Origin of the sequence: Winogradskyella damuponensis (genome assembly GCF_039538385.1) — a bacterium.
Taxonomy (GTDB): domain Bacteria; phylum Bacteroidota; class Bacteroidia; order Flavobacteriales; family Flavobacteriaceae; genus Winogradskyella; species Winogradskyella damuponensis.
The window spans coordinates 115,344-173,014 of sequence record NZ_BAABCB010000019.1 but is presented as its reverse complement, the minus strand read 5'-3'; the positions used below and the strand labels follow the sequence as shown (position 1 = coordinate 173,014).

The following is a 57,671-nucleotide window of genomic DNA, read 5'->3' as shown; positions in this document are numbered from 1 at the left end:
TTTAGTATGGGAGTTATTGCTTGTATTGGGTTAATTTCTGTATTTGCATATCTGTTTGCTCCTGATGCTTCAAAAAATGCAAATCAGATGCATTTGTCTATTCATTCTAAACCACCTGGATTTCAAGTTCAAATGTTAACTATTCCATCAGGAATTGAAACAGAACAAAACTTTTTTTCAAAATTATTTTTAGGATCTAACAATACTGATACTGAAATCCCTATTCAATCTTACAGCTTAAAAAATGGTGTTTTACATTATGTGGAATATGCTTCTGATGGATTACAAGGTATAGAAAAGCAAATAGAGTTGTCAAGGTTTCCAGATTCCAATTTCAATGATTATATAGAGAACAGAAGCTTTGTTTTTGGTACGGATAAATATGGAAGAGATTATTTAAGCCGAGTTTTAATAGGTTCTCGTATTTCTTTCTTTATTGGTTTTGTCGCTGTTTTTATATCGTTAATAGTTGGACTGTTAATGGGAAGTTTGGCTGGTTATTACGGTGGAAAGGTCGATGCTTTTATTATGTGGGTTATTAATATCACATGGTCTATTCCAACCTTATTATTAGTTATTGCTATTACTTTAGCCTTAGGTAAAGGTTTTTGGCAAGTTTTTATAGCTGTAGGGTTAACAATGTGGGTAGAAGTGGCAAGAGTAGTAAGAGGGCAGATTATAAGTGCTAAAGAAATGCAATATGTAACCGCAGCAAGAGCTTTGGGGTATAATGATTACAGAATCATAACAAAACACATCTTGCCTAATGTTTTTGGACCCTTAATTGTGATTTCAGCGGCTAATTTCGCTGCTGCAATTTTAATAGAAAGTGGATTGAGTTTTTTAGGTATTGGTGCGCAACCGCCAATGGCAAGTTGGGGAGCTATGATAAAAGATCACTATAATTATATCATATTAGGAAAACCATATTTGGCTTTAATACCTGGCTTTTGTATTATGTTATTAGTGATGGCTTTTATGTTGGTTGGTAATGCGCTTAGAGATGCTTTAGATGTAAAGACCTAGTTTTTTATATTACAGACTAGACCTTAATTGTTCAATCTCTTCATTTGTCGTTGCAATAAACTCTAAAACGTCGTCTTTGCCAATGCTTTTAGATGAAGATGTTATAAAATAAGGAGGTAGTTCTTCCCAAAATTTAAGCAATTCTTTGCAATATTCGTCTACTTGTCGCTCTATGGCCTTAGGTTTTAATTTGTCTGCTTTGGTAAATATAATCCCAAAAGGAATTTCACTTTCTCCTAAATACTGCATAAATTCTAAATCAATAGGTTGCGGTTTGTGTCTCACATCTACCAATACAAATGCAGAAACGAGTTGCTGACGTTGTTCAAAATAATTAGTAATAAACTTCTGAAACTTTTGCTTAGAACTCTTAGAAACACGAGCATAACCATAACCAGGTAAATCTACCAAATACCAATCTTCATTAATGATAAAATGATTGATTAATTGTGTTTTTCCGGGTCTTCCAGATGTTTTTGCTAAACTTTTCCTGTCGGTTAGCATATTTATAAGTGAAGACTTTCCAACATTACTTCTACCTATAAAAGCGTATTCGGGTAAGTTGTTTTTAGGACACTTTTCCACTTCGGAATTACTAACTACAAATTCAGCTGATTTTATTTTCATCTCTCGTTCCTAACAAAGTAGGAATCTTTTAAATTAAACTTAAGGTAATATATATGCGTATTTATGCTTTTTGCAAAAAAAAACATCAGGCGGTTTTAAAATCCGCGTTTTTCAAGCCAAGCATTTAAAATTGTATTAAATTCTTCAGGGTGTTCCATCATAGCGGCATGTCCACACTTATCAATCCAATGCAATTCAGAATCTGGTAACAGTTCATGAAATTCTTCAGCAACCTCAGGTGGCGTCACGGTATCATTCTTTCCCCAGATAATGCAAATCGGAGTTTCCATCTTAGGTAAATCCTTAGCCATATTATGTCTAATGGCGCTTTTTGCAATCGCTAAAGTTTTTATTAGTTTGTTTCTGTCGTTAACCGTTTCGTAAACTTCATCTACAATTTCTTTTGTTGCAACTGCCGGATCGTAAAAAACATCTTGGGCTTTCTTTTTTATAACTTCGTAATCACTACGTTTAGTGTAACCACCTCCCATAGCGCTTTCGTAAAGCCCTGAGCTCCCTGTAATAACAAGGGCTCTTACTTTTTTAGGATTTAGTTTTGTGTAGTATAAGCCAATATGTCCACCAAGAGAATTTCCTAATAAAATAACATCATTTAAGCCTTTAAACTCAATAAAAGCTTTTAAGTAATTGGCAAAGCTTTTTACGTTAGTTTTTATTAAAGACATGGTGTAAATAGGTAGTTCTGGAATAATAACCTTATAGCCTTTTGAGCTAAAGTGTTTAGTCACAGCATCAAAATTACTGAGCCCACCCATTAATCCATGCAACACGATAATTGGTGTGCCTTCGCCTACTTCAATATATCTATAATCCTTTTCTTTTTTTAAAAGGTGTGTCATTTGCAAGTTAGTGCTTATGTGTTAAAAACAAATATAACCAAATCCTTTAGAATATAAATATTATCAATAAAATATCAATTTTTTTTATCTGAGAACTTCTAGGTTAACGATGTTAATAATTCCCACTTTGAAAATTATAGTACGCAAGTCGAATTTACTGGCTTTAAAATAATTTGAATGTATTTCAAATCAAAACTTATCAACAAATGTGGTAGAATGTGGTAAAAAGTGGTGATTTTTTCAATATCTTTGAATATTAATCGTTAAAGTGGTAAACGAAACCTTTTGAATTCATTTATAGGAACATACGAATGTAAAGCTGATGCCAAAGGAAGGCTAATGATACCTGCTGTGCTAAAAAAACAGTTGTCATCGGCCTTACAAGATGGTTTTGTTTTAAAGCGCGCTGTATTTCAGCCGTGTTTAGAATTGTATCCGATGTCTGAATGGAATAAAATGATGGAGAAAATAAATAAGCTCAATCGTTTTAAGAAAAAGAACAATGATTTTATTAGACGTTTTACTGCTGGAGTTAAAATGGTAGAAGTGGATAGTGCGGGGCGATTATTAATTCCGAAAGATTTAATCGGTTTTTCTGGTATTACTAAAGCGGTGGTTTTGGCCTCTGCAGTAAATATTCTTGAAATCTGGGATAAAGATAAATACGAACAAGCTATTGATGATGCGGCTTCAGATTTTGCTGATTTGGCCGAAGAAGTCATGGGACAAGAGGAAGATGACAATGGATTATCATAATGCAGTATTACTAAAAGAAACCGTTGATGGTTTAGCTATTAAGCCAGATGGAGTATACGTCGATGTTACGTTTGGTGGTGGTGGTCATAGTAGAGAAATTTTGTCTAGGTTAGGACCTAATGGAAAATTGTATGCTTTTGATCAGGATAAAGATGCTTTAGCAAATGCAATTGATGATGATCGTTTTGTGTTGATTAATGAGAACTTTAGATTTATAAAACGGTTTTTAAGATTTTATGGGGCTAAAGAGGTTGATGGTGTTCTGGCAGATTTCGGAGTGTCGTCGCATCAGTTTGATGTTGCAGAACGTGGTTTTTCTACGCGTTTTGAAGCGGATTTAGATATGCGAATGAATCAAGATAGTAAGTTGTCTGCTTTTGAAGTTGTTAATAATTATGATGAAGAGCAGTTAAGAACGGTCTTGTTTCAATATGGTGAGTTGCGACAAGCGCCAGCAATGGCAAGTATCATTGTTGAAGAACGTAAGCAAGCAGAAATAAAAACAAGCGAACAATTAAAGGCAGTTTTAAAACCGTTTTTAAATCATCAAAAAGAGAATAAGGTTTTAGCGCAAATCTATCAAGCAATTCGTATTGAAGTGAATCAAGAAATTGAAGTGTTAAAAGAATTGTTGCTTCAGACCCCTGAAATCTTAAAAAAAGATGGTCGTTTGAGTTTTATCTCATACCATTCTTTAGAGGATAGATTGGTGAAACGTTTTATTAGAAATGGACTGTTTGAAGGAGAACCTGAAAGAGATGTGTTTGGGAATTTTGAAGTGCCTTTAAAAAAAGTGGGAGGTTTAATTGTGCCTTCCAAAGAAGAAATAAAACAAAACAATAGAGCTAGAAGTGCGAAACTGAGGATTGCTAAAAAAATATGAAAAAAAACATATACGGCATATTAAAAGGGAAGTTTCTAATCAGTGATGATTCGTTTAAAAATTGGCGTATCATCATTTTTATTTCATTTCTAGCAATCATAATGATTGCAAGTTCGCATAGTGCGGATCAAAAAGTATATGAAATCGCAAAGTTAACTAATGAAGTAAAAGAGTTGCGTTCGGCATTTGTAGATAAAAGAGGAAAGCTTATGCAGCTTAAAAAAGAATCTTTTGTAGAAGCCGAAATGAAAGATAAAGGAATTGGGATTTCCTTAAACCCACCAACAAAAATAATAGTAAAATCACAAAAGCAAGAACGATAAGCTTTGGCAATAACAGAAAAAAACATATTGAACAGATTGTACTTTGTAGCAGGCTGCATGTTTGTCTTTGCCTTGGCAGTGGTGTTTAAGTTAGTTAGTATTCAGTTTGTTCAAGGTGATGAGTATAGGGCTCTTGCCGAAAAGAATACAACTAGAGATTTTCCAATCCCTGCAAATCGTGGAAATGTGTATTCTGCAGACGGAAGTTTGTTGGCTACTTCAATACCTAAGTATGATATTAGAATTGATGCTATTCAAGCTAAAGACGCAACATTTGAAAAGTATATCAATGCTTTGGCTGATTCGCTTCATGTTTATAAAGGGAAGCCAGCATCTTATTATAAGAATATTATTAGAAAAGCAAGAAAAAATAAGAACAGATATTTCCTTTTAGCACGAAATATTAGTTACTCTGATTATATCCGAATGCGCAATTTTCCTTTGCTAAATCTAGGAGCAATTAAAGGTGGTTTAATTGTAGAGCAAACAACAAGACGTGAGCATCCAATGGGAGGTGTAGCCGAGCGTACAATTGGCTATGAAAGAACAGATGAGAATGGAGATGTTACAAGGCCAGGAATCGATGGTGCTTTTGGGGTGAAGTACTTGCAAGGAACAAATGGTAAGCAGCTCAAACAAAAAATAGGTAATGGGCAATGGAAACCCATAAGAGATGGTAATGAAATTGAGCCAAAAGACGGCTATGATGTTTATACCACTATAGATGTTAATATTCAGGATATAGCACACCATTCTTTGTTGAAGCAATTAGAGCTTTATGAAGCAGATCATGGTTGTGTAGTGGTAATGGATGTTAAGACTGGCGAGATAAAAGCAATTTCTAACTTAGGAAGAAATAAAAAAGGTAAGTATTACGAGCGTTTAAATTATGCAGTTGGAGAAAGTCATGAGCCTGGTTCTACATTTAAAGTCATGGCGGTAATGGCAGCTTTAGAGGATAAGGTAATTGATACAGCAACAGTTGTTGATACCAAAAAAGGACGAAAATCTTTTTATGGTAGAGTGATTACTGATTCTGGAAGTGGGTTTGGTGAGATTTCAGTGGCAAGAGCTTTGGAGGTGTCTTCAAACATAGGAATGGCAACGATTATAGATGATCATTATTCAAAACAACCAGAGAAATTTTTAAATAGATTGAGCTCGTGGAAGCTTGATAAAACTCTAGGTGTAGCAATAATTGGAGAAGGAAAACCAGATATTCCTAAACCTGGTGCTTCAAACTGGAGTAGAAATGCTTTGCCGTCTATGGCTTATGGTTATAATTTAAGAATGACACCGCTTCAAACCTTAGCTTTTTATAATGCAATTGCAAACGGTGGTGAGTTGTTGAAGCCTCGTTTTTTGAAGTCTGTAAAGTCTTTTGATAAAAATATTGAAGTGTTTGATAAGGAAGTGCTTGTTGGTAAAATATGCTCTGATAAGACTTTAAATGAAATTCAAGACATATTAAAGAATGTTATGATTCGTGGTACAGGTAGGCGAATGTATTCTGAAACCTTTTCTATGGCAGGAAAAACAGGAACAGCTAGAATAGACTATGCAAATTACGAAAAGTGGAAAAAAGACAAAAAATATGTGTCGTCTTTTGCCGGTTACTTTCCAGCTGACAATCCAAAATATTCTTGCATTGTAGTTATTCATCAACCAAGTACCAAAGTGGGATATTATGGTGCTGATGTATCTGGTCCAGTATTCAAAAGAATTGCTCAAAAAATTTACACAGATACGCCAATTGTAGATGAAATTGAAACGCTCAATTTTGAAGATAATTTGGCTAATGAAGAGTTCGAAAGTTATTTTGAAAATGCTCGAAAATATAAGGAGTTAATGCCAAGCGTAATTGGAATGCCAGCAATGGATGCTATCGCATTATTAGAAAATTTGCAAGTTGATGTAAAAATAAAATTAACAGGAAGTGGCATTGTTAAAAAGCAGTCTGTAGAGAAACATCGAAAATTACAAACCAATCAAACTATTGTTTTAGTAGCATCATGATGGTATTAAAAGACATATTATATAAGGTTACAATTAATGCTGTCGTAGGTAGTACTGGTATTACTGTGGGTAAAATTGAGTTCGATTCGCGTCAGATTCAAACCAATGATGTTTTTGTGGCAATTTCAGGAGTGGTTACAGATGGTCATAAGTATATTGAAAAAGCAATTAAGGATGGTGCGACAGCTATAGTTTGTGAGTCGCTTCCAGAGCAGCTTCATGATGGGATTACTTATATTGAAGTCGCAAGTTCTAATGAAGCTTTAGCATATATGGCTAATAACTTTTATGGGCAACCTTCTGAGAATTTAAAATTAATTGGAGTTACAGGTACAAACGGAAAAACAACCGTTTCGAGTTTGTTGTATCAATTATTTAAAAAAGCAGGTTATAAAGTTGGTTTGTTGTCTACGGTAAAAATTATGGTAGATAATACGAGCTATAAAGCTACACATACCACACCAGATTCATTAACCATCAATAAGTATTTAAAAATGATGAATGCTGAAGGTGTAGAGTTTTGCTTTATGGAAGTGAGTTCGCATGGTATTCATCAGAGCAGAACAGCGGGTTTAAGGTTTGAAGGTGGCGTTTTTACAAATCTGTCTCACGACCATTTAGATTATCATGATACGTTTGCTGAGTATAGAGATGTTAAGAAAAAGTTCTTTGATCAATTGCCAAAAGAGGCCTTTGCTTTATCTAATATAGACGATAAAAATGGCTTGGTTATGTTTCAAAATACGCAAGCCAAAAAATACACCTATGCTTTAAAAAATTATGCAGATTACAGAGCGCAGATTTTAGAAAGTGAATTTAGTGGTTTGTTGTTAAAGGTTAATGATAGTGAATTATGGACGCGTCTAATAGGTAGTTTTAACGCTTATAATATTCTTGCAATTTATGGTGCAGCTGAATTATTAGGCTTAGAAAAAGATGAGATTTTAAGGCTTATCAGTGAGCTCGAAAACGTAGCTGGACGCTTTCAGTATTTTATTTCAGGAAAACAAGTGACTGCGATTGTAGACTATGCGCATACGCCAGATGCTTTAAAAAACGTATTGGAAACTATTAATGACATCAGAACTAAAAATGAAGAACTGATTACAGTTGTGGGTTGTGGAGGAAATAGAGATAAAACAAAACGACCAAAAATGGCGCATATCGCTTCGGCTTTAAGTACAAAAGTGATTTTTACAAGCGATAATCCACGTAATGAAGTGCCTGAAACCATTATTGAAGATATGGAAAAAGGGGTTGAACCTCAAAATTTCAAAAAAACATTGGCTGTAACAGATAGAAGGCAAGCCATTAAAACAGCTTGTCAAATGGCAGGGCCAAAAGATATAATCCTAATTGCAGGAAAAGGACATGAGAATTACCAAGAAATTAAAGGTGAACGCTTTGATTTTGATGATTATAAAATTGTTCAAGAGTATTTAAAACAATTACAAGAGTAGCTTATTCTGCAGGACATCAAAAAAAAACTTGCAAGCACTAAAAAAAGTAAAAAACAAACAATAATAAAGAATGCTGTATTACCTATTCGAATATCTAGAAGAACAGTTCCAATTGCCTGGAGCATCGCTGTTTGGGTTTATAACCTTTAGAGCTGCTGTGGCAATCATATTGTCATTGTTAATTTCTACGATATATGGTAAGCGTATTATTAAGTTTTTACAGAAACAACAAGTAGGAGAAACGATTCGAGATTTAGGATTAGAAGGTCAAGTAGAAAAGGCAGGAACTCCAACAATGGGCGGGATTATCATAATACTAGCCACGCTTATTCCTGTATTGCTATTAGCGAAGCTTGAAAATATTTATATCATTCTGCTAATTATTACAACGCTTTGGATGGGAACCATTGGATTTATTGATGATTACATTAAAAAATTCAAAAATGATAAGGAAGGTTTAAAAGGGAAATTTAAAGTATTGGGTCAAGTAGGATTGGGAATTATAGTTGGAGCAACATTGTTTTTTCATAATGATGTCACTATAAAAGAAAAATTACCAATTCAACAACAGAATGAATTAAGGGCTGAAAACCCAGATGTACAAGCATCAAAATTATTTAAGCCTGAAGAGAAGTCAACCAAGACAACGATTCCTTTTGTAAAAGATAACGAGTTTGATTACTCTGATTTAATTACTTGGATAAGTCCAGATTTAGAAAAATACGCATGGATAGTTTTTATTTTGGTCAGTATTTTCATTATCACCGCAGTGTCAAATGGAGCTAATCTCACAGATGGCATTGATGGTCTTGCAGCAGGAACATCGGCCATAATTGTGTTAACCTTAGGCATTTTTGCTTGGGTGTCAAGTAATATCGTTTTTTCAGAATACTTAGATATAATGTATATCCCAAGAGCAGAGGAAATAACTATTTATATCGCTGCATTTGTTGGTGCTTTAGTTGGTTTTTTGTGGTACAATACTTATCCAGCTCAAGTTTTTATGGGAGATACAGGAAGCTTAACCATTGGTGGAATTATAGCTGTAATAGCTATTGCTGTTAGAAAAGAATGGTTAATTCCAGTATTGTGTGGAATATTTCTAGCAGAAAACTTATCGGTTGTTTTACAGGTGAGTTATTTCAAGTACACACGAAAAAAGTTTGGAGAAGGACGACGCATTTTTAAAATGTCGCCTTTGCATCACCATTATCAGAAGTCTGGCTATCATGAGAGTAAAATTGTAACCCGTTTTTGGATTGTTGGAATTCTACTAGCTATTATAACTATAGTAACCTTGAAAATTAGATAATGAAAAGGCTGGTAATTCTTGGTGGAGGTGAAAGTGGAGTAGGAACAGCGCTTTTAGGAAAAGCAAAAGGATACGACGTATTTGTATCAGATAAAGGAAAGATTAAAGAAAAATATAGAGACGTTCTTTTAAATAATGAGATTGAATTTGAAGATGAACAGCATACGGAATCAAAAATTCTGAATGCAGACATCGTTATGAAAAGTCCTGGTATTCCAGATAAAGTGGCTTTGGTGAAACAAATTCGTGAAGCAGGAATTGCAGTGGTTTCTGAAATTGAATTTGCTTCCAAATTTACGGATGCGACTTTAGTTGCAATTACAGGAAGTAATGGCAAAACCACAACGGCAACCTTAACACATCACTTGTTAAAACAGGAATTAGATGTTGGGTTAGCTGGGAATATAGGTGATAGTTTCGCGAAGCAAATTTTAGAAAAAAATCATGATAACTATGTATTGGAGATTAGTAGTTTTCAATTGGATGATATCATAAGTTTTAAACCAAAAATTGCGGTTTTAACCAATATTACACCAGATCATTTAGATAGATACGATTATAAGTTTGAAAATTATATCGCTTCAAAATTTAGAGTGGTAGAGAATCAAACAGAAGACGATTATTTCATATATGATGCTGATGATGAGGTTATTTCAGACTATATGAAAACGCATCAAATTCGATCAAAAAAATTGCCTTTTTCATTAACAAAAGTTATTGAGCAAGGCGCATATTTAGACAACAATAAGATAATAATAACAATAGATAATAATAAAATCATTATGCCAACAAAGAATTTAGCATTAGAAGGAAAGCACAACGTGAAGAATGCAATGGCAGCTTCTACTGTGGCACATTTACTTAAAATTAGAAAACAAACTATACGAGAAAGTTTGGAGAATTTTCAAGGTGTTGAGCATCGTTTAGAGCATGTATTAAAAATTAATAAAGTGCAATACATTAATGACTCAAAAGCAACAAATGTAAATGCTACTTATTTTGCTCTAGAAAGTATGGATGCCCCAACGGTTTGGATTGTTGGAGGTGTTGATAAAGGCAATGAATACAGAGAGTTGTTTCCTTTTGTAAACGAAAAAGTTAAAGCTATTGTTTGTTTAGGAGTAGATAATTCAAAGCTTATAGAGTCATTCGGAAAAATGGTTGATGTAATTATTGAAACGCAATACATGAGTGAAGCGGTAAAAATAGCATATAAGCTTGCTCAAGCTGGAGATAATGTGTTGTTATCACCTGCATGTGCTAGTTTCGATTTATTTGAAAACTATGAAGATAGAGGACGTCAATTTAAAAATGCCGTTCGAAATTTATAAATGAGATATTAGAGATGAATTAGGGACTCATCTATAAAAGGTTAAGCATGCAAAACATATTTAAACAAATAAAAGGAGATAAAGCCATTTGGGCAATAGTCGCGCTATTGGCTATATTTTCGTTTATGCCTGTTTATAGTGCTGCGAGTAATTTGGCAAACATTGGAAATACAAATACATTTTCATTGCTTGTAAAGCACTTTATGCACTTGCTTTTAGGTTTTGTAATTATGTTTGGGGTTCATAAAATACCATATAAATACTTTCGTGGGTTATCTATGGTTATGATTCCCATTGTGTTTGTACTGTTGCTTGTTACTATGTTGCAAGGGACAACCATTGATGGTGCAAATGCGAGTCGCTGGATTCAGATTCCTATTGTGAATATGTCTTTTCAAACTTCAACGTTGGCAGCTGTTGTTTTGATGGTTTATGTGGCAAGATATTTGTCAAAAATAAAAGATAAAGAAGTCAGTTTTAAGGAATCGTTGTTACCGCTTTGGGGACCGGTTTTTCTAGTCTTAATTTTAATTTTACCTGCCAATTTTTCTACAACAGCAATCATTTTTACAATGATAATGATGCTGGCATTTATTGGTGGTTATCCAATAAAGTATCTTTTAATTATTGTAGGGACAGGCTTATTAGCTCTTACAATGTTTGTTCTAGTAGCTAAAGCATTTCCAGATGCGATGCCAAATAGAGTAGATACATGGATGAGTAGAATTGAAAATTTCACTAATGATGGAGATACCGAAGCTGATTATCAGATTGAAAAAGCAAAAATTGCTATTGCTACTGGTGAAATTAAAGGTTTAGGGCCAGGAAAAAGTATTCAGAAGAATTTCTTACCTCAGTCGTCTTCAGATTTTATTTTTGCCATAATTATAGAGGAATATGGCCTTATAGGTGGAGTGTTTATACTGATTTTGTATTTATGGTTCTTGTTTAGAGTAGTGGTGGTGAGCCATAAATCGGATACCATATTTGGAAGGTTATTAGTTTTAGGTGTTGGTTTGCCAATTGTATTTCAAGCCTTAATAAATATGGCAGTTGCTGTTGAGTTATTTCCGGTGACTGGCCAGACCTTGCCCTTAATTAGTAGTGGAGGAACATCTATTTGGATGACATGCTTGTCCATAGGAATTATTTTAAGTGTTAGTGCTAAACGTGAAGAATTAAAGGAGAAAGAAGATGCAGAAGATAATCCATTAGCCATATTAAGCGAAGCAATTTAAATGAAAAAATAAAAGAGAGTTAAGAGTTAAGAAAAAAATGAATTTAGAGTAATTTGAATTGAGTTATTGTCTCCTTGAGGGGATTTTAAGGCTGTTTTTACTAAAGTTAAAACGTTGGAATTTTAAAGATTGAAAAATAATAAGACATATCGATTTATCCTATCAGGCGGAGGAACAGGAGGGCATATTTATCCTGCGGTTGCGATTGCAGACGAGTTAAAGTCGCGCTATCCTGATGCCGAGTTCCTGTTTGTTGGTGCTTCTGATCGAATGGAAATGGATAAGGTGCCACAAGCCGGTTATAAAATTGAAGGCTTATGGATTTCTGGGATCCAACGCAAATTAACATTGAAGAATTTAGCATTCCCGTTTAAACTATTAAGCAGTTTGCTGCGTTCAAGAAAAATTGTAAATGCGTTTAAGCCAGATGCAGTTATTGGAACTGGAGGTTTTGCTAGTGGTCCATTGTTGCAGGTGGCTTCGTCAAAAGGTATACCAAGTTTAATTCAGGAACAGAATTCATTCCCAGGAATTACAAATAAGTTGCTGGCAAAAAAAGTGAATACCATTTGTGTGGCTTATGAAGGTTTAGATAAATTCTTTCCAAAAGCTAAAATTAGGTTGACCGGAAACCCAATTAGAAAAGATTTGTTACATGTAAAAGATAAGCATATTGAAGGTAAAGATGTCTTTAAGTTAACGCATAATAAGCAAACACTTTTAGTTTTGGGTGGGAGTTTAGGTGCAAGACGGATCAATCAGCTTATAGAAGAAAATATCAAATTTTTTGAGGCACAAGATATTCAAGTAATATGGCAATGTGGAAAACTGTATTACGACCAGTACAAGCAGTATAACGAATTAGAGCATGTACAAGTTCATGCGTTTTTAAATCAGATGGATTTGGCTTATGCCGCTGCAGATGTTATTATTTCTAGGGCAGGTGCTATTTCGGTTTCGGAATTATGTATTGTTGGTAAGCCAGTGGTTTTTATACCATCGCCAAATGTAGCAGAAGATCATCAAACTAAAAATGCAAAATCAGTTGCAGATAAAAATGCCGCTATTTTAATACGAGAAAAAGATTTGAATACTGATTTTCAAAACGAATTTTCAGAATTAATTTCTAATAAAAATAAACAAAGCGAATTAAGTAAAAATATAGAAGCCTTAGCATTGGTAAATGCAACAAATGCTATTGTTGATGAAGTTGAAAAATTATTAAAAAAGTAAATGAATTTCGGTAAAGTAAATAACGTCTATTTTATTGGTATCGGAGGTATCGGAATGAGTGCTATTGCGCGTTATTTTGTGGCCAATGGTAAGCAAGTGTCAGGTTATGATAAAACACCTACTGAAATTACAAATTCGCTTGAGGAGATAGGTGTTACTATTCACTTTGAAGATGATATTAAAGCTGTTTCAGAGGTCTTTTTAAATCCTGAAAACACACTTGTAGTATATACGCCTGCAATTCCTAAAAATCATTCAGAATTTAACTATTTTAAAGATAATGGTTTTAATGTTTTAAAACGTTCTGCAGTTTTAGGTGAAATTACCAAACAAACCGTTTGTCTTGCTGTTGCGGGAACACATGGTAAAACAACTACAACAAGTATTTTAGGGCATTTGTTACATGTGTGTAATGTGCCTGTTACGGCGTTTTTGGGTGGAATAAGTGAGAATTATAATTCCAATTTAATTATTAACGGAACAGAAGTTACAGTTGTGGAGGCCGATGAGTTTGATCGTTCGTTTTTAACCTTGTCACCAGATTTGGCCTGCATAACATCAATGGATGCAGATCATTTGGATATTTATGGAAATGCAGAAGCGCTAGTAAGCACCTTTAAGGAATTTTCAGAGTGTATAAAGCCAAACGGAAAATTGTTTATTAAAAATGGTTTGCCGTTAAAAGGGATTACTTACGGAATTGAAGACGATTCTGATTATTGTGCTCAAAATATCTCTATAGTAAACGGTAGTTATGTTTTTGATGTTAAGACACCAAGTGGGATTTATAAAAATTTCAAGTTTTGCCTGCCAGGCAGACACAACTTATCTAATGCAATAATTGCATTGGCTATGGCTGCAGAATATGGTTGCTCTTATGAAGAACTCGCTAAAGGTTTAGAAACTTACCAAGGTGTAAAGCGCAGATTTACGTATCAGATTAAAACAGATGATTTTGTGTTTATAGATGATTACGCGCATCATCCTGAAGAAATTAATGCAGTACATCAAGCCGTAAGGGAAATGTATCCAGATAAAAAGGTATTGGCCATTTTTCAACCGCATTTGTTTAGTAGAACAAAAGATTTTGTAGATGGATTTGCAGAAAGTCTTTCAAAATTCGATGAATTATTGCTGTTAGATATCTATCCAGCAAGAGAATTACCTATAGAAGGAGTAACGTCTAAATGGCTTCTAGATAAGATCGAAAATTCGAATAAAAAATTAATTCAAAAGACAGAAATAATTAATGAAATTAAAAAATCTGAAGCTCAAATCGTTTTAACAATTGGAGCTGGAGATATTGGAGTTGAAGTTAAACATATAAAAGAAGCTTTCTATGTTTAAAATAAATTATAACTACATAAAAATCATTGGTTTAATTGTTTTGGTGAGTTTTTTGTTTGCCTTTTCTAATCAAAGAAATAAAACTAGAAAAGTAAGCGAGCCTAACATCACATTCTTAGGAGAAAACAAATTATTTATAACAGATGCGAATGTTAGTAAATTGTTAATAGTAAATCAGGAACCTGTTTCGAAGCAACCTAAAGAAATTATAGATTTGAATAAATTAGAATCTGCCCTGAAATCTAATCCAATGATAAAGCAAGCGGAAGTGTTTATGTCAGTAAACGGTGCACTTTCGGCTGAAATCGAACAGAAACGACCTATTGCAAGAGTGCACACAAATGCGTCATATTATATCGATGATGAAGGTGGTTATATGCCTTTGTCTTATAATTATGCAGCAAGGGTACCACTCGTTACCGGTAATATTGAGAAAAATAAGCTCGAAACAGTCTTTCAATTTGCAAAAACTGTAGATGAAGATGATTTCTTAAAGAAACATATCATTGAGATTCGTCAAAATGACGATAATACTATTGATTTTAAAATTAGAAAATGTGATTTTACGGTTCATGTAGGAACTTTAAAACAACTCAAAAAAAAGATGAATAATTTTAAGGCTTTTTATCAAAAAGCTTTAAAAGACCAAGTTTTAGATCATTATTCAAAAGTGAATTTAAAGTTTGATAAACAAGTTATTTGCACCAAAAAGTAAATTATGGACAAGCAAAACATTTCGGTAGGCCTAGATATAGGAACCACAAAAATTGTGGCCATGATTGGTCGCAAAAACGAGTATGATAAAGTAGAAATCTTAGGCTTAGGTAAAGCCAAAAGTATGGGTGTGCATCGTGGTGTGGTAAATAATATCACCCAAACCATTCAGTCTATTCAACAAGCCGTTCAAGAAGCTGAGGCTGCTGCAGGTGAAAAAATTGAAGATGTTACCGTTGGTATTGCAGGTCAGCATATACGTAGTTTGCAACATAGTGATTACATTACGCGCCCAAATTCTGATATGGTTATTGATGAAGAGGATATTGATCGCTTAATCAATCAGGTTCACAAATTAGTAATGCTTCCTGGCGAAGAAATTATTCATGTGTTACCACAAGAGTTTAAAATTGATGGTCAGGCCGAAATAACAGAGCCAATAGGAATGTATGGTGGACGTTTGGAAGCCAATTTTCATGTGGTCGTTGGTCAGGTATCATCGATTAGAAATGTTGGTCGTTGTATACAAAGTGCAGGCTTAAATTTAGAAGGTATTACGCTAGAGCCTTTAGCTTCGGCAAATGCTGTTTTAAGCAGAGAAGAAAAAGAAGCTGGTGTTGCGTTAATTGACATAGGAGGAGGAACAACAGATTTGGCTGTATTTAAAGATGGTATTATCCGTCACACTGCAGTTATACCTTTTGGAGGAAATGTAATTACTGAAGATATAAAAGAAGGCTGTTCAATTATAGAAAAACAAGCTGAACTTTTAAAAGTGAAATTTGGATCGGCATGGCCAGGAGAAAACAAGGATAATGAAATTGTTTCTATTCCTGGATTAAGAGGAAGAGAACCAAAAGAAATTACATTAAAAAACTTGTCTAAAATTATCCACGCTAGAGTCGTAGAAATTATAGAGCAAGTTTATGTCGAAATAAAAAATTACGGTCACGAAGAGCAAAAGAAAAAACTAATTGGTGGTATTGTTTTAACAGGAGGTGGCGCGCAGCTCAAACACTTAAAGCAATTGGTAGAGTATATCACAGGCATGGACACTAGAATAGGCTATCCTAATGAACATTTAGCTGGTGATAGTGACGAAGATATAGCAAGTCCATTATTTGCAACAGCAGTTGGTTTAGTCATGGATGGCTTAAAGCGTCAAGAACGTAAAAAAGTAGAAGCAATTGAAGAAGAAATGATTGCGGCTGTAGAAGAAGAACAAATGCAAGAGCCAGAAATGGATGTTGTAGTAGAAGAACCAAAAAAAGAGCGTCGTTCATTTTTAGATAAGTTAACTGAGCGTGTAAAGGATTTTTTAGATAATGCGGAATAATTCGCAAGTATAAATTATCTAAACAGAATAAAAATATAATTGAAAACCCATAATCATAATTAAAATGAGTAATAGCAACGAATTTGGAAACATTTCATTTGATTTGCCAAAGCACCAATCAAACGTCATCAAAGTAATTGGTGTCGGTGGAGGTGGAAGTAACGCCATCAATCACATGTTTCAGCAAGGTATTAAAGGAGTCGATTTTGTAATCTGTAATACAGATTCTCAAGCACTTCAAAATAGTGGTGTTCCAAACAAAATACAATTAGGTGTTGCCTTAACAGAAGGTTTAGGAGCAGGTGCCAATCCAGATGTTGGAGAAGAAGCAGCAATAGAAAGTCTAGAAGACATTCGCAGAATGTTAGATACCAATACAAAAATGGTATTTATAACTGCAGGAATGGGTGGCGGAACAGGAACAGGTGCTGCACCAATCATTGCTAAAATGGCTAAAGAACTCGATATCTTAACGGTTGGAATTGTAACTATGCCATTTCAGTTTGAAGGTAAAATGCGTAATGCACAAGCCCAACGTGGTATAGAAAAATTGCGTTCTCATGTAGACTCATTAGTTGTGATTAACAACAACAAACTTCGTGAAGTATACGGAAATCTTGGGTTTAAAGCAGGTTTCTCTAAAGCAGATGAAGTATTATCAACAGCATCTCGAGGTATTGCAGAAGTTATAACACATCACTACACTCAGAATATTGATTTACGTGATGCTAAAACCGTGTTAAGTAATAGTGGTACAGCGATTATGGGATCTGCTACAGCTTCTGGTCAAACCAGAGCACAAGAAGCTATTATGAGTGCTTTAGACTCTCCATTACTTAACGATAATAAAATTACAGGTGCTAAAAACGTATTGTTGCTAATCGTTTCTGGATCTCAAGAAATTACTATCGATGAAATCGGAGAAATAAATGATCATATTCAAACTGAAGCTGGATTTGGAGCCAATATTATTATGGGCGTTGGTGAAGATGAAGCGTTACAAGAATCTATTTCTGTAACTATTATTGCTACAGGATTTGATTTGGATCAGCAGAATGAAATTTCTAATACGGAAACTAAGAAAGTTATTCATGCTTTAGGTGAAACAACAGAAACAAGTACACAAGAAAAAGAGCCTGCGATTATTACGCCAGATATCGTTTTAGAAAAAGAAAAAGAGACACCAATTGTTCGTCACACTTTGCTTGAAGAAGAAGTCGAAGAAGAGGTAAAGAAAGAGCCAAAAGCTGAAGAAAACAATGGAACAGACTTAATCGCTACAACAGATTTATTGAAAAATATGAATGTGGTTTATGATGAAGTTTTAGATAAAAAACCAGAAGCTACAATTGAGCCTGAAGATTTTGTGATTACTCCAATTGTAAATAAAGCGGAAGTAATTGAAGAACCAAAAGAAGAACAAATCACTTTTTCTTTTGATTTACCATTGGCAAATAAAGCAGAGGAAAAAGATGAAGAACCTAAAGCTAAGGAAGAAAAAATGTTCTTTAGTTTAGAGGAAGAAGTTAAGGATATAGATGTTAATGCACCTGTAGAAATTATCTCAGTAACAGAGGTTAATGAGCAAGGTGAAAAACGTTATGCATTAGATGATTTTGAAACATTTCATTCCTCTATAAATACTAAAAAGGAAAAAACAGAAGTAAAAGAAGAAATTGTTTTTGAAAAGAAAACAATTCCTATGGATGAAACAGCAGAAGTTAGAGAAGAAGAGATTGATCCAATGAACAGTCCTATCTCTGAGTTGCTTATTGCTCGTGCAGATGAACGTAGAAGAAAAATGAAAGATTTCAATTATAAATTTAATGATGCTAAAATAAACGAAATCGAAAAAGTACCTGCTTACAAAAGACAAGGTGTTAACCTTGAAGATGTACAGCACTCTTCTGAGATTAAAGCTTCTAGAATGTCTGTTGGAACCGATGAGAATGACGATATTCAATTAAGAAGTAACAATTCATTTTTACACGATAACGTAGATTAGTAGCAAGTTTAATTTATTGTGTTAAAGCACTTAAGTCAAGCCCAAAAAGTCCCTCAAACTTTTTGGGCTTTTTGTTTATAGCGGCTTTTGTTTTAGAGCTAATCTTACATCACGTAAGCAAAACTTTTTCTATCTTCGCATTTCTTTAAAAAGAATACAATTATGAGTTTACAAGTAGATATAATGACTGCTATGAAGGCAGCAATGAAAGAAAAAGATCAGACAGCTTTAGCTGCTTTGAGAGCTGTAAAATCAGAGATATTATTAGCGCAAACATCAGGTAGCCAAGACGGTTTGTCTGAGGAAGAAGAAATAAAAATTCTATCTAAGTTAGTAAAGCAACGTAAAGATAGTGCTGCAATATTTACGGAGCAGAATCGTAATGATTTAGCAGAACCAGAATTAGCACAAGCAGAAGTGATCAGTCAATTCTTGCCAGCTCAACTTTCTGAAGAGCAAATTACAGAAGAAGTAATGACAGCCATTGCAGCAGTTGGTGCAGAAGGTATGAAAGACATGGGAAGAGTTATGGGAATTGTAAGTCAAAAATTAGCAGGACAAGCCGATGGAAAGACGATTTCTAATATTGTAAAGGCAAAGTTGTCTTAAACAGATAAAGTAAAGCGATTTCTGTGTTTACAGAAGTTAATGGCCTCGTAGTTCAACTGGATAGAATATCAGATTTCGGCTCTGAGGGTTGGAGGTTCGAATCCTCTCGAGGTCACTCTTAAGTTATATGAAATTGAGTTGATTGCGCTAAAATTTAACTATTACTCAACCTCAACCAATATTTTGAATAGTATGGATAATTAAATTCCAACGATCTATAATAGTTTTTCCTTTTTTAAAGTTTCTTTAAGTATTTTATGTTTTTCCCAAAATTGCACTTCTATTTTCTCAATAGTTTCGTCGTATCTTGGATGATTCTGCAACTGGTTCAATAGAGGGTCTTCCTTCATAAATAAAAGCACCCAATATTGGAAACCATCTTGTGAACTAAATTTATCGTAGGCTTCTATAGCTTTATCTGGCATATTTTCATAAAGATACAGCATAGCTAAACTTGCCTCTCTGTAAATTGACTCATCTTCTTCCAAATAATCTTTATATTTCTGAATATATTTTTCTGCTTTATTAGGAAGACCCAATTTTTTATAGGTGTAGGCTATTTTTATGTTCTCTGCTGGATACAAGTCAATTTTATCAGTAGTAAGTATACTAATATATTTCTCGTAATAAACCAATGATTTTTCGTAATCTTCCTGAAAATAATATGTTTTGGCTAATTCTTGAGTGATATCAGCGCGAGTAGTATCTTTACGCCACTCTATGAGCATTTTTTTTCTTAAGGATTCTAAATCTTTATTATTCGCATAATCTATAAAATTTTTTAAGTAGGTACTATATTGATTTTTAGGATTATACTTCAGAGATTCTTCAATGTATTTTGAAGCCTCTTTAGCAAACCCGTTTTGGACTAATGCATTACTCAAGTTTAGATAGATAAAGCTTTTAGAAATACTATCGTTAGCTTCAATATTTAATTTTATTCCTTTTAATGCATAAGTGAGATACTTATTTGTATCTGGAACAACTCTAGCATATATATCAGATAAAATTAGTACTACAGAAGAAGCATTTGGGTTATAATCTAGTGCTTTTTCCAAGTAAGGTATCGCTAACCTAAATTCGTTTGCGTTTATATAATACAGTGCTTTTGCAATCAGAGACAATTCAGAAGTAGAATCAAACAACAGGGAATTATCTGCATATTCATTTAATTCGGCTAAATATTTCTTTTCAATTTTATTTACATCTAAGTAATAGTAACAAATTGCAATCTGAGCATAGGCGAGTGCAAATTCCGAGTCTTGTTCTATCGCTTTTTCAAATAAATTAATAGCAGCTTGCAACCCCTCTTTTGTCTTTGTTTGTAAGGCTTCAAGTCCTTTTAAATAATAATCATAAGCTAATACGTTTTCCGTTGGTTTTTTATCTATTTGTTGTAGCTCCGCTGGTGTTACTTTTGCTTCAATGGCTTCTGCAATTTTTTTTGCAACTTCATTTTGTACAGAAAAAATGTCCTCCGTTTTATGGTTGTACTGTTCTGCCCATATAGGTGAATCCTTTGACGCATCAATCAATTGAATATTCAACAAAACCTGACCATCAATGCGTTGTCCACTACCCTCAATCAAGTAATTGACACCTAGTTCTTCACCGATTTCTGTTATTGTCTTATCTGTATCTCTATATTTTTCTACAGAGGTCCTACTAATTACTCGAATATCTTCAATTTTCTGTAAATTGTTTAACGTTGACTCCATAAGTCCGTTTACAAAATAAAGGTTATCAGAGTCATTACTCATATTTATAAACGGCAATACTGCAATCGATTTCTTAAGGTTGACGACATTTTTTTCAGAATTGATTGTTTCTTTTGGGAGAAACAAAAATAGTGCTAGTACTATAACCAAGACCGTTCCTACTATTATCTGAATACGGTTTGGCTTAAAAAAAGTTTTTTCAGCAACTTCAATAATCTCTGTGTTTTGGTGATCTCCTTCGACTTTAAATTCATCTTCAAATTCTGTTTGTTTACCTATTTTTTTTCTGGCCTCGCCTGGGGAATACCCATAATAGTCTCTAAAGCATTTAATAAAATAAGAATTATTACTAAAGCCAACCTCATAAGAAATTTCAGAAATAGTAAGCTCCGTTTCTTTTAACATCGTCATCCCTTTTTGAAGTCGGACTTCACGAATAAATTGACTTGCACTACCTTGTGTTTGTTTCTTAATCTTCCGCAACAAATTTGATCGGCTCATATTCATGAGGTCTGCCAATTCTGAAACTCCAAATTGCTCATTAGAGATATTCTCTAAAATAAGCGACTGAGCTTGCTCAATAAATTTTTCTTGATGTGAGATGTTAGACATGTTGCTTTGTACTGTTCCAAAAGTAGAAATTTTTATTTAAACACTATGTCGCTTATAGTTGAAAGTTCTTTATCAAAAAATGAGTTTTTGCGTCATAATTTATACTCCTGCGTCATAATTTTCAATCTCTCACCAAACTTGACACAATAGGCTTCATGCGGATTATCAACCAACTAAGTTAGTATCGCATCTTTGTAGAAACAAAAATCAAGTTCTTAATCAATATAAATTAAATTATGAAAACATTTAAAATTACTTCAATTAGAATGACAATTCAGATGTTAATCTTTGCACTTTTATTAACAAGTTCATGCGCACAATCTAACAAAGAAACAAGTTCAAATGATTCCGCTAAAGCAACAAAAACAGTAAACGCACCTGATATAGATATTCACGGAGCTGTATTAACGGGAAATTTGGATGCAGTTAAGCAACATATTGAAGCTGGGACTGATATTAATCAAAAAGAGGCCATGTCTGGATCTACACCTTTAATGTCAGCAGCCACTTTTAATAAACCTGAAATAGCGAAAGCATTGATCAATGGAAATGCAGATTTGTCTATAAAAAATAATGATGGTGGAACAGCTTTACACACTGCAGCATTCTTCGGGCGAATCGAAATTGTACAATTACTTATGGATGCAAAAGCTGATAAAACGGTTCGTAATAATTATGGAGCTACACCAAGGGAAACAGTAATGGTAGATTTTGCTCAAATGAAACCTATCTATGAAATGTTAATTCAGCAATTAAAACCAATGGGATTTACATTAGATCTTGATGAATTACAAAAGGCACGTCCTGTTGTTGCAATGATGCTACAATAAACATAAAACAAGATGACAACAGAAAGAAGATACGATATTGATTGGCTTAGAGTCATTGCTATAGGTTTATTACTGATTTACCATATAGCGATTATATTTCAACCTTGGGCCATGTTTATAGGGTTTATAAGAAGTGAAGACGCTTTAGAAGGACTTTGGAAACCAATGACCATGCTCAATGTTTGGAGGATACCCTTACTGTTTTTTGTATCGGGAATGGGCTTATATTTTGCAATGAAAAAAAGAAATTGGAAGCAATTATTCATAGAGCGCAGTAAACGAATTCTTTTACCCTTTGTTTTCGGTATTTTAGCTATCACTCCGTTACACTTTTTAGTCTTTCAAAACTACTATAATATGCCATTGAGTTATTTTCCGCATATGGGACATCTATGGTTTTTAGGAAACATTTTTGTCTATGTCGTAGTGTTGTCACCTGTTTTTTACTATTTGAAAAAAAATGGAAATGGAAAATTTAAAAAAGCCATTTCAAAAGTGATGACCTATGCTTTAGGACCATTATCTATATCCGTATTTTTTATGATAGAAATAGGTATTGTTAAACCACAGCTATTTGAACTATACGCTAAAACCTGGCATGGATTTTTTATCGGGTTGCTTGGGTTCTTTTTTGGATTTCTGTTTGTATATAGCGGTAAAGTATTCTGGCAAACCGTTTCAAAGTGGAAATGGTTATATATCGGTTTGGCAGCCATCCTCTTCGTGATTCGTTTCACAGGGTTTGAGTCATTATCAAATATGTATATCACCACCATAGAATCAAATTCTTGGATATTGGGTTTATTTGGAATAGGCTATAGTTACCTTAATAAACCAAGTGCCTTACTAAGCTATTTGAGTGCAGCTGTTTATCCAGTTTATATTATTCACATGTTTGTCTTATATGCAGGTGCATTACTCATTCTGCCATTAGATCTTCATCCTATGCTAGAGTTTGTAGGAATTACAGTATTTACGTTTATAGTCTGTTTTCTCATTTATGAATTCACCTTAAAAAGAATTACAATCTTGAGACCTTTATTTGGTTTGAAATGGAAATTTAAAAGGGTCGTACAGAAAGAATTAAAAAGGATTTAGAATCTAACTCAAACTTATCTTTTCACTTTATAATAGTTATCAGTACATCAAAACAATAAAATATAATTCATCAATCAATCATCAATCAATCATCAATCAAAAAACGAACAATTATGAAATTTTCTAACGTACAATTAGATTTATTTACGCTCATGTACTTTTCCTTTTGTGATAGAGACATAAGCTTTACATTGTGCTATAATTATTTTAAAAGTCTTATTATGAGTTATTTAAAAGTAGTATTTCAATTAATAAAAAGCCTATATCCAGTGCTAATCTTATTGTTAATATCTTGTAATGAAAACTCCGTTTCATTAGCAGATCAACCAACCCTTGCAGATTATCACGAGAATTCTTTGATGCCAAACGTTAAATTTAGGGAAATGGATACGTCTTCAGACACTTACGGAAAAGACATTTATTTTGAGAATATGGTTTTAACGAGAATGACAACGCTTGCGCAAAATCGTGAGGCTTACAGTAAGGTTATTGAATCATTAAAAAACCTAAAATATACTTATGCTGAATTACGAAATACAAATTAAAAAATGCTTGACTATAAGTTAACCCATTCTTTAACTTTTGATTTCTTTTTTAAAAATTATTGAAAACTGAGTATTGCAAATTATAAAAAATAAAAACAAAATGACAGTATTAGTCGTCGGTGCCAGTGGAGCCACAGGTAGCAAGTTAGTAGAACAACTTTTAATTAAAGAATACGAAGTTAAAGTGATTGTAAGATCGCCAGAAAAATTACCAGAATCGTGGAAAGCTAATGAAAACTTACAAATTATCTCTGCAAGTATATTAGAATTAAGCGATACGGAAATGAGTGTTATTACAAGTGGTTGCAATGCTGTGGCATCTTGTCTTGGTCACAATTTAACATGGAAAGGTGTATATGGGGAACCAAGAAGATTAGTAACAGATGCTACGAAACGCTTATGTGATGCCATAAAATCAAACAATGCTCAAAGTCCAACAAAGTTTGTTTTAATGAACACTACAGGAAATCGTAATCGTGACTTAAACGAAACCATTTCATTTGCTGAAAAATGTGTCGTGGGTTTACTTCGCATAGTATTACCACCTCATGTAGACAATGAAAAAGCAGCCGATTATTTACGAACCCAAATAGGGCAAAATAATAAACAAATTGAATGGGTAATAGTGAGACCAGATGGCTTAATTAATGATGATAAAGTTTCAGACTACGAAATTTATCCTTCTCCAATAAGAAGCGCAATTTTTAATGCAGGAAAAACAAGTAGAATAAATGTTGGGCATTTTATGATGAAGCTCATTAGTAATGCCAGTTTATGGATTACTTGGAAAGGACAAATGCCTGTAATTTATAATAAATCATCACTGATTGAAAAAAATATAGAGGTAAGTAAGAAAAACTAGACCTTAATAGAAATCAAGCAGACTTAATAATCATTTACCAAAAAATAATAACATGAAAACTCAAATGCCAGAAAGATTTACAGAAGGAAAAAGCACTTGGAATACAATCTTTATATTTCTCGGTTTGGTAATTGCTCTTACGTCACCATTTCATTATGCAATAGTTAATTTATACCCATCCAGAATCTGTGTTGGAGCTATCATGTGGTGTCCTGCAATAGCTGCATTTTTAACCTTAAAAATCAAAGGACGTAAAATATCATCCCTAAACTGGAATTGGGGAAATTGGAAATATATCCGATGGTCTTATGTTGTTCCTGCCTTATATGGTATTATCACTTATGTGCTTATTTGGATTTTAGGTTTTGGAAATTTAGCCAAAGCGAAGCCATTACAGAATGGGGAAAAGAACTTGGCTTATTTGGCATAGGCACTTTAAACCCAACAGCGATAACAATCATAGCTGTTTTTTTATTAGGCACTGTTGAAGTGATAAGAGCTTCTGCAACCACCTTGGGAGAAGAAATTGGATGGCGAGGATTTTTTATTTACGAATTGAGAAAAGTACTGTCTTTTACTGGAGTAGCAATTTTTAGTGGATTGATTTGGTCTTTTTGGCATTGGCCATTGCTAGTTTACTATAGTAACAATGTCCTATTAGAATTTGCAACCTTCACTATCGTAATTGTCTCCATGTCATTTATTATGACTTACTACACGTTTAAATCTAAAAGTCTATGGCCAGCAGTCATTTTTCATGCAGTCAGTAATGTGTATATTCAAAAAATAATGCCGCCTCTAACCATAAAAGATGAAGGAACAGAACATTGGCTTGGTGAAAACGGAATTATGTTTGCAATTGTGACCTGTGTTTTTGGAATTTACTTTTGGCACAAAGGATTGAAGGAACATATATAAATTAACTTATCTCTTAGATTTTGCAGAGTAATTATAATTTTTCAATCTGTAAATAAATCAAATACAAATGAATAACTCAGAAAACACATCAAACAATTCTCCAAAGCATATAAAAAGAAAATCCCATCCTTTTTGGCGATTTTTTTGGCTAACATTTCTTGTCGTATCGCTTTGGTATGCTTGGTACTCATTTTATGCACCTTCAAATAATATTACATGGAAAGATAACTTGGAATCTGCTCAAAAGCTAGCTTTTAATTCTGATAAAAATATTATGGTATTCTTTACCACGGAATGGTGCTCACCTTGTCGCATTATGAAGCGTGAAGTCTTTGCTGATAATGAGGTTACAAAAGCTATGGATGCTAAAGTTGTCTCACTAGAAATTAATATTGATGACCCAAATTCTAAAGCACTAGTAAAACAATATAATATTGGTGCTACACCAACAACAATTTTCATTGATCCTAAGGGAGAGGTAATTGATTACGCTGTTGGAAAAGTGGAGAAATCAAAATTCCTTGAAATGCTTCTTAACATTTAATTAAAAACAGAAATCATCAATCAATCACAAAAACGAACAATTCATGCAATTTAATGGAAAAACACAAGTCCTAAAGTTTTAAAACTACAATACCTCAACATCCCCTATCAAGAAGAACGAGTAAATGTCCTAATTATCGATTTGTTTTTAGTCTTATTTTCTTTTATTTCTAAACTTAGTTAATATACTGCGCAACAATCGTTGGCTCTCATAAATTTAAAGTTTTAATTTTATACATTTGTGTGATTAATTCATCACTTTGATCAACGAGAAATCTATTGCTGTCTTACCTTTTGTCAATATGAGTAATGATATTGATAACGAATCTTTCTGTGATGGTATTGCAGAAGAAATAATTAATGCCTTATCAAAAATAAAAGGCTTAAAGGTGATTGCAAGACGGTCTTCGTTTGCATTTAAAAATAAAAACATTGATGTTCGACATATTGGCAATCAATTAGGTGTGGCTACTGTTTTAGAAGGAAGCGTTAGAAAATCAAACAATAGCATTCGCATAACAGGCCAATTGATAGATACAAAATACGGTACACAATATTGGTATAAAAAATTCGATAGAGAATTAATAGATATCTTCGAATTGGAAGATGTAGTGAGTCTTGCCATAGCAGATGAAGTCCGAAACAATTTTGGGCATTTTGAAGTGCAGGACCATTTAATTAAGCAACCAACAAATAATGTCGAGGCTTATCAATTATTTTTAAAAGGGCGTTCATTGCAATTAAAATGGACACCTGAAAGTCTAAATCAAGCAATATCATACTATAATCAAGCTATTAACTTAGATAAAAATTACGCTAAAGCTTATTATGCCAATTTACAATGCTATGGGTTATTGGCCATTTGGGGTTATATGCCTTACCAAGAAGCTATGGATTTAGCTGTTGGCAATCTGTTAATAGCCAAAGAAATAGAAACAGCACTACCCGAATATCCGTTATCTTTTGTAGGGAAGTTTCTTTGGGGTGAATGGGATTTTAAAAATGCATATATACATATAGAAAAAGCTTTAGATATTAATCCTAATTATATTGATGGATTAGAAGCTATGACAGAGCTTTCTATAGCGCTTGGCTTTTTTGATAAGGCTTTAACGTATGCAAACAAATTATTAGAAGTAGATCCGCTATCCGCAAATAATCATTACACATTAGCTAGCATTTACTACTACCAACGTAAGTTTAAAAAAGCATTAGAAAATGTAAACTACGCTCTAACACTTAATAATGATTTAGCATTAGCGCATCATTTGAAATGTTTCTGTTTAATATGGCTAAACAGAAGTCAACAGTTTCAATATTGTATTCAGGATACTACCTTAAAAGAGGAGAAAAATTTATTATTTCAACTTATCAACAATAAGGATGTTGAAGTTCCGGAACAAATGATGACAAAATGGTCACAATTTCAAAACGAAAAAACGATGCCAGTACCCTATGATGTGTTTATTTTAAGCAATTCAAGTTATATAGACCAAGGGTTTACACGTTTAAAAGAAATGATTGAGCAAAGACGTGGGCAAGTGATAAACTATAGGCAAGAACCTTTTTTACAACCCTTACATAATACCAAAGCATTTTCAGAGCTACACAAGTCCAATTTGTCCATTGAAGACGTTAATTACCATCAAATAGACGAAGAAAAACCATCGTCAATCATTTTAGATGCTCAACAAATAGAAACGCTTAAAGAGGAATTATGTTCTTATTTTGAAGAGGACGAACCTTTCTTAAATCCGCAATTGAGTTTAAAATTCGTGGCTGATGTTTTTGAATTAAATACCAATAAAATGTCCTACGCAATAAATAAAGCTTTTCATCTTAATTTTAATGACTTTGTGAATTCGTATCGCTTAAATTATTTTAAATCATTAGCCATAGACCCAAAAAATTCGCATATAACTATTCTTGGCTTAGCTTATGACAGTGGTTTTAATTCTAAAAGTGTATTTAACACCTACTTCAAAAAAACAGAGGGCATTACACCTAGTAAATGGGTAAAATCTAATACTAAATAACGAAAAGTCATAGGTCTTTTATCTCAGTAAAACTCGCTAAATTAATTTTTAGACGCTTTCCCCTTTCTTAATATTTAGATTTAAAAATTATTTTATTCCTATACGCTACTAGAGTTAGCCTAACAAATTGAAAATTCAAACAGTTTTCATTTTAATACTTGAATTGGTTCGAGATTATAATTTCGGACGTTTACAGTCTTCTTATACCTCAAATTTGCACCATCGAATAATTATAAATCAATTAAAATGAAAACAATCAAAAAACAAATTTTATCAATACTGGCTTGTGTAGCCTTTGCATTAGTATCTGGTATGGCATACGCACAAAATACAAATTCAGAAACCACAACCCAAAGAAAAGGATTCATATTTGAATTTGTAGTTGGAGGAGGCATTATCAGTATAGAAGATAGTGCTGGTATTCAAACCTTTGACAAATCTCAGGGAACCTTTGTTTTTCCAGATCTAAAGTTTGGCTATATGTTAAACGAAAGACTTGCTATTACTGCCTCTTTGCCAGGAAATATCTACGAATTTCAGGATAATGACAGAAATTTTGGAGCGTTTATTCCGTCTTTACAATATTGGGTAAAAGACCGTTGGTGGATTCATGGCGGAATTGGTTTAGCCATAGATTCGCCTGCACTATATGATATTAAAGACGATGTCAATGACGATTGGAACTTTGGTTGTGCTGTTATGGCAAGTACAGGTTACGAGATTTATAAAAAGAAAAATTTCGCACTTAATGTTCAGTCTAAGTTAGTTTTGGGTCGTACGTCTTTAGATGGAGATGCCCATAGAGATGCAGTAATTTTTAATGTAGGGTTAGGATTTAGCTGGTTATAAGATTGAATTTATAAATTCACTTAAATCTAAAATTATTATCATGAAAAAAACTTTAATAACCTTGTTTTTTTTGTGGACTAACATTAATCATGAAATGTCAAAATACAAGTGTAGAAAAATCAATATTCGGATTACAAACAGGAGTTTTAGGAATCTGGGCATATAATGAAGCAAAACTATCAAATACTATAGCACTGAGAACAGAACATGGTTTTTAATTTTGGTATTTGGGAATCTACTTTTTATGATGATTATGATTCACCAAAATGCTAAGTCAAAAAGCAGAATACCAATGTAAACTTGTTAAACCCTGCAATAAATAGGTGATCTGTCTTTTATATTAATTACAAAACATTAAACGGTATAAATTTGTCTATTAATATAAAAATGAATCATCATGAACTAGTTATGCCCAAGATTTTACACGACAGACTGATAGTTTAAAAAATAAAAGATGCTGATGCCTGCATTATAAAAATATTATGCAGCCTTATCACAAAAACCCTCAAAAGATACGTCCTATGAGATATTGATTCAAGTTACGCTCTTTTATGAACTGCTCAAGCTCGGGACTCTGCATTTGTTCATTTAGTAATTGCGCTCAAAAAATAATACTACCTTAAAAGCTCTCTCTATGACTCAAAATTTTTAAGTAAATGTGTAATATTTCTAATATTATGACACTATCCATTAAAAACAGAAAGAGCTAAAGTTTAATTTAGAATAGTAACATCAATTAAAACAATCAAAAAGAACACTCATCAAATCAATTAAAATGAAAAAAATAAAACAAACTTTAATAAAAATGGCTTGTGTAGCCTTTGCATTACTGTCTGGTATAGCATACGCACAAAACACAAATTCAGAAACCACAACCCAAAGAAAAGGGTTCATATTTGAATTTGTAGTTGGAGGAGGCATTATCAGTATAGAAGATAGTGCTGGTATTCAAACCTTTGACAAATCTCAAGGAACCTTTGTTTTTCCAGATCTAAAGTTTGGCTATATGTTAAACGAAAGACTTGCTATTACTGCCTCTTTGCCAGGAAACATTTATGAATTTCAGGATAATGACAGACATTTCGGAGGTTTTATTCCATCGTTACAATATTGGGTAAAAGACCGTTGGTGGATTCATGGAGGAATTGGTTTAGCAATTGATGCGCCAGCACTATATGATATTAAAGACGATATAAATGACGATTGGAACTTTGGTTGTGCTGTTATGGCAAGTACAGGTTACGAGATTTATAAAAAGAAAAATTTCGCACTTAATGTGCAGTCTAAATTAGTTTTAGGTCGTACGTCTTTAGATGGAGATGCCCATAGAGATGCAGTAATTTTTAATGTAGGGTTAGGGCTTAGCTGGTTATAATGAATACCACAAATCATCATTTAGAATCTCTTATGGAGCCTTATGAATTCTATATATTTTAGGATACCACAAGCGAAAATTTATAAAAAAATCAAAAATGAGATATCTTTTATCATTGTGTTTAGTATTGCTGCTCAATTGCACGAATAAGACCAATTTTAAAGAGTTATCGTCACTACAAACGTGGTTTGGGTAGGTATAATTATTACAGCAATATGTTTTGGTGTAATCCACTTACCATTATCAAAAAACTTTTCAAATCTCACTTTTGTAACTTTTAGCGCTACTATAGTTGGCAATCTTATTACAGGATCTTTCTTTGGTTGGGTATATTGGAGACGTGGTTTATTAGTTGCTATAATTGTTCATGTTGTTTGGGATTTGGTTTTTCATGTAGTTGGTTCAACCTATTTATAGAAATTGTGTCCCGCTTATAAAACACAAAACGTTATTAATTTAATTAAAATCAACTTTGCTAAAAATACAATAATTATGAAAGCAGCAATTTATACAAAATACGGTTCGCCAGAGGTTATTCAGATAATTGATGTTGAAATTCCCTCACCCAAACCCAATGAGGTTTTAATAAAAATTAAAGCCTCTTCTGTAACTAGAGCAGATACAATGATGCGCCAAGGTATACCGAAATTTGGTAGATTGTTTTTAGGTTTATTTAAGCCCAAAAACACAGCTTTAGGAACTGGTTTTTCAGGTGTTGTAAAAGCTATAGGTTCGCAAATCACAAAATTTAAAGTAGGTGATGAAGTTTTTGGAGAAAAATTATTTAGCACTGGTAGTAATTCGGATTTCTTATGTATGAGCGAAAATGAACTTCTAGAAAATAAACCAAAGAACATTTCTCATATAGAAGCTGCACCAATTTGTGATGGTTTTTTAACCTCATATAACTTCTTAAAGGAGCATGCCAAACTTAAAAAAGATCAGCATATTTTAATTAATGGAGCTTCTGGTAGTTTAGGTTCTGCTGCAGTACAATTGGCAAAAATAATGGGTGCAAAAGTTACAGGTGTTTGCAGCACTAAAAATATTGATTTTGTACTATCGTTAGGTGCAGACGAGGTATTAGATTATACTATAATAAAAGTGAATGAGCTGCAAAGTAAATATGATGTAGTATACGATACTGTTGGTAAGCTTTCTTATAGCAACACTAAAAATGTATTAAAAGCAAATGGTATTTTTATGACACCTGTATTACGTGTTGGAGTACTATGGCAAATGTTACGGCATCCAAAAAAAGTAAAGTTTGAGGCTACTGGTATAAAGAAGACCGAAGATTTAAAACGTTTATTAAACGATTTGGTAAATTTCTTTAAACAAGGAAAATTGCATACACATATCGACAAAAAATATCACCTTATGGATATAAGATATGCACATCAACATCTTGATACAGGTCGTAAAGTAGGTAATGTAGTTATCATCAATCCATAAATCATTAATCTATACATGAAAAATAAAAGTTTTGAAAAAGCAAAAGAGCAAAGCAAGTTATTAGAAAATGATTTGTATAAGAATCCTCAAAAGTACCGCGTATTAACGGGAGATAGACCTACAGGTAATTTGCATCTTGGACACTATTTTGGCTCAATTATAAACCGATTAAAATTACAAAGCTTGGGAATTGAGACTTATATTTTAATTGCTGATTATCAAGTGTTGACAGATAGAAATGTTTTTAATGAAATTTCAAAATTCACCTATGAACTAACTTTGGACTATTTAGCCTGTGGATTAGACCCTGAAAATTATAAAACTCATATTTTTCCACATAGTCATATTCCTGAATTAAATCAACTAACTATTCCATTTCTGACATTAGTTTCCAGTTCAGAATTAAACAAAAACCCAACTGTTAAAGAAGAAATTACTGCTTCAGGAATGAGTAATATTAATGCAGGAATGTATATCTATCCCGTTCATCAAGCTGCTGACATTTTGTTTTGTAAAAGTAATGTGATTCCTGTTGGAAAAGATCAATTGCCTCATATAGAATTAACTCGGAAAATTGCAAAGCGCTTTAATACCAAATTCAATAAAAATATTTTTACCGAACCTGTTGCATTTTTTACTGATACACCTACTATTCTTGGGTTAGACGGTATTCAAAAAATGAGTAAAAGTCGCAACAATTCAATTATGATAAAGTCAACAGCAGACGAAACAGCAAAACTAATAAAATCTGCCAAAACTGATTCAAGTCGTTACATATCTTACGACCCCGAAAACAGACCAGAGGTTTCCAACTTACTTAAGTTAGCTTCCTTATGTTCAGATAAAAGTCCAACAGATATTGCTGATAAAATTGGCGACCAAGGTTCAGGAAAACTTAAAGAGCTAACAACAGAAGCTATAAACACATATTTTGAGCCTATTAGAAAAAAAAGAATAGAGCTTGAAAAAAATAAAGACTATGTCAGAGATATTTTGCTTAAAGGTATAAGTAAAGCGAGAGAAACAGCTATTGAAACGTTGAGTGAAGTCACTGAGGCAATGAATATGAAAATATAATAGGACTACATCCAGCAAAGAACTAAAATCGGACTCGATTCAATCTTTTTATTTTGAAAGAACAGATTTGATTTTAAATGGAATCTCGAAGAACAAATAAAGCGAACGGAAGCATTTCAAAAAAAAGAAAATAACTAAAACTATTATTTAATTCTACTTTTTCAAGAAGGTAAACTTCATACAAATATCAATCAATAATCATCATTAATCAAAAAACATCATCATGAAAAAAACTTTAATTACTATGACTTTGTGCGGACTAACATTAATCGCCAAAGCTCAAAACACAAGTGTAGAAAAATCAATATTCGGATTACAAACTGGAGTTCTAGGAGTCTGGGCATATAATGAAACAAAACTATCAAATACCATAGCATTAAGAACAGAAATTGGTTTTGATTTTGGTATTTGGGAATCTACGTTTTATGATGATTATGATTCTCCATTTCTACTCACACCTGTAATAGTTGTGGAGCCAAGATTCTATTACAACCTTAAAAAACGGTCAGAGAACTCAAAACCAATTGATGGAAATAGTGGCAATTTTATTGCTTTAAAGATGGGTTATCATCCAGAATTGGCACTGTTCAATACTGACGATGCGCCTGTAGTAAGTGATTTTTCCATTATACCCACTTGGGGAATTAGGCGAAATTTAGGTAAACATTTTGATTTTGAAGCAGGTCTTGGCGCAGGATATAGTTACACATTTGCTAAACGTGCTGGTTATTTAAAGAATAAAAGTGAACTGGAATTAAATATGCACTTACGAATAGGGTATAGACTTTAACTTAAAAAAACAATTTCAATATCAATCAAAAAACGAACAGTCTATGTTTTTTAAATCAAAAGAAGGAAAAGACAAAATCTTATCCCTATACAACCAGAAATTAAACAAGCTCAATATCAGCTATTTAGAAGAATCGGTAGAAACAAAGTTTGGATCTACAAATGTTATTATTACGGGCAACAAAGAAAACCCACCTATACTCCTTATTCATGGCACAGGTGGTTGCTCCCCTCTAATTTTAGAATCATTCCCTAATTTATCCTCAACATACTGTGTTTACGCCATAGACGTGCTTGCGCAACCTAATAAAAGTGCTGAAAACAGGTTAGATATGAAGTCTCTAGATTATGGAGAATGGTTAACGGAAGTTATTATTTTATTAGGATTAAAAGATGTTACTTTAGTTGGGTTTTCATTTGGAGGCCTTATTTCACTAAAGACTTTAGAATTTAACGAAAGACTCATAAAACACGTTTTTTTAATAGCGCCAGTTTACATCGTAAATGGAAATCCTTTTGTAGGCTTATTTAAGATGTTTATTCCTTTAAAGAAATTCATAAAAACGGGTAATAATAATTATCTAAAAAAAGTCATTAAAGCTCTTTTTAGTGAAGCTGATAATTTTGCCATCCAATTTATGGGAACCACTTTTCAAAATTGTAATATGGACTTTTCACCATTACCTGTAATAGCTAAAAAATCTGCTCAACAAATTGAAACACCTATTACTATTTTCGCTTGTGAAAACGATATTATGTTTCCTGGTAGAAAATTGATTAAAAGAGCCAAACGAATATTTTCTTCTATTGAAGACGTTGTTTTGATTGAAGATACTAAACACGTACCAAGTTCAAAGAATTTCAAAAAAATAGAGGATTTAATTATTGATAAAAACAGATACTAAAATGATAGCAGAAATAAAATCTTTAGAATTTCCTAATCCAAATATAATTTCAATAAATGGAATTGAGTTAGAAGTATATGAAGCAGGTAAAGAAAATATGGGCAATCCAATTGTCCTTTGTCATGGTTTTCCCGAACATGCCTTTTCATGGCGTTATCAAATCCCAGTACTTGCTAAAGCTGGTTATCATGTCATTGTTCCAAATCAAAGAGGATATGGTAATTCGTCATGCCCTAAAGACGTAACAGCATATGATATCACCCATTTAACAAGTGATTTGGTGGCTTTACTTGATTATTACAACTACAAAGATGCTGTTTTTGTAGGGCATGACTGGGGTGCAAATGTAGTTTGGAACCTTGCACTCTTACATCCAGAGCGTGTCAATAAAATTATAAATCTTGCATTGCCTTATCAAGAACGCGGCAAAAAACCATGGATTGAGTTGATGGAAGCGTTTTTTGGAGACGATTTCTATTTTGTTCATTTTAATAAAAAACCAGGAGTTGCAGATGCTGTGTTAGAGAACCAAACAGAAAACTTTCTTCGTAATTTATTTCGTAAGAATGTACCTCTTGCACCACCAGAGCCAGGAATGTTAATGATAAATCTTGCAAAAGCAGAAAACCCCCTTGGTGATCCTATTATGAACGACGATGATTTGTCTGTTTTTGTAAAGGCCTTTAACAATTCCGGATTTAATGGCGCTATTAATTGGTATAGAAACCTCGACCGGAACTGGCACTTATTAGCAGATATTAACCCAATCATCAAACAGCCTACTCTTATGATCTATGGTAATCTAGATATGATACCAAAATTTGAAAGGCTACAGGATTTTGTTCCGAATTTAGATGTGATTAGTTTAGATTGTGGCCATCACATTCAACAGGAATTACCACAAGAAACAAATGAATCGATTTTAAAATGGTTGGCAAAATTTAATGGTTAAAAAAAGAAGTAGGAACAAGAATGGTAATTTTATAGAGAGGGATCAGAATTTGCTAGAGACTATAGACAAGCATTAATTTTTGAATCTATTTTATAAATGTAAACTCATTAATAAGTATCTCTTCAATAACTTCAATATTTTATATTATGAATATAAACGATCAACTTAAAACCATAAAAGACTACTATTCTCCAAAAATAATAGGTGAAGTAAATGATGTTTTTATAAAACTTGTAAAAATACAGGGAAACAAAGTGCCTTGGCATCACCATAAAAATGAAGATGAATTATTTTATGTGCTTAAAGGAAGTCTTGTTTTTGAAATAGAAAACCAAGAACCATTTACAATGAAAAAAGGGGATTTGTTCATTGTAAAACAAGGAATTAATCATAAAGTCAGTTCTAAAAAGGAATGCCATTTAATGCTTATTGAAAATAAATCAGCTTTGCATACAGGAAATGTAACTCATGAGATTACAAAATCTATTAAATATCAATTAGATTGATTTTTCAGTTTAATTTGGATTACATAACCCTGAAACACGACTCGACTTACAAGTTAGATATGAGGTATGTTATTCAACAAGCTAAAATTGCTAATTCCTTATAAAATTCTGTTATATATCGCTTTTCATATTTTTCAAATCAAAATATGAATATTTTAGCTTTAGGTTTAACGTTATGAAAAAAATTTATACATCGCACTAACACATTAATATCAATTATGAAAGCCAAAATAAGAAGGGTTAAAGACAATTACATGACCAAAGGATTAAAAATAGTATTGACAATAGGACTCCTTATTGTCTTTCAAGAAATATCGGCACAATCGAAGTTGAATCAATCGAGTGAATTTCAAACAGAAATTATTGATTCTGTTTATTCAGAGGTATTCAAAGAATATCGAAAGTTTTGGGTTAAATTCCCTGATAATTATAACCCAAATAGTAGTGTAAAATATCCTGTTGTTTATTTATTAGATGGATTTTCTCTGAGAGAAAATTTAGAAGAAATTTATGATAATTATTGGGGACATTATTTGCCTCATATGATTCTAATTGGAATTTCTAACAAAACTAACAGGATACGGGACTTAACTACTTCTCAGATTAAAATGAGGCGTGGGCAAGCAATGAATAAAGAAACTGGTGGTGCGGAAAACTTCACCCAAAGTATTGAAAAAGAACTAATCCCATACATTGACAATAAATATCCAACCACGACCTATCGTACCTTAATTGGGCATTCTTATGCAGGACTGTTTACTATAAATATGCTGGTTAATCATAAACATCTCTTTCAAAACTATATAGCCATAGATCCAAGTTTGGATTGGGACCACCAAAAATTATTGAAGGAGGCAAAAGAAAAGCTGAGTTTAGAAAGTTATAAAGGCAAATCTCTTTATGTGTCTTTAGCAGCAGAACAGCTACATATGTGGAATGAAGAAATAACCATGGATAATATTATGGACGACGCTTCAGAATTCACTTTGTTTGCACGTTCAATCATTGACTTTTCAACTTTTGCGACCTCTCAAAAACAGAATGGATTAAATTTCTCATGGAAGGTGTACAATGAAGATTTACATGGTACTGTTCCGCTCCCAACGATGAGAGATGGATTGATTTTTCTTTTTAAATGGTACCAGTTTAAATCTCCGCAAAAATATAATAATCCTGAAACAAAAGTAGAAGAATTGGTTAAGCTATTGGAAAAACAAGAAGAAATCTATTCAACGCATTTCGGTTATCCCTTCCCTCCAATGATTGAGGAAATGTTTAGTGGCTATGGCTATATGAATTTAGAAGTGGGGCAACCTGAAAAAGCATTTATGTTTTTCAAATCGAATATTGATTATTATCCCAACAGCGCAAGTGCCTATAATTCAATGGCAGACTATTATGAAGCTCAAAATGATATTACTAATGCACTAAGGTTTGTGAAAAAAGCTGCTGAATTAAGTAATGACGAATACTATAAAAACAGAATTCAAGAACTAAAAAACAAATAACAAAGGCTAACATTTTGTATAACCCGCAATATGCATTAGAACTTTGTTATGAGAATCAAAAACACAATAAATCAGGATGTTAGATTTGAAAAGCATAACATCGCTATGGTTAGAGAAGATAACGAAACGAAGTGGCTGATTTGCAGTGTTTTTGGTTCGTAATAGATTTTCTAATTCATAATGCGGGTTTAAGTAATACCAAAGTAGAAGTAGAAGTATTATTAGGAAACTACCACGTAATCTACCACTACTCATGCAGTTTACCGTTCGCACTTATTTGAGAAAAAAATGAAACGATTAAGAAAATTCATAGAAAAGAATATTTCGGGCAAAAAGGTTTTAGGACTTTTTATCTTGACCAATCTGGTTTACACCTTTATGCTCACTGTCACCATTCCCAAAACAATGGAATTCTCTAACGGAATGAAATTATTGGATATGATGCCCTCAGGATATGATTTGAAATATGTCAATGAATTATTCATTTCGCTTGAAGAAAATGGCCGTTTGACGTATCTGACCAATCAAATACCTGTTGATATGATTTACCCACTGCTATTTGGACTTTCTTACTGTCTGCTTTTGGGTTATTTCTTGAAAAAATTAAACAAATTAAATTCCCCATATATTTATCTCTGCGTAATTCCGATAATTGCCGGAATTGCAGATTATTTGGAAAATATCGGGATTATTACAATGCTTAAAAACTATCCCGAATTGAATGAGACTGCAGTTTATACTACTAATATATTTTCAGTTATAAAAAGCATTTCAACAAGTATATTTTTTATTGCATTAATAATAATCTTAATAACACTTGGAATTAAAGTATTAAACAGAAAAAAAACTGCTGACACCGTATAAAATTAATTACTTGTTTTAGCCAATTTATGAAAGTCCTCGCGGACTTTATACCTGTAATTTATTTGCTAAATTAGTTGCTTAAACCACGTAACTGATCTTATACATAACCGTTACCAAACATATAAAACAAACTATGAAAAATTTGACATTTGTAATTTTATATATTCTTCTTTCAGGAGTACAAACCATATTTGGACAGAATGAAACAGATATTATAGTAGGAAGTAAGTTCGTTATTAAATCTAATATTTTAGATGAAGAAAGAACCTGTTTAATAAGTCTTCCTGATTCATACAATAATTCATCTGAAGTTGATAAAAAATATCCGGTTATCATAGTATTGGATGGATATACTCATTTTAAAACAGCATCTGGAATAGTACATTTTATGAGTTCTAATAGGAATCGAAACAATTTAATGCCTGAAAGTATTATTATAGCCATAGAGAATGTTGACCGAGAACGAGATTTTACAGTTACAAAAATTAAAACCAAACGACCGAATAATATGGGAGGTGGAAGGATTTTTTTGAATTTCATTGAGAAAGAACTAGTACCTTATATTGATAAAAAGTATAAGACAGAACCGTTTAGAACTCTTGTTGGGCACTCTTTAGGAGGACTACTTACACTAAATTCCTATATGGATGAAAATAGCGTATTCAATGCTTACATTTCTATAGACCCAAGTATTTGGTGGAATGAGGAGATGATGAAAAACAAAGTTGATTCTATTTCCTCAATATCATTGAATAAAAAACTTTATATAGCTACTGCCAATCAAGGAGAGGCTAATTACGAAAGGAATAAACAAAGACACGACTCTCTCTATACTTTAATAACAAAGAAATCGGATAAACCTCTAAATATCGAAATAGAATATTTTGAAAAAGAAAACCATCGCTCTGTACCATTAGTAGCTTTATACGAAGGGTTAAAATATATTAATCAAGAGGAATGATTTCGAAGCTGGTAATATCAACAAATACATTAATTAAAAACTGCAACAGTTTAATTAATTTATAGTCTTTCAGTAAAATTTCAAAAATGAATAGAATAAAAACGCTCTTTTTTCTGACATCAATAATCTTTTTCACAAACTGTCAAAATAAAAACAATCCGACGTTAAAGTATTTGTCTGAAACAACAATAAACCAAATAGACACATTGATGGAGGGGTCATATAAACGTGGATTGTTCAATGGGAACATCCTTGTGGCACAGGGCAATAATATTATATATCAAAATGAATTTGGATATTCAGATGCCTCTAGATCAAAAAAACTTAGTAGAAACTCAATATTTAACATTGGTTCTATAGCAAAAGAATTCAACGCTGTTGCGATAATGATTTTAAATGAAAGAGGGTTACTTAATCTGGATGATAAAATCTCAAATTTTGAATTGCAATTACCAGAATGGTCAAACACCGTTAGTATCAAGCATCTACTTCAATATACTAGTGGACTGCCAAGAATCAACTGGAACAATATTAAGAATGACCAAGACATCTATAATGATATAAAGAATATTAAACGTCTAAATTTTGAACCTGGCACAGATTACTTGTACAGCAACAATAATATTTTTCTGCAAAGAAGAATTGTTGAACAAGTATCTGGAATGAGTTTTAATGATTTCATTCAAAAAAACCTACTTATTCCTGGCGGTATGACAAATGCTATTATTGACGCGGATACTCAAAACCCTGAATTAGTAACCGCATTTAATAATACTTTTGTAAATGATAGAGCAATGGATATCGAATTCTCTGGCTGGGTAAACCCTACTGCAAATGATATGTATAAATGGATAATCAACTTACATTCAGGACAGTTTATATCTAATAAATCGTTAATTACTTTATTTGATTCGCATTCTAAGGAGAGTTCTTCTGCTTTAGGAATTGGGGTCATTGAGAATGACACTTTGCTAATTCATCAACATCATGGATCATCTTTCAATTATGAATCTTTTATCCATTATAATGTGAAAGAAGATTTATCAATCGTTTTAATGACAAATAATAAAAACCGCAAGCTTCGAGAAATAACTGATGCAGTCGAAAATATTTTAAAAGGCAATCCCTTTTCAATACCACAGAAGTCTATTTATTTCGCAATTAGAGAAAAATGTTATGATAATGCTAATGAGGGAATTGAGCTTTATAAAAACTTAAAAAAACAAAATTTTTCTGAATATAATTTTTCGGATGAAAATGAATTAAATCAACTTGGCTATGATTTGATTAAGAAAGGTCAAATAGAAGAGGCTATTAGCATTTTTAGATTACTTATCTCAGAATTCCCAAATTCATCAAATGCATTTGATAGTATGGGCGAAAGTTATTTCTTAAATGACCAATTTGAATTATCAAAAATAAGCTATCAAAAATCTTTAGAACACAATCCTGAAAATACAAATGCAGAAGAAATGATAAACAGAATTGAAAAAATAAATGTAAAAACAAACTAATGGCAACAACGTATAAAATTATTTGCTTGTATTAGCCAATTTACGAAAGTCCTCGCTGACTTTTGCTGCGCACAGTTCGCAAAGCTCGTGTCTATCTGTGATTTATTTGTTAAATCAGGTGCTTAAACACATAATGAATCTTATACAATCACATTAGGCGCAATGTAACAAAACTACGGACTCATCGTCTTCCATTAACAACCAATCAGAAAATTAAAATGCAAGAAAATTTAACAGAACAAAAAAAAACTTGGAATACGATCTTTCTATTTCTGGCTCTCGTATTTGCGCTTACTTCACCTTTCCATTATGCCATAGTTAATTTATATCCATCACGAATATATGTTGGAGCAATCATGTGGTGTCCTGCAATTGCCGCATTTATTACCTTAAAAATAAAAGGGCGTAAAATTTCATCTTTAAATTGGAATTGGGGAAATTGGAAATATATCCGATTGTCTTATTTCATTCCTGCCTTATATGGGTTAATCACTTATATACTAATCTGGAGTTTCGGATTTGGAAGTTTAGCCAATGAAGAAGTCATTATAGACTGGGGAAAAGAACTTGGTTTGTTTGGAATAGGATCATTAAATCCAACGGCAATAACAATAATAGCCATTATTTTAATAGGTACTGTAGAAGTAATAAGAGCCTCAGCAACAACTTTAGGAGAAGAAATTGGGTGGAGAGGTTTTTTTATCTATGAATTGAGAAAGGTACTTTCCTTTACTGGTGTATCTGTTTTTAGTGGATTTATTTGGGCTGCTTGGCACTGGCCGCTGCTTGTTTACTATAGTAATAATGTATTATTGGAATTTATAACATTCTTCATCGTAATTATTTCTATGTCTTTTATTATGACATACTACACTTTTAAATCTAAAAGCCTATGGCCAGCAGTAATTTTTCACGCCGTAAGCAATGTATATATTCAAAAAATATTACCTGAATTAACCATTAAAAATGAAGGAACGGAACATTGGCTTGGCGAAAACGGAATTATGTTTGCAATTGTGACCTGCGTTTTTGGAATTTACTTTTGGAGAAAAGCAATTAAAGAAAAATTATAACTAAAAAACACAGCGGCTAATACCGTGTATAATTGCTTCGCCAGTTCGCTGAGCTCGTGTCTATCTATGATTTGTTTATTAAATCAGGTGATTAAACACGCAACGAATCTTATACAATCACATTAAAGCCATTATAGATCAACATATGAAAACAAAAGTCACAATCTTACTATCAATACTAACTTTGATTTTGTCATGCCAACCATCAATCGAAGACACTGTTGATTTAAAGGTTCAAAATTGGATTCATGGTTCTGAAAACTGTGAAGATAATATGGACCCACCAATTCAGGTCGTTAAGTACAATAGCAATACTTATATTTTACGTCAAAACAAGTGTACAAATTATGAAGCGCCTTTTATGTTTCTGTTTTTTGGTGAGAACAAAGCGCTATTAATGGATACTGGAGCTACTCAAGAAGATGATATTTTTCCGCTTTATGAAACTGTAAATACAATTATTAACGATTGGTCTAAAAAGAATGGAGAAGTTGAATTAATTGTGGCTCATACGCATAAGCATGGAGACCACTATGCTGGCGATGTACAATTCAAAGGAAAACCGAACACTTCTGTAATCGGTCTTGAGGTTAACGATGTACAAGATTTTTTTAAGATAGCAAACTGGCCCGAAGAAGTTGTAGATTATGATTTAGGAAATCGCATGATGAAAATAATACCAATTCCTGGACACCAAGCGTCTTCAATTGCGGTTTATGATACTTCGACGAAAATTCTCTTGACTGGAGACACTTTTTATCCTGGTAGACTATACATAAATGATTGGATTGCTTTTAAAATGAGTATTGAAAGACTTGTAAAATTCACCGACATTAATGAGGTTTCAACCATACTTGGAAATCACATTGAAATGACTCAATTAGCTGGAGTTGATTATCCCATGGGAAGTATCTACCAGCCTAAAGAACACCAACTTCCGTTAAGTGTGCTCACATTAAAAGAACTTTCAAATGCTCTAACAAAATTGGGAGATACACCAACAAAAAAAATTCATGATAGCTTCATAATATATCCAGTCAATTAAAAATACTGACACTAACAGTGTGCAGTTTGCGTAGGTATATCAATAGACGGTAAATACCTTTTCTTTAGCAGAAATGTAGGTACAGACGATTTTGAAAATGTGGATATACTTTGGGTAAGCGCGGAGGTAATAAAAAAACTAAGGAAATAAAACAACAACTTCTGCCAACAAAGATATATACATCTTACAACTAATTAGTTACATAGTTAAAGTTAAAGCATATTTGGAAAAAACAGATTTATCTTTCATTAGAATCTATAATTTCATAAAATTCTTTCTTTCCTTTTACAGTAAGATAAGGATAAAGTATACTTAATAAAGTATTTGCTTTTTTTTCTATTACACTCTCATTAATTTTCCCTCCATATAATACGGTAGAATACAACCAAGTATTACTATAAAGAATCATTTGTTCGGCAAGATTTTGGCATTCCCAATCCAGTATAGATACTTTCATTAATTTATTCTTTTTTAATTGAGTAAATAAAAAGATATAACTCTCATATCGTGAATCATATATTTTATGAAAATGAGTTTTAATATTATCATTTAAATTTAATATATTGTATAAGTCTGTCCAGAAAAATTGATAATCAATCATTCGCTTCATGGTTAACTTAATTTCAATTTTTATTTGATTTATAGAAACTTCCATCTCAGAGAAACTTGAGAGTCTATAGTCAAATTCTTTTGTCATTTCAAAATATAAAGCCTCCAAAATTTCTTCACGTTTTTTAAAATGATAATTTAAATTCCCTGAACTCATCTTTAATGTTTTTGCAATCATTCTAATAGTTACTGAACTATAAGATTGCTCATTAAATAAGTGCCTTGAATTATCCAATATTTTTTCTTTTGTCGATTTCATTAGTAAACTTGTCCTAATTTAAATTATTATTAGTAAATTTGTCCTAAAATTACATAAAAACAATTAGATGAATGATATGGAACCACAAAAGAAATCCTTTAATATTAAAATACTTGTAGAAATAACAATTGTATTCCTAACTATATTGAGCATAAAACACCTTGCGGATTATTTCGACGTAATTGGTGCTGGCTCAATAGCAATTTGGTGTGGTATTATAGTTAGTACGATTTTCATGAAACAAAAAAAAATAAACTGGAAAGAGTTTGGGCCTAAGATTCCAAAAGGTACAAAAAATTGGATGATTAATATATTGATAGCACTTGGCACTGTAATACTAGTTTTTTCAATTATGGGACTAATTGTAAAACCAATATTGGAAAGTTTTGGTCTAACGAACCCAGCAGGTGCAGCTGATAGATTTGCCTTTTTTATGGGAAAACCTCTTGTGTTTATAGGTTACCTGATTACAGTTGTTTGGTTTGGTGCAGCCTTAGGTGAAGAATTGTTATTTCGTGGATATTTACTAAATAGATTGGTTGATTGTACTGGAAATAATACATTGGGAATAATTATAGCATTAATTATACATGCTGTAATATTTGGAATGTTACACATTTACCAAGGATTAGCAGGTGTTATTGCCACTGGTTGTATTGCCCTTATATTTGGTTCAGTCTATTTTATAATTAAGCGAAAACTTTTTCCTATAATAATTGCACATGGAATTATTAACTCTCTTAGTCTTATTGGATTATATTTTAATAATGGCGTTATAAGTTAGAGATAAAGAATTGTATAAAACCTACAGCCAACAAAGATGTATATAAAAAAAAGCAATCCTCTGCTGAGACTATCATGAAGAAAGACAATATTTAAGTCATAAATTCTCTTGTCTTAAATCTGTATTTTTTTTAGCAATTAATCCAAACCTTAAATATGCCATAGCCTAAATTCCTAAAATAAATAACAAACGCTTATCGCTTTTTATTCGCGCTCATGTATTTCTTTTTTCTATTTTTAAAGAAAATACGTTGTTTTGTTATTCATATGAGTTCAAGTTATACCAAGAAAATATCAAAAACCCGTTTGTATTGGCTTTGCCAATTGATGGGCTGGTGCTTGGTGTCAACTTATTGGGCATACACAGTATATACCAGAGATAATTATGGAATTTTCTATACATTTTCAAATTATGTTTTAGATGTGGCAATTGGAATTTTCTTAACACATGTGTATAGAATATATGCATTAAAAGCTAACTGGAGTCAATTGCCAATTAAAAAGTTACTTATTCGTGTTATTCCAAGTATCCTTTTGTTAGCGCTTCTATACGTGTTAATAAACAACTTAAAATGGTATGCGTATTGGACTTTTCTTGCAGGCGAGGATAAAAATTTCTTTAAAGCCATTATGTATTGGGATCCAATTTTACTTACAGGACTGCGACTGATGTCTATTTGGATATTGGCGTATCACTTGTATCATTACTATCAAAAGGAAGTGGTTACAGCAAGAGAGAATGCTCAACTTTCCTTAATCGCAAAACAAGCCCAGTTAGATAATTTATCAGCGCAATTGAATCCGCATTTCTTATTCAACTCTTTAAATTCTATTAAATCCTTAGTCATCGAAAACCCAAACGTTGCAAGAAGAGCTATTGATTTATTATCAGATTTGCTGAGATCATCCTTATATGAAAAAGACAACGGTTTAACACCCATTAAAAATGAATTGGCTTTAGTTTATGATTACATTGAATTAGAAAAGCTGCGTTTTGAAGAACGACTGCAACTCAAAACGAATATTGATGAAAGCCTTATTAATTATAAGATTCCTACATTAAGTATTCAGTTATTAATAGAAAACGCCATTAAACATGGCATTGATTTAATAGTAGATGGTGGTATTATTTACTTAAAAATTAAAAAGAAGGATAGCCATATTCATATTACAGTTGAAAATCCTGGAATAATTAATCAACATAAAAATGTTGGATTAGGTCTCGAAAATTTAAAAAAACGCTTAGAAATTCAATATAAAGGTAAGGCTGGTTTTAGTTTAACAGCGACTGAAAATAACCATGTCTGCGCAGAACTAATAATTCCAATGCATATAAACGATGAAAAGATTTAAAACCATAATCATTGATGATGAACGTTTAGCGAGAGAAGAAGTAAAACGTGCACTAGAAAAACATAAAGAGTTTGAAATTATAGCTGAAGCTAGTCATGTAGATGAAGCCATAACTTTAATTGAAGACTTACAACCAGACCTATTGTTTTTAGATATCCATATGCCTGGGAAATCTGGGTTTGATTTACTGGAAGAACTAACAAATGTACCTGACGTCGTTTTTACAACGGCCTATGATCAATATGCTGTAAAAGCGTTTGAGATGAATGCTTTAGACTATTTAGTAAAGCCTTTAAGAGATGAACGTTTTTCTAAAACTATTGAAAAGGTAAAGGAAGAACTTTCTAATAGGGTAAAATTAGAACCTACCACCTTACCGATGCATCAAAAGATATTTATAAAAGATGGTGAAAAATGTCATTTTATTCCACTCACAGATATTTATTTTATTGAATCTTTAGAAAATTACGCACGTCTTTATTTTGGTTCGGATAAAGCAATGATAAAGCGTTCTTTAAATTTATTAGCAGAAAAATTAGACCCTAAAGTCTTTTTCCGTGTGAATCGAAGTCAAATGATTAACATACATTACATCAAAGAGATTCACCCCAACTTCAATAATAAATTACAAATTATATTAACCACTGGTGAAAAAGTAGAAGTGTCTAGCAGGCAGTCCGTTAAGTTTAAAAACTGGAATAGTTTATAAAGAGAAAATCGCTAAGTTTTCTAACGTTCATTGACTTTTTATTACGCTCATGTACTTTTCCTTTTTTGAAAGAAACAGACGCCTTTACTTTGTACTATAATTAATTTAAAATCCTTATTATGAAGTATTTAAAAGTAGTATTTAATATAGAAAGAATCGTATATCTAGTGCTAATTTCAGTGTTGATATCTTGTAATGAAAACACTGTTTCAGTAGCAGAACAACCAACCTTAGCCGATTATAAAGTGGGAGAACAATGGACTTGGAAGTATAAAGGCGTAACCACTGAAGGCGAAGTGCGTTCAGAAGGCAAAGATACAAGAGAAATAGTACATATAGCTGACGGCTTAGGTATGGTCATTGCAAAAGATACGATTCCAGTTTCGGACATTGTAAAGCCAGAAGAAAGCGAAACACCAAGATACAAATGGCCTTTAGAGGTTGGTAAAACGTGGCGATATGAAAAAAAATGGACAAGTCAGGATGGTACCACAGGAACACAAAGTCAAGATGCAAAAGTATTATCATATAAAGAAGAAACTGTAGACGCTGGAACCTTTATGGCGTATACCATAGAATACAAGGGAACAGTTTCCAATTCTAGAGGATACAACGCACGAACGGATGAAGTTTGGTTGTATGCACCAGAACTAAAAAACTTTATTAAAATGACGCAAACTCAAGATGGCTTTTTATATAATGAAGAGTTAATCAAATACTTAAATCCAAATAAGAAATAGTCTAGTTTTCTATCAAACGTAAAACAATGAAAAAATTAGTCCTGATATTATTTTTATTCGCAATTAGCGTTACTTCTTTTGCACAAGAATTGCCATTTAAAAAGGTGAAACTATCAGATTCAGTAGCACTTGAAAATCAAATGCAGCAATTAGCCTCAATCTGTGATACTCAAAATTTATCAGAATTAGATTTATTTAAGTTCCAGTTAATAAGAGGTGAATATGAAGACGCCTTAACTTCAATAAAAAAAAGAATAGCAGAAACACCAAGAGATCAAAGTCAGTATTTAGATATATACATGCATTATGTAGAGGCAAAGCTTTCTACGAACTTCAAAGACGCGTTTAAAAAATCTTACAACAAATACGTAAAGAATTCTGATGACATACAAGTTCTTAATTTAGATAAAGCCTTGATAGTTAGAGACCCAACTGATTATTACGTTAGTAATTTTAATAATACGTATAGTACTATTAAATCAGAAAAAATAACACAGGCAACAGCTACGGATTTAGTAAAAAAATATTTTTTAAGCACTGTATTTTCATCAACTAGAGCTATTTATTTTGAAGAAATAAAACAAGATCATAAACGCAGATATGTCGTAAATGACAGTATCGTCATTCCTATGAAAGATGGTGCCGAAGTTTCAATTGTATTAGTAGAGCGTAAAGGAAATTCAACAGCTAAAAAATCTGCCATATTAGTGGCTTCTGTTTACGCAGGAACCAATGAAGCTACGGCGATGTTATCAGCATCTAAAGGCTATATAGGCGTGATTGCCAATACAAGAGGAAAGAGATTGAGTAATAGCGACATAAAACCACTTGAATATGAACATACTGATGTGTATGAAGTCATTGATTGGATTAGTAAACAAGCCTGGTCCAATCAAAAAGTAGCCATGTTTGGAGGTAGTTATAATGGTTTTACACAATGGGCTTCTATGAAACACAACGTGCATCCTGCATTAAAAACCATTGTTCCTATGGTTGCAATTGCACCAGGTATTGATTACCCAATGGAAAATAATGTCCTACACAATTATTCGTATTCCTGGAATTTTTATGTAACCAATAACAAGTTTTTAGATTTTGAAGCTTCAAATGATTTTAAGCGTTGGAATTCTTTAAAAAACACCTGGTACAAAACAGGAGTAGCGTTTAACAAATTAGATAGTTTAGATGGTCGGGTAAATACATTATGGAATAGGTATATGCAACATCCTAGTTATGACGACTTCTGGAAAAAAATGATACCATACCAACAAGAATTTGCTAAAATTGACATTCCTATTTTAACCATTACAGGGTATTATGATGACTCACAAAGAGGAGCTATATATTATTACAATGAACATCATAAATATGCAAAAAATCCAAATCATTATTTGTTAGTTGGGCCTTATGATCATTGGGCTGCACAAACGAAACCAGAAGAAAGTCTAAGAAATTACAAATTAGATAAAGCTGCTTTGATAAACATCGAAGAAGAACTAATTTACCAATGGTTTGATTACATTTTGAACGGAAAAGCAAAACCGAGTATTTTAAAAGATAAAGTCAACTTCCAAGTCATGGGTACGAATACCTGGATGCACAAACCAAGTTTAAGCGCCATGACCAATGATACTTTAACATTTCATTTAAGTGCTGATAAAACCAACGATTTTTATGCCTTAAAATCAAAAGCAAATAATTTAGAGATTCAAATGTCTGTTGATTTTAAGGATCGAAAGAGTATGACTAACACGGAGTATTATCCTTGGCCTTTGGAACGTGACCAAATCAATTTAAAAGATGGTTTAATTTTTAAATCTGAAGCGCTAAAGGAAGATGTAATTATAAATGGCTCTTTTTTAGGGAATCTTGAATTTTCAATAAATAAAAAAGATGTTGATTATTCTGTAATCGTATATGAATTGACTCCAGAAGGGAACTATTTTCATTTAAGCTATTATATTGGTAGAGCGAGCTATGCTAAAGATAGAGAACAAAGAAATTTATTGATACCGAATCAAAAGACGAAAGTGTCTTTCGACAATTCGAAACTAATCAGTAAAAAATTAGAAAAAGGGAGTCGCATTGTAGTGGTGGTTAATGTCAATAAAAACAATAATGCTCAAATTAATTATGGTACTGGAAAGGATGTTAATAAAGAAAGTATTAAAGATGCTGAAATTCCATTAGAGATATTTTTTACAGGAAACAGCAGTATTTCTTTGCCAATTTGGAACTGATTTCAATAACTGTTAGAATCTCATCTCTTAAGTAAAATAAAGTTTAAATGTGCCTTTATTTAAAGGAATAAGCGCAGATGTCATAAAGATGTCATAAGCTTGGCGCAAGTGCCAGTAAGGTTTGTATTTAATTTTGTCCCATGAACATTAAATACAAATCAATGAATAATTTTTTTACAACACTCACTTTTCTTTTCATTACATATTTTAGCGTTAGTCAGAGCTATGAATCAAAAATAGATTCCATAGTTGCTATAAGTTACAATCAAAACGAGCCTGGTATTTCAATTCTGGTAGCAAAAGAAGGAGCATCTATTTATAGTAAATCTTTTGGAAAAGCTAATTTAGAATTAAATACACCTTTACAAAAGAGTAGTGTATTTCAGATTGGTTCAATTACAAAACAATTTACCGCAGTTTCAATTTTAATGCTAGCAGAGCAAGGCAAACTGAATATTGAGGATAATATTGGAAAATACATTCCTGAATATGTCGAGATTGGAAAAGATATTACCATTCACAATCTATTGAATCATACTTCGGGAATAAAAAACAGAACACCTGTTGGTGACAAGGGTTTTATTTCTAAAACTAATATGTCACCTACAGAACTTATTGCATATTTTAAAGATGAACCTTTGGAGTTTAAACCAGGAGAGCGTTTTAAATACAGCAATGCCGGCTATATTATACTAGGGCGAATTATTGAAATCGTTTCTGGACAACCTTACAGTGATTTTATAGAACAACATATTTTTGATAAAATAGGAATGAAGAATTCATCCTGTGGAGATACGAAACAAGGTATTCCAAACCCTACTACGGGTTATATCATTGAACAAAATGATTTTGTAAAATCAGATGATATGAATTTGTCTTTAGCATATTCCGCGGGAGCTATTTTATCTACCACAGAGGATCTTTTAAAATGGCAAAATGCATTACTTTCAAACACACTTTTAAAAGCTTCTAGTATAAAACAAGCTATGACACCAACCTCATTAAACAGTGGGAAAAGAGTACCTTATGGATATGGTTTTCGATTTTCGAAATTGGGGAATTCTCCTGTAATTGCCCACACAGGAAGTACGAAGGGGTTTACCAGTATTGCGCTGTTTTTACCTAAAGAGAAACTGTATATAACTGCATTAACCAACTGTAATTGTAAGAATGTAAATAACGTGGCGAAACAAGTTGCTGAATTATTTGTAAGTATACCAGATGATAAAATAACAGAGGCTAAGCATAATCAACCTGAGAGAAAATCAATTAATGTACCTTCTGAACTATTAAGTGACTATACAGGTACTTATGAGGTTAAACCAAATGTAAACCTTACTATAGGATTGGATAACACAAATCAATTATACTTATTAGCTCCAGGTCAAACTAAAAAGGTTGAATTATTTGCTGAAACTCAAAATCATTTTTTTGTAAAAATTGTAGATGCAGAAATCACGTTTAATAAAAATGAAGCGAATAATGTTATTAGCTTAACGATGAATCAATCTGGTCGTAAAATTATCGCAAAAAAGAATTAGGATGAAAAACAAGGAAAAAACATCTTTACAGCAAGCCATTTATTATGCTAAAGCACCCATCATAATTGCATTAATTTTAACTCCAGTTAGATATGGTTTAGAATTATTGGGATTGCCTGAAAATGCTATTTTTATTATCGGGCTACTTTGGCTTACCTTAGGGATTGCTATATATCTAGGTATTAAATTAGGTAATCAAAAACAAGCTTACAAGATTCTTTTATTAAGCTTACTTATTTACTCACCTATTTCAAGGATTCCAGTTGCTATACTTTGGTGGGTAGATACAAAATGGGAAATTGGCACTCATTATGGATTATATTATGATAATTTTGGGCAAGCGCTATTAAATCATGTGATTTATGGGTCGTTAGTTCAATTGGTTCCTGGATTTTTATTAGGAATAGTAACCATAACAATAATGAGGTACAGAAAAACTTTAACTAAAAACAAACCTTTAGAAAATGGATAATAACTATTTAGCTTTAAGAGTAAAAGAATTGAGAAACCAGAAAGGGATGTCACAAGAATTTCTAGCAGAAGAATCTGGTTTAAGTTTACGAACTATTCAACGCATCGAAAAAGGGGAATCAAACCCTACAGGTGAGTCATTGAAGCGATTAGCCAATGCCTTAAATGTAAGTCCAGATGAGTTGATAGATTGGTCCGTAAAAGAAGATAAAAAGTATTTAACGTATCTCAATCTCTCTGCACTGTTATTTCTGGTCTTTCCATTGCTAGGGGTTTTAATTCCATTTATACTTTGGACATCAAAAAAAGGTAAGATAAAAAATAGTAATAAGTTGGGTAAAGATTTAATCAATTTCGAAATCACGTGGACCATACTGTTATTTTTTATCCCTCTAGTATTTTTCATCATATCAAAAATTGGACTCACAGACCAAATAACGTTAAGTACATTTTTTATAGTTATTGGCTTTTTGTATGTCGCCAATTTAATTTTAATATTGATCAACACACTTAGAATAAACAATGAAAAAGAGGTGATATATAGACCTCGATTTAAGTTTTTAAAATAAAAGGCAATGAATAATAGCGTTAATATTTTACAGCCATATAGTATCAACTCAAAAAATATAAAACTATGAAATACAAATGTCCGAAGTGTGATAATGCCACTTATGAAATTGGAGAAATGAAAGCCACAGGTGGTACGTTGTCGAAAATATTTGTTACCAAACATATAAAGCAAACTATGAGAACTTTTACATTTGTGATTTTATGTATTCTTCTTTTTGGAGCACAAACGACGTTCGGACAGAATAAAACGGATATTATAATTGGAAGTCAGTTCATTATTAAATCTAGTATTTTAAATGAAGAAAGAACTTGTTTAATAAGTATTCCTGATTCATATAATGATTCAACTGAAGTGGCGAAAAAATATCCAATTATCATATTATTGGATGGATATACTCATTTTAAAACAGCATCTGGAATAGTACATTTTATGAGTTCCAATAGAAACCGAAACAATTTAATTCCAGAAAGTATTATTATAGCCATAAAAAATGTTGACCGTGAACGAGATTTTACCGTTACAAAAATTAAGACATTAAATTAATTACTTCCATGCCATTTTGCCCAATCTTGCAGGTTTCCAAATAAAACGTTTTTTCCATTAGAGCCGTTGGTAAGGATAATAATACCTGATTTTGATTCAAAATCGAGCATAAAACCAGATTGCCATCCTTCATTAGAACCACCATGACCAGATAATGTAAAATCCCCAAAACGATTCATAATCATATAACCCATTCCGTAATTCCCTTTGGATAGTTCGGTAGGTTTTATCAAAAGAGCAATGCTTTCTTCTGACAAAACAGGATTTTTTGAAAATGATGCTTTTGCAAAAAGAATAAGATCATCTATTGTTGTATGAAAACCTGCTGCTGCTTGCGTATTAAAAAGGCGTAATGGGATTTCATTTCCTTCTTCATCATAGGCCTTTGCAGAATTTTTTAAAACCTTTTTACTAATATTAAAACTTGTTTGTTTCATTTTTAAAGGCTTAAAAATATGTTCTTTCATGTAATCCGCAAAAGATTTCCCACTAACGTCTTCAATAACTAATTGCAATATAGAATAACCACCACCTGAATATTTCCATTTGCTTTCTGGTTCCATAACGAGTTCTACTTTCTCATCTAGATTAGTAGTTCCGGATAACGATGCATCAATTGAAGTTAATTCATCTTTAGTTTCATAACCGTTGTAACCATGAACAGACAAACCTGCAGTATGTTGCAATAGATTCCTGATAGTTACTTTATCTGAATCAAATTCACTAGATGGTAATTTCCAATTCAAAAGATATTTTGAAGCTGGAGCATCTAAATTAAGTTTTTGGTCTTCTACCAATTTCATAATTCCCCAAGCTGTAAACATTTTTGATATAGAACCAATATTAAAGCCTGTTTTACTATTTACAATCTCGTTTTCTGATACATCAGAAAACCCATATTCTTTTTTAATAATAACGTCGCCATTTTTAATAATAGCCAATGCCAATCCAGGTACTTTATTGTCTTGCAATGCCTTTGGTGTAGTTTCATTTAAAGTTTTTAATAGTTCTTTCTCAGAACTCGTTTGAGCATTTACAAATAAGGTTGATAATGCGATTGTAATAATTGTAATTAAAGTTTTCATATGTATTTAGTTTTAAATTCGATGTAAACCTAGAGCTGAATATTCGTTAATTAGAACTATTTTGATGAAGCTAGCGTATCAAATGGCAATCAACTCATTATGATATTTAAAGTACCTTTATCATTAAATTTGATACGTTTACAATATGAAAAGAGACGTTTATAAAATAAAAGCTGTAACCTTGAATATGCAATATAGATTTGTGTCAAAATCATAAATAAATTAAAATCATGACACATAAAAAACTTTATAAAGCAGCAGCAGTTCTATCTGTAATCATTATTATTTTGATGCTAATCTTAAGAAACGCTCAAAGCGAAATATTCGCAGTGCTTTCAAGTTCATTGGGTTTAGTAGTCTTTTACACCCTTTTGAATTATCTCTTTCAAACTGAAAAAATAAAATTTGGGACTTCTAACCTTCGATTAAAATATCTCTTTTTAGGAATAAGTATTCCGCTTTTAATATTTGCTATTGATGCTACTACAGATTTAGATGGAGGCTTTCTAAAGAATAGCGTAAGAATTCTTTTAGCAATTGCAGTTGCTTATTTAATTTTCTATTGGACCTACGAATACCGAAAAAGTATTCAAAAACTTAAAAAGGATAAATTAGAAGCCGAATTGATGCTATTAAAAAATCAAATAAATCCTCATTTTTTCTTTAACACACTTAACAATTTGTATGCCTTAATAAAAAAGGATGCTGATGCAGCTCAAGACTATGTCCTAAAATTATCAGATTTAATGCGATTCACTATTTACGATAGCGGAAAGGAAAACGTGCAGTTAAAAGATGAAATAGATTATTTAATAAATTTTATTGATTTACAAACTGCCAGATACCATAAAGACATTGATGTGAATTTTGAAAAATCAATTAAAAATCCAGAAACAAAAGTGGCACCTTTGTTATTCATTATTTTGCTAGAAAATGCTTTTAAACATGGCATTGAAAAAGCAACAGATAATGCATTTGTTCATTTACAACTTATTGAAGATGAAAATAAAATAAGTTTCACAGTTAAAAACAATTATGATGCTGAAGAATCATCAGAAGACAAAGGTATTGGGCTCAAAAATTTAAAAGATCGCTTAAATTTATTATATCCAAACACACATCAATTGTATAATAAAATTGAAGAAAACACCTATTCAACAACATTAGATATATATAAGAAATGATAAAATATATAATTGTAGACGACGAAACTGCCTCTCATGATAATATTAAAGATTATGCGAGTAATTTGTCTTATCTATCATTCCAAAAAAGTTGTTATAATGCTTTTGAAGCCCTAGACTATTTAAATAAGCATTCTATTGATCTAATTTTTTTAGATATAAATATGCCAAAGCTTTCTGGTTTAGAGTTTTTAAAAACACTTTCTAATCCGCCAAAAATTATCATTACTACAGCCTACAAGGAATTTGCCTTAGAAGGTTATGAATTGAATATTGACGATTATTTATTAAAACCATTTAATTTCAGTCGTTTTGTAAAATCTGTTAGTAAAGTTTCCGATGCATTATCAATTAAAGCCAGCCCAATACAAAATACGGAAACCATAGAAGACACTAAGATTTTTATAAAGGAAGATAAAAAATACTACCAGATAAAGTTAAAGGACATTCTGTTTTTAGAAGCCTATGGAAACTATGTAAAAATTAATATGGTTGATAAAGTGATTGTTTCTCATCAAACGCTAACATCCTTTACACATAATTTACCAGAGACACAATTTATAAGGATTCACAAATCTTTTATTATCTCAATAGATAAAATAGAATTAATTGAAGGTAATAGAATACATCTAAGGAATCACAAAATTCCAATAGGGAAAATGTATAAGCTTAATGTAAATCGATTAATAAAATAAAATCAATTTTGACATTAACCTGTAATAATTCTTAATTTAAGACACTAAACAATAAAAACAACACTATTGAGTAGCGATTTTTATAAATCATCCATTTTACCATTTGCAGGAATAATTATCAAATTATGTCGAGCGTATACTAACTCGCAAGAAGATTTTGAAGATTATTACCAAGAAGTGTGTTTACAAATTTGGAGAAGTAAAGACAATTTCCGTGAAGAATCGCAATGGAGTACTTGGGTATATCGTATTTCATTAAACGTCTGTTTAACCTTACTTAAGAAAAAGAAAAACAATGTTCAGCATTTTGTGTCTGATTCTATAACTGCTGAAGAAACCGAAAACAACTACGCGTTTTCAGACGAATCTCTAAATTTATTATATGATGCCATAAGAAAACTATCGGAAATAGATAGAGCCGTTATCATGCTTTATTTGGAAGAAAAATCGCAAAAGGAAATTGCTGAAATTATAGGAACGAACCCAAATAATATTGGTGTACGTGTTAAAAGAATTAAAACTAGATTAAAAAAATTATTAGATGGAAAAATCAATTGAAAACATTTGGAAAGAAGGTTTTCTCAAGAGCGACGCACTAGTAGTCCCAAAAATAAACAATCTTTACAACCAAAAATCAATTCATATTATTGATAAATTTAAAAGAATGTTTAAAATAAATTTGATTGCAATTATAGCATTCTCATTTATCTTTTTAATTGTCTCATTTTTTGTTGGCATACCAATAACAGGTGTTATATTTTTTATTACTCTTTCAGTTCTTGTGTTTATTAATAAGATGTTATTAAATGGATTAGAAAAAATTGACAAAGGTGCAAGTAGTTATCAATATTTAAAGTCATTTAATGAGTGGATACAAAAGCAGGTCGCAATCAATAAAAAAATGTCAAGATTTTTGTACCCAATTATATTTATGTCATTGGTTTTAGGCTTTTGGTTTAAAGATGCCGAAGGCATGCCTTTGGGTGAACGGCTTGTAGATGAAATACTTGTTGGTTTTCCAGATACCTATTTAATATTTGGAATCCCACTCATCGGAATTGTTATCGTGGCAGTCATCTTGGTTTTGCTATTCCTTGTTGGAGGTCGAATTTATAAATGGGATTTAAACATCGTTTATGGAAGAATATTCAAAAAACTAGAAGAATTGATGACAGATATAGAAAGCTTAAGAAGTTAAGCGTTTGATAATAAGGTGTTTTGTTGTGGTTTTTTAAAATAAATAAATTTTAGGTGTAATATTTTTTGATTTGGGCCACTAACCAAGAAAACAGTAAAAATTATGACACTATTAAATGCAATTAACTTTTTTGAAAGTTTAAAAACTGAATCCTCTAATAAATCTGAAATCAAGGTTTATACGCAATTTATTGAGATTCTTAAAAAATTAGAAAATAGAGCATTCACCACTGATGACATTCAATCCATAGAAACAGAACTAGATAGCTTAAAACTAAACTCAAATCCAGACAATAGAAAAAAATTCTTTAAAAACGCACTGAGTAAATTTGAGACCTATTTAAAGGACACCTTTTCTTTGACTTCTCAAGGATACTATACAAACCTGAGTGTAACTTTAGGAATGTTATTCGGAGTTATAGCTGGAATTCTAATAGGTGAGCGTTTTGAAAGGTCTTTAGGGATTTCCGTTGGCATTTGTATGGGACTATTTATTGGCGCATTAATAGGTCGCCGTAAGGATGCTCAAGCTAAAGAAGCTGGAAACGTGCTCTAATGTAAATCTAACTAAATCTCTCTT

General features: G+C 32.2%; 58 protein-coding genes, 1 tRNA gene and 1 pseudogene (1 of these 60 only partly in view). 55 read left to right on the top strand and 5 right to left on the bottom strand.

The genetic code is table 11. The annotated features are described in order from the left end of the window. Nucleotides 1–1,026: the 3' portion of an ABC transporter permease gene (locus ABD730_RS11650; protein WP_334470631.1), read on the top strand. Its footprint begins 69 nt before the window's first position; 1,026 of the gene's 1,095 nt are visible here — the last part of the coding sequence; its start codon lies beyond the left edge, outside the window; the stop codon is at nt 1,024–1,026. Nucleotides 1,027–1,035: 9 nt separating this feature from the next. Here ABD730_RS11650 and yihA read toward each other — a convergent pair whose 3' ends face one another. Both yihA and ABD730_RS11640 read right to left on the bottom strand, forming a co-directional pair. Next, on the bottom strand, nt 1,036–1,653 hold the full coding sequence (gene yihA / locus ABD730_RS11645) for a ribosome biogenesis GTP-binding protein YihA/YsxC (RefSeq protein ID WP_334470633.1): 618 nt from the start codon (nt 1,651–1,653) through the stop codon (nt 1,036–1,038). A 95-nt stretch (nt 1,654–1,748) separates the two neighbouring features. After that, nucleotides 1,749–2,513 (bottom strand): alpha/beta fold hydrolase, encoded by a 765-nt coding sequence (locus ABD730_RS11640; protein WP_344714776.1) that lies wholly within the window; start codon nt 2,511–2,513, stop codon nt 1,749–1,751. 285 nt (nt 2,514–2,798) lie between these two features. Here ABD730_RS11640 and mraZ point away from each other — a divergent pair, with 285 nt between their 5' ends. The 15 genes from mraZ (at nt 2,799) to ABD730_RS11565 (ending at nt 19,191) form a co-directional block, all read left to right on the top strand. Continuing rightward, nucleotides 2,799–3,269, top strand: coding sequence for a division/cell wall cluster transcriptional repressor MraZ (gene mraZ, locus ABD730_RS11635; protein ID WP_334470637.1), 471 nt, complete (start codon nt 2,799–2,801; stop codon nt 3,267–3,269). Next, the gene (gene rsmH / locus ABD730_RS11630) at nt 3,256–4,152 is read left to right on the top strand and encodes a 16S rRNA (cytosine(1402)-N(4))-methyltransferase RsmH (RefSeq protein WP_344714773.1); all 897 of its coding nucleotides are present in this window, start codon (nt 3,256–3,258) and stop codon (nt 4,150–4,152) included. Before mraZ ends, rsmH begins: the two co-directional genes overlap by 14 nt. Beyond that, a complete protein-coding gene (locus tag ABD730_RS11625; RefSeq protein WP_215927249.1) occupies nt 4,149–4,475 on the top strand; it encodes an FtsL-like putative cell division protein in 327 nt (108 codons plus the stop codon). The genes rsmH and ABD730_RS11625 overlap by 4 nt, the downstream gene beginning before the upstream one ends. A 57-nt stretch (nt 4,476–4,532) precedes the next feature. Continuing rightward, the gene (locus ABD730_RS11620) at nt 4,533–6,491 is read left to right on the top strand and encodes a penicillin-binding protein (protein WP_344714797.1); all 1,959 of its coding nucleotides are present in this window, start codon (nt 4,533–4,535) and stop codon (nt 6,489–6,491) included. Further along, nucleotides 6,488–7,951 (top strand): UDP-N-acetylmuramoyl-L-alanyl-D-glutamate--2,6-diaminopimelate ligase, encoded by a 1,464-nt coding sequence (locus tag ABD730_RS11615; protein WP_344714769.1) that lies wholly within the window; start codon nt 6,488–6,490, stop codon nt 7,949–7,951. The genes ABD730_RS11620 and ABD730_RS11615 overlap by 4 nt, the downstream gene beginning before the upstream one ends. A gap of 70 nt (nt 7,952–8,021) precedes the next feature. Further along, on the top strand, nt 8,022–9,263 hold the full coding sequence (gene mraY, locus ABD730_RS11610; RefSeq protein WP_215927253.1) for a phospho-N-acetylmuramoyl-pentapeptide-transferase: 1,242 nt from the start codon (nt 8,022–8,024) through the stop codon (nt 9,261–9,263). Continuing rightward, on the top strand, nt 9,263–10,594 hold the full coding sequence (gene murD, locus ABD730_RS11605; protein ID WP_344714765.1) for a UDP-N-acetylmuramoyl-L-alanine--D-glutamate ligase: 1,332 nt from the start codon (nt 9,263–9,265) through the stop codon (nt 10,592–10,594). Before mraY ends, murD begins: the two co-directional genes overlap by 1 nt. A 47-nt stretch (nt 10,595–10,641) precedes the next feature. Further along, the gene (locus tag ABD730_RS11600; protein WP_215927257.1) at nt 10,642–11,832 is read left to right on the top strand and encodes an FtsW/RodA/SpoVE family cell cycle protein; all 1,191 of its coding nucleotides are present in this window, start codon (nt 10,642–10,644) and stop codon (nt 11,830–11,832) included. A 129-nt stretch (nt 11,833–11,961) separates the two neighbouring features. Then, entirely contained in the window at nt 11,962–13,065 is a 1,104-nt protein-coding gene (gene murG, locus ABD730_RS11595) for an undecaprenyldiphospho-muramoylpentapeptide beta-N-acetylglucosaminyltransferase (RefSeq protein WP_344714763.1), read from the top strand. Continuing rightward, nucleotides 13,066–14,412 (top strand): UDP-N-acetylmuramate--L-alanine ligase, encoded by a 1,347-nt coding sequence (gene murC, locus ABD730_RS11590; protein WP_344714761.1) that lies wholly within the window; start codon nt 13,066–13,068, stop codon nt 14,410–14,412. It abuts the gene before it with no gap. Further along, the gene (locus tag ABD730_RS11585) at nt 14,405–15,127 is read left to right on the top strand and encodes a cell division protein FtsQ/DivIB (protein ID WP_344714759.1); all 723 of its coding nucleotides are present in this window, start codon (nt 14,405–14,407) and stop codon (nt 15,125–15,127) included. The genes murC and ABD730_RS11585 overlap by 8 nt, the downstream gene beginning before the upstream one ends. Nucleotides 15,128–15,130: 3 nt before the next feature. Further along, the gene (gene ftsA / locus ABD730_RS11580) at nt 15,131–16,462 is read left to right on the top strand and encodes a cell division protein FtsA (protein WP_215927265.1); all 1,332 of its coding nucleotides are present in this window, start codon (nt 15,131–15,133) and stop codon (nt 16,460–16,462) included. Nucleotides 16,463–16,526: 64 nt separating this feature from the next. After that, nucleotides 16,527–18,467 carry a cell division protein FtsZ gene (gene ftsZ, locus ABD730_RS11575; RefSeq protein WP_344714757.1) on the top strand — a complete coding sequence of 647 codons (1,941 nt, stop codon included), beginning with the start codon at nt 16,527–16,529 and terminating at the stop codon, nt 18,465–18,467. A 162-nt stretch (nt 18,468–18,629) separates the two neighbouring features. Then, nucleotides 18,630–19,076, top strand: coding sequence for a GatB/YqeY domain-containing protein (locus tag ABD730_RS11570; RefSeq protein WP_334470653.1), 447 nt, complete (start codon nt 18,630–18,632; stop codon nt 19,074–19,076). 41 nt (nt 19,077–19,117) lie between these two features. Further along, a tRNA-Arg gene (locus ABD730_RS11565) sits at nt 19,118–19,191 on the top strand. Between the two features lie 100 nt (nt 19,192–19,291). Here ABD730_RS11565 and ABD730_RS11560 read toward each other — a convergent pair. Continuing rightward, a complete protein-coding gene (locus ABD730_RS11560) occupies nt 19,292–21,406 on the bottom strand; it encodes a helix-turn-helix domain-containing protein (RefSeq protein ID WP_044633950.1) in 2,115 nt (704 codons plus the stop codon). Between the two features lie 236 nt (nt 21,407–21,642). Between ABD730_RS11560 and ABD730_RS11555 the strand changes: the two genes are divergently transcribed. The 24 genes from ABD730_RS11555 (at nt 21,643) to ABD730_RS11440 (ending at nt 43,111) form a co-directional block, all read left to right on the top strand. Further along, on the top strand, nt 21,643–22,236 hold the full coding sequence (locus ABD730_RS11555; protein ID WP_044633949.1) for an ankyrin repeat domain-containing protein: 594 nt from the start codon (nt 21,643–21,645) through the stop codon (nt 22,234–22,236). 12 nt (nt 22,237–22,248) lie between these two features. Further along, nucleotides 22,249–23,334 carry an acyltransferase family protein gene (locus ABD730_RS11550; RefSeq protein WP_044633948.1) on the top strand — a complete coding sequence of 362 codons (1,086 nt, stop codon included), beginning with the start codon at nt 22,249–22,251 and terminating at the stop codon, nt 23,332–23,334. 221 nt (nt 23,335–23,555) lie between these two features. Further along, on the top strand, nt 23,556–23,879 hold the full coding sequence (locus tag ABD730_RS11545) for a hypothetical protein (RefSeq protein WP_044633947.1): 324 nt from the start codon (nt 23,556–23,558) through the stop codon (nt 23,877–23,879). Between the two features lie 100 nt (nt 23,880–23,979). Then, the gene (locus tag ABD730_RS11540; RefSeq protein WP_044633982.1) at nt 23,980–24,741 is read left to right on the top strand and encodes an NAD(P)-dependent oxidoreductase; all 762 of its coding nucleotides are present in this window, start codon (nt 23,980–23,982) and stop codon (nt 24,739–24,741) included. Between the two features lie 52 nt (nt 24,742–24,793). Then, complete coding sequence (locus ABD730_RS11535; protein WP_220352410.1) at nt 24,794–25,171, top strand: hypothetical protein; 378 nt, start codon at nt 24,794–24,796, stop codon at nt 25,169–25,171. Continuing rightward, nucleotides 25,093–25,659 carry a CPBP family intramembrane glutamic endopeptidase gene (locus ABD730_RS11530; protein ID WP_205618145.1) on the top strand — a complete coding sequence of 189 codons (567 nt, stop codon included), beginning with the start codon at nt 25,093–25,095 and terminating at the stop codon, nt 25,657–25,659. The genes ABD730_RS11535 and ABD730_RS11530 overlap by 79 nt, the downstream gene beginning before the upstream one ends. Nucleotides 25,660–25,726: 67 nt before the next feature. Then, complete coding sequence (locus ABD730_RS11525; protein WP_044633946.1) at nt 25,727–26,203, top strand: thioredoxin family protein; 477 nt, start codon at nt 25,727–25,729, stop codon at nt 26,201–26,203. 301 nt (nt 26,204–26,504) lie between these two features. Beyond that, nucleotides 26,505–28,238: a helix-turn-helix domain-containing protein gene (locus tag ABD730_RS11520; RefSeq protein WP_344714743.1), complete on the top strand. Its 1,734-nt coding sequence runs from the start codon at nt 26,505–26,507 to the stop codon at nt 28,236–28,238. 246 nt (nt 28,239–28,484) lie between these two features. Then, on the top strand, nt 28,485–29,087 hold the full coding sequence (locus ABD730_RS11515; RefSeq protein ID WP_215925636.1) for a hypothetical protein: 603 nt from the start codon (nt 28,485–28,487) through the stop codon (nt 29,085–29,087). An 89-nt stretch (nt 29,088–29,176) separates the two neighbouring features. Continuing rightward, a complete protein-coding gene (locus tag ABD730_RS11510) occupies nt 29,177–29,305 on the top strand; it encodes a hypothetical protein (protein WP_344714740.1) in 129 nt (42 codons plus the stop codon). A 557-nt stretch (nt 29,306–29,862) separates the two neighbouring features. Then, on the top strand, nt 29,863–30,462 hold the full coding sequence (locus ABD730_RS11505) for a hypothetical protein (RefSeq protein WP_344714737.1): 600 nt from the start codon (nt 29,863–29,865) through the stop codon (nt 30,460–30,462). Between the two features lie 183 nt (nt 30,463–30,645). Further along, on the top strand, nt 30,646–30,879 hold the full coding sequence (locus ABD730_RS11500; RefSeq protein WP_344714735.1) for a CPBP family glutamic-type intramembrane protease: 234 nt from the start codon (nt 30,646–30,648) through the stop codon (nt 30,877–30,879). Between the two features lie 75 nt (nt 30,880–30,954). Next, entirely contained in the window at nt 30,955–31,917 is a 963-nt protein-coding gene (locus ABD730_RS11495; RefSeq protein WP_344714733.1) for an NAD(P)-dependent alcohol dehydrogenase, read from the top strand. A 15-nt stretch (nt 31,918–31,932) separates the two neighbouring features. After that, nucleotides 31,933–32,994 carry a tryptophan--tRNA ligase gene (gene trpS / locus ABD730_RS11490; protein WP_344714731.1) on the top strand — a complete coding sequence of 354 codons (1,062 nt, stop codon included), beginning with the start codon at nt 31,933–31,935 and terminating at the stop codon, nt 32,992–32,994. Nucleotides 32,995–33,217: 223 nt separating this feature from the next. Next, nucleotides 33,218–33,784: a hypothetical protein gene (locus ABD730_RS11485; RefSeq protein ID WP_344714729.1), complete on the top strand. Its 567-nt coding sequence runs from the start codon at nt 33,218–33,220 to the stop codon at nt 33,782–33,784. 43 nt (nt 33,785–33,827) lie between these two features. Further along, a complete protein-coding gene (locus tag ABD730_RS11480) occupies nt 33,828–34,688 on the top strand; it encodes an alpha/beta fold hydrolase (protein WP_344714727.1) in 861 nt (286 codons plus the stop codon). 1 nt (nt 34,689) lies between these two features. Next, the gene (locus ABD730_RS11475) at nt 34,690–35,640 is read left to right on the top strand and encodes an alpha/beta fold hydrolase (RefSeq protein WP_344714725.1); all 951 of its coding nucleotides are present in this window, start codon (nt 34,690–34,692) and stop codon (nt 35,638–35,640) included. Nucleotides 35,641–35,786: 146 nt separating this feature from the next. Beyond that, a complete protein-coding gene (locus ABD730_RS11470) occupies nt 35,787–36,146 on the top strand; it encodes a cupin domain-containing protein (protein ID WP_344714723.1) in 360 nt (119 codons plus the stop codon). A gap of 254 nt (nt 36,147–36,400) precedes the next feature. Continuing rightward, nucleotides 36,401–37,654, top strand: a complete 1,254-nt coding sequence (locus ABD730_RS11465; protein WP_344714721.1) for an alpha/beta hydrolase — start codon at nt 36,401–36,403, stop codon at nt 37,652–37,654. A 288-nt stretch (nt 37,655–37,942) separates the two neighbouring features. Then, nucleotides 37,943–38,518 (top strand): hypothetical protein, encoded by a 576-nt coding sequence (locus ABD730_RS11460; protein WP_344714719.1) that lies wholly within the window; start codon nt 37,943–37,945, stop codon nt 38,516–38,518. A 133-nt stretch (nt 38,519–38,651) separates the two neighbouring features. Further along, nucleotides 38,652–39,479 carry an alpha/beta hydrolase gene (locus ABD730_RS11455; RefSeq protein WP_344714717.1) on the top strand — a complete coding sequence of 276 codons (828 nt, stop codon included), beginning with the start codon at nt 38,652–38,654 and terminating at the stop codon, nt 39,477–39,479. An 86-nt stretch (nt 39,480–39,565) separates the two neighbouring features. Continuing rightward, nucleotides 39,566–40,993 carry a serine hydrolase gene (locus ABD730_RS11450; RefSeq protein ID WP_344714715.1) on the top strand — a complete coding sequence of 476 codons (1,428 nt, stop codon included), beginning with the start codon at nt 39,566–39,568 and terminating at the stop codon, nt 40,991–40,993. Between the two features lie 218 nt (nt 40,994–41,211). After that, nucleotides 41,212–42,066, top strand: a complete 855-nt coding sequence (locus ABD730_RS11445; RefSeq protein ID WP_344714713.1) for a CPBP family intramembrane glutamic endopeptidase — start codon at nt 41,212–41,214, stop codon at nt 42,064–42,066. A 145-nt stretch (nt 42,067–42,211) separates the two neighbouring features. Continuing rightward, nucleotides 42,212–43,111, top strand: a complete 900-nt coding sequence (locus ABD730_RS11440) for an MBL fold metallo-hydrolase (RefSeq protein ID WP_344714711.1) — start codon at nt 42,212–42,214, stop codon at nt 43,109–43,111. Between the two features lie 238 nt (nt 43,112–43,349). Here the strand turns inward: ABD730_RS11440 and ABD730_RS11435 are convergent, their stop codons facing one another. After that, a complete protein-coding gene (locus tag ABD730_RS11435; RefSeq protein WP_044634113.1) occupies nt 43,350–43,979 on the bottom strand; it encodes a TetR/AcrR family transcriptional regulator in 630 nt (209 codons plus the stop codon). A 67-nt stretch (nt 43,980–44,046) separates the two neighbouring features. Here ABD730_RS11435 and ABD730_RS11430 point away from each other — a divergent pair, with 67 nt between their 5' ends. The 10 genes and pseudogenes from ABD730_RS11430 to ABD730_RS11385 all read left to right on the top strand — a co-directional run bounded on the left by ABD730_RS11430 (nt 44,047) and on the right by ABD730_RS11385 (nt 52,930). Next, entirely contained in the window at nt 44,047–44,763 is a 717-nt protein-coding gene (locus ABD730_RS11430; RefSeq protein ID WP_344714708.1) for a CPBP family intramembrane glutamic endopeptidase, read from the top strand. Between the two features lie 266 nt (nt 44,764–45,029). Beyond that, entirely contained in the window at nt 45,030–46,115 is a 1,086-nt protein-coding gene (locus tag ABD730_RS11425; RefSeq protein WP_344714706.1) for a sensor histidine kinase, read from the top strand. Continuing rightward, a complete protein-coding gene (locus ABD730_RS11420; RefSeq protein ID WP_344714704.1) occupies nt 46,102–46,824 on the top strand; it encodes a LytR/AlgR family response regulator transcription factor in 723 nt (240 codons plus the stop codon). Before ABD730_RS11425 ends, ABD730_RS11420 begins: the two co-directional genes overlap by 14 nt. A gap of 119 nt (nt 46,825–46,943) precedes the next feature. Next, nucleotides 46,944–47,564, top strand: a complete 621-nt coding sequence (locus ABD730_RS11415; protein WP_344714702.1) for a hypothetical protein — start codon at nt 46,944–46,946, stop codon at nt 47,562–47,564. A 26-nt stretch (nt 47,565–47,590) separates the two neighbouring features. Continuing rightward, nucleotides 47,591–49,804, top strand: a complete 2,214-nt coding sequence (locus tag ABD730_RS11410; protein WP_344714700.1) for a CocE/NonD family hydrolase — start codon at nt 47,591–47,593, stop codon at nt 49,802–49,804. Between the two features lie 161 nt (nt 49,805–49,965). Beyond that, on the top strand, nt 49,966–51,345 hold the full coding sequence (locus tag ABD730_RS11405; protein ID WP_344714698.1) for a serine hydrolase: 1,380 nt from the start codon (nt 49,966–49,968) through the stop codon (nt 51,343–51,345). Between the two features lies 1 nt (nt 51,346). Next, on the top strand, nt 51,347–51,817 hold the full coding sequence (locus ABD730_RS11400) for a hypothetical protein (RefSeq protein ID WP_044634109.1): 471 nt from the start codon (nt 51,347–51,349) through the stop codon (nt 51,815–51,817). Further along, on the top strand, nt 51,810–52,385 hold the full coding sequence (locus tag ABD730_RS11395; RefSeq protein WP_044634108.1) for a helix-turn-helix domain-containing protein: 576 nt from the start codon (nt 51,810–51,812) through the stop codon (nt 52,383–52,385). The genes ABD730_RS11400 and ABD730_RS11395 overlap by 8 nt, the downstream gene beginning before the upstream one ends. Nucleotides 52,386–52,450: 65 nt before the next feature. Beyond that, nucleotides 52,451–52,540, top strand: a pseudogene (locus tag ABD730_RS11390) (zinc ribbon domain-containing protein); the annotation flags it as partial. A gap of 21 nt (nt 52,541–52,561) precedes the next feature. Further along, nucleotides 52,562–52,930 carry an alpha/beta hydrolase-fold protein gene (locus tag ABD730_RS11385; protein WP_215925657.1) on the top strand — a complete coding sequence of 123 codons (369 nt, stop codon included), beginning with the start codon at nt 52,562–52,564 and terminating at the stop codon, nt 52,928–52,930. Here ABD730_RS11385 and ABD730_RS11380 read toward each other — a convergent pair. Beyond that, nucleotides 52,927–54,015, bottom strand: a complete 1,089-nt coding sequence (locus tag ABD730_RS11380; RefSeq protein ID WP_052823526.1) for a serine hydrolase domain-containing protein — start codon at nt 54,013–54,015, stop codon at nt 52,927–52,929. The genes ABD730_RS11385 and ABD730_RS11380 overlap by 4 nt on opposite strands. A gap of 230 nt (nt 54,016–54,245) precedes the next feature. Between ABD730_RS11380 and ABD730_RS11375 the strand changes: the two genes are divergently transcribed. The 5 genes from ABD730_RS11375 to ABD730_RS11355 all read left to right on the top strand — a co-directional run bounded on the left by ABD730_RS11375 (nt 54,246) and on the right by ABD730_RS11355 (nt 57,647). Beyond that, nucleotides 54,246–55,199 carry a sensor histidine kinase gene (locus tag ABD730_RS11375; RefSeq protein ID WP_052823525.1) on the top strand — a complete coding sequence of 318 codons (954 nt, stop codon included), beginning with the start codon at nt 54,246–54,248 and terminating at the stop codon, nt 55,197–55,199. After that, entirely contained in the window at nt 55,196–55,894 is a 699-nt protein-coding gene (locus ABD730_RS11370) for a LytR/AlgR family response regulator transcription factor (RefSeq protein WP_044633815.1), read from the top strand. The genes ABD730_RS11375 and ABD730_RS11370 overlap by 4 nt, the downstream gene beginning before the upstream one ends. Before the next feature lie 66 nt (nt 55,895–55,960). Continuing rightward, the gene (locus ABD730_RS11365; protein ID WP_044633814.1) at nt 55,961–56,452 is read left to right on the top strand and encodes an RNA polymerase sigma factor; all 492 of its coding nucleotides are present in this window, start codon (nt 55,961–55,963) and stop codon (nt 56,450–56,452) included. Next, nucleotides 56,436–57,092, top strand: coding sequence for a hypothetical protein (locus tag ABD730_RS11360; protein WP_044633813.1), 657 nt, complete (start codon nt 56,436–56,438; stop codon nt 57,090–57,092). Before ABD730_RS11365 ends, ABD730_RS11360 begins: the two co-directional genes overlap by 17 nt. A gap of 102 nt (nt 57,093–57,194) precedes the next feature. After that, on the top strand, nt 57,195–57,647 hold the full coding sequence (locus ABD730_RS11355; protein WP_044633812.1) for a hypothetical protein: 453 nt from the start codon (nt 57,195–57,197) through the stop codon (nt 57,645–57,647). The last annotated feature ends 24 nt before the right edge of the window (nt 57,648–57,671 follow it).

What these genes read in the sequence shown, in the direction of transcription:
- yihA (WP_334470633.1), bottom strand. Translation starts at nt 1,653, where the DNA reads ATGAAAATAAAATCAGCTGAATTTGTAGTTAGTAATTCCGAAGTGGAA.
- ABD730_RS11640 (WP_344714776.1), bottom strand. Translation starts at nt 2,513, where the DNA reads ATGACACACCTTTTAAAAAAAGAAAAGGATTATAGATATATTGAAGTA.
- rsmH (WP_344714773.1), top strand. Translation starts at nt 3,256, where the DNA reads ATGGATTATCATAATGCAGTATTACTAAAAGAAACCGTTGATGGTTTA.
- ABD730_RS11625 (WP_215927249.1), top strand. Translation starts at nt 4,149, where the DNA reads ATGAAAAAAAACATATACGGCATATTAAAAGGGAAGTTTCTAATCAGT.
- ABD730_RS11620 (WP_344714797.1), top strand. Translation starts at nt 4,533, where the DNA reads ATGTTTGTCTTTGCCTTGGCAGTGGTGTTTAAGTTAGTTAGTATTCAG.
- ABD730_RS11615 (WP_344714769.1), top strand. Translation starts at nt 6,488, where the DNA reads ATGATGGTATTAAAAGACATATTATATAAGGTTACAATTAATGCTGTC.
- mraY (WP_215927253.1), top strand. Translation starts at nt 8,022, where the DNA reads ATGCTGTATTACCTATTCGAATATCTAGAAGAACAGTTCCAATTGCCT.
- murD (WP_344714765.1), top strand. Translation starts at nt 9,263, where the DNA reads ATGAAAAGGCTGGTAATTCTTGGTGGAGGTGAAAGTGGAGTAGGAACA.
- ABD730_RS11600 (WP_215927257.1), top strand. Translation starts at nt 10,642, where the DNA reads ATGCAAAACATATTTAAACAAATAAAAGGAGATAAAGCCATTTGGGCA.
- murC (WP_344714761.1), top strand. Translation starts at nt 13,066, where the DNA reads ATGAATTTCGGTAAAGTAAATAACGTCTATTTTATTGGTATCGGAGGT.
- ABD730_RS11585 (WP_344714759.1), top strand. Translation starts at nt 14,405, where the DNA reads ATGTTTAAAATAAATTATAACTACATAAAAATCATTGGTTTAATTGTT.
- ftsA (WP_215927265.1), top strand. Translation starts at nt 15,131, where the DNA reads ATGGACAAGCAAAACATTTCGGTAGGCCTAGATATAGGAACCACAAAA.
- ftsZ (WP_344714757.1), top strand. Translation starts at nt 16,527, where the DNA reads ATGAGTAATAGCAACGAATTTGGAAACATTTCATTTGATTTGCCAAAG.
- ABD730_RS11570 (WP_334470653.1), top strand. Translation starts at nt 18,630, where the DNA reads ATGAGTTTACAAGTAGATATAATGACTGCTATGAAGGCAGCAATGAAA.
- ABD730_RS11560 (WP_044633950.1), bottom strand. Translation starts at nt 21,406, where the DNA reads ATGTCTAACATCTCACATCAAGAAAAATTTATTGAGCAAGCTCAGTCG.
- ABD730_RS11555 (WP_044633949.1), top strand. Translation starts at nt 21,643, where the DNA reads ATGAAAACATTTAAAATTACTTCAATTAGAATGACAATTCAGATGTTA.
- ABD730_RS11550 (WP_044633948.1), top strand. Translation starts at nt 22,249, where the DNA reads ATGACAACAGAAAGAAGATACGATATTGATTGGCTTAGAGTCATTGCT.
- ABD730_RS11545 (WP_044633947.1), top strand. Translation starts at nt 23,556, where the DNA reads ATGAGTTATTTAAAAGTAGTATTTCAATTAATAAAAAGCCTATATCCA.
- ABD730_RS11540 (WP_044633982.1), top strand. Translation starts at nt 23,980, where the DNA reads ATGACAGTATTAGTCGTCGGTGCCAGTGGAGCCACAGGTAGCAAGTTA.
- ABD730_RS11535 (WP_220352410.1), top strand. Translation starts at nt 24,794, where the DNA reads ATGAAAACTCAAATGCCAGAAAGATTTACAGAAGGAAAAAGCACTTGG.
- ABD730_RS11525 (WP_044633946.1), top strand. Translation starts at nt 25,727, where the DNA reads ATGAATAACTCAGAAAACACATCAAACAATTCTCCAAAGCATATAAAA.
- ABD730_RS11520 (WP_344714743.1), top strand. Translation starts at nt 26,505, where the DNA reads ATGAGTAATGATATTGATAACGAATCTTTCTGTGATGGTATTGCAGAA.
- ABD730_RS11515 (WP_215925636.1), top strand. Translation starts at nt 28,485, where the DNA reads ATGAAAACAATCAAAAAACAAATTTTATCAATACTGGCTTGTGTAGCC.
- ABD730_RS11510 (WP_344714740.1), top strand. Translation starts at nt 29,177, where the DNA reads ATGAAATGTCAAAATACAAGTGTAGAAAAATCAATATTCGGATTACAA.
- ABD730_RS11505 (WP_344714737.1), top strand. Translation starts at nt 29,863, where the DNA reads ATGAAAAAAATAAAACAAACTTTAATAAAAATGGCTTGTGTAGCCTTT.
- ABD730_RS11495 (WP_344714733.1), top strand. Translation starts at nt 30,955, where the DNA reads ATGAAAGCAGCAATTTATACAAAATACGGTTCGCCAGAGGTTATTCAG.
- trpS (WP_344714731.1), top strand. Translation starts at nt 31,933, where the DNA reads ATGAAAAATAAAAGTTTTGAAAAAGCAAAAGAGCAAAGCAAGTTATTA.
- ABD730_RS11485 (WP_344714729.1), top strand. Translation starts at nt 33,218, where the DNA reads ATGAAAAAAACTTTAATTACTATGACTTTGTGCGGACTAACATTAATC.
- ABD730_RS11480 (WP_344714727.1), top strand. Translation starts at nt 33,828, where the DNA reads ATGTTTTTTAAATCAAAAGAAGGAAAAGACAAAATCTTATCCCTATAC.
- ABD730_RS11475 (WP_344714725.1), top strand. Translation starts at nt 34,690, where the DNA reads ATGATAGCAGAAATAAAATCTTTAGAATTTCCTAATCCAAATATAATT.
- ABD730_RS11470 (WP_344714723.1), top strand. Translation starts at nt 35,787, where the DNA reads ATGAATATAAACGATCAACTTAAAACCATAAAAGACTACTATTCTCCA.
- ABD730_RS11465 (WP_344714721.1), top strand. Translation starts at nt 36,401, where the DNA reads ATGACCAAAGGATTAAAAATAGTATTGACAATAGGACTCCTTATTGTC.
- ABD730_RS11460 (WP_344714719.1), top strand. Translation starts at nt 37,943, where the DNA reads ATGAAACGATTAAGAAAATTCATAGAAAAGAATATTTCGGGCAAAAAG.
- ABD730_RS11455 (WP_344714717.1), top strand. Translation starts at nt 38,652, where the DNA reads ATGAAAAATTTGACATTTGTAATTTTATATATTCTTCTTTCAGGAGTA.
- ABD730_RS11450 (WP_344714715.1), top strand. Translation starts at nt 39,566, where the DNA reads ATGAATAGAATAAAAACGCTCTTTTTTCTGACATCAATAATCTTTTTC.
- ABD730_RS11445 (WP_344714713.1), top strand. Translation starts at nt 41,212, where the DNA reads ATGCAAGAAAATTTAACAGAACAAAAAAAAACTTGGAATACGATCTTT.
- ABD730_RS11440 (WP_344714711.1), top strand. Translation starts at nt 42,212, where the DNA reads ATGAAAACAAAAGTCACAATCTTACTATCAATACTAACTTTGATTTTG.
- ABD730_RS11435 (WP_044634113.1), bottom strand. Translation starts at nt 43,979, where the DNA reads ATGAAATCGACAAAAGAAAAAATATTGGATAATTCAAGGCACTTATTT.
- ABD730_RS11430 (WP_344714708.1), top strand. Translation starts at nt 44,047, where the DNA reads ATGAATGATATGGAACCACAAAAGAAATCCTTTAATATTAAAATACTT.
- ABD730_RS11425 (WP_344714706.1), top strand. Translation starts at nt 45,030, where the DNA reads ATGAGTTCAAGTTATACCAAGAAAATATCAAAAACCCGTTTGTATTGG.
- ABD730_RS11420 (WP_344714704.1), top strand. Translation starts at nt 46,102, where the DNA reads ATGAAAAGATTTAAAACCATAATCATTGATGATGAACGTTTAGCGAGA.
- ABD730_RS11415 (WP_344714702.1), top strand. Translation starts at nt 46,944, where the DNA reads ATGAAGTATTTAAAAGTAGTATTTAATATAGAAAGAATCGTATATCTA.
- ABD730_RS11410 (WP_344714700.1), top strand. Translation starts at nt 47,591, where the DNA reads ATGAAAAAATTAGTCCTGATATTATTTTTATTCGCAATTAGCGTTACT.
- ABD730_RS11405 (WP_344714698.1), top strand. Translation starts at nt 49,966, where the DNA reads ATGAATAATTTTTTTACAACACTCACTTTTCTTTTCATTACATATTTT.
- ABD730_RS11400 (WP_044634109.1), top strand. Translation starts at nt 51,347, where the DNA reads ATGAAAAACAAGGAAAAAACATCTTTACAGCAAGCCATTTATTATGCT.
- ABD730_RS11395 (WP_044634108.1), top strand. Translation starts at nt 51,810, where the DNA reads ATGGATAATAACTATTTAGCTTTAAGAGTAAAAGAATTGAGAAACCAG.
- ABD730_RS11385 (WP_215925657.1), top strand. Translation starts at nt 52,562, where the DNA reads ATGAGAACTTTTACATTTGTGATTTTATGTATTCTTCTTTTTGGAGCA.
- ABD730_RS11380 (WP_052823526.1), bottom strand. Translation starts at nt 54,015, where the DNA reads ATGAAAACTTTAATTACAATTATTACAATCGCATTATCAACCTTATTT.
- ABD730_RS11375 (WP_052823525.1), top strand. Translation starts at nt 54,246, where the DNA reads ATGACACATAAAAAACTTTATAAAGCAGCAGCAGTTCTATCTGTAATC.
- ABD730_RS11370 (WP_044633815.1), top strand. Translation starts at nt 55,196, where the DNA reads ATGATAAAATATATAATTGTAGACGACGAAACTGCCTCTCATGATAAT.
- ABD730_RS11360 (WP_044633813.1), top strand. Translation starts at nt 56,436, where the DNA reads ATGGAAAAATCAATTGAAAACATTTGGAAAGAAGGTTTTCTCAAGAGC.
- ABD730_RS11355 (WP_044633812.1), top strand. Translation starts at nt 57,195, where the DNA reads ATGACACTATTAAATGCAATTAACTTTTTTGAAAGTTTAAAAACTGAA.